The sequence below is a fragment of the Streptosporangium subroseum genome (assembly GCF_900188345.1).
GTDB lineage: Bacteria > Actinomycetota > Actinomycetes > Streptosporangiales > Streptosporangiaceae > Streptosporangium > Streptosporangium subroseum.
In genome coordinates, this window is record NZ_FZOD01000007.1 from 173,015 (window position 1) to 230,685 (window position 57,671).

Sequence of the window (57,671 nt, forward strand, 5' to 3'; positions counted from 1 at the left end):
GCAGCACGCCGTCCAGTGGGACGAAGGAGACCTTGTCTCCCAGTGAGGTCACCAGATCGGTGATGCCCGGGGTCGGCAGGCCCCCCGACCAGACCAGGGCGTCGAGGTTGCCGTCCTTGATGCCCTGCACGCTCTCGGGCAGGCCCAGCGACTGGCGGGTGACGTCCTTGTCCGGGTCGAGGCCCGCCGCCTTCAGCAGGCGCAGCGCGATGACCTCCGTGCCGGAGTTCGGGGAGCCGGTGGAGACCCGCTTGCCCTTGAGGTCGGCGATGGACTTCACCCCCGACTCGGTGGTGGCGGCCACCTGGGTGTAGTTGTCGTACAGGCGGGCGATGGCGCGGATCGGCTGGGGAGAGGTGAAGGAGCCCTTGCCCGCGACGGCGTCGGCGGCGGAGTCGGCGAGGGTGAAGGCGATGTCGGAGTCGCCCCTGACGACCCGCTGGATGTTCTCCACCGAGGCGCCGGTCGCCTCGGCCGTCGCCTGGTAGCCGGGGATGTTCTTGCCGATCTGGTCTGCCAGCCCTCCACCGAGGACGTAGTAGACGCCCGTGGTGTTGCCGGTGGCGATGGACAGCCGCTTACCCGCGGCGGTCTGGCCCGCGCTCTGCTCGGCCGATCGGTCACCGCCGCAGCCACCGAGGAACAGCGCCCCGGCGGCCAGCAGGACGGCCACGCCTTTGACGGTCATCATTTCCTCCAGTGTGGAAGCCCCCTCCTTCACGAGGGAGTCGTTGACGGCGTTGCCTCTCGTTTTCTCATAACCAGGTGCAGGGCGATGGCGAGGATCAGGACGACCGCCCCGGCGAGCGCCGGAAGGGGCGAAAGGAACAGCAGCAGGACGGCGGCCACCCCGCAGAGGACCCGTTCGAAGAGTCTCGCCGGGCCGAGCAGCCAGCCACCGGTGGTGGCGGCCAGCGCCGCCACCGCGACCGCCGAGACCGCGGTCGCCGCCAGGATCTCCCCCGCCGTCCCCTGGGCCAGCAGCGCCGACCCGCCGGGGGTCAGCACGAAGGCGAAGGGGACCAGGAAGGCCGGCAGCGTGTATTTCCAGGTGGCCATCATGGTCCGGTAGGCGTTGCCGCCGGTGATGGCCGAGGCCGCGAAGGCCGAGAGCGCCGTGGGCGGGCTGACCTCCGACAGCACCGCGTAGTAGAAGATGAACATGTAGGCCTCGGCCTGGCTGACCCCGAGCCCCATCAGCGCCGGCCCGATGATGACCGCCGCGATGACAAACGACGCGGTCACCGGTACGGCGAGGCCGAGCACCAGCACCGCCAGCGCGCACATCAGCGCGGTGACGGCAAGGATCCCGCCCGAGGCTCCGACGATCAGCGAGCTCGCCTTGAGGCCCAGTCCGGTGAGCGTGACGACGGCGACGATCAGACCGGCGGCGGCGCAGGTGGCCGCGACGGGCAGCACGCCCATCGTGCCCGCGGCGAGGGCCTTCGCCGCCTTCACGGGGCCGAGGCGGTGCTCGGCGTCGAGGAAGGAGAGCGCGAAGGCCAGCACCGTGGCGTACACCACCGCCCGGAACGGCGACTGGCCCAGGGCCATCAGGATGACGATCACGAACAGCGAGCTGAAGTGGTATCCGAACCGGCGCAGCAGCGGCCAGAACCTCGGCGCGTCCACCTCGACCGCCCGCGTGCCGTACTTGCGGGCGTCGATCTCGATGGCCAGGAAGATGCCCAGGTAGTACAGGATCGTGGGGATCATGGCGTAGATCAGCACGGTGAGGTAGCCGACCCGCATGTACTCGGCGATGATGAACGCCGCCGCGCCCAGCGTGGGAGGAGAGAGGATCGCGCCGATGCCCGCGGCCGCGAGCACTCCCCCGCCCTGCTCGGGCGGGTAGCCGGCCCTGCGCAGGATCGGCCAGGCGACACTGCCCACGCTCACCGTCGTCGCGACGCCCGAGCCGCTGACCGTGCCGAGCAGGAAACCGGCGAGGGTCACCGTACGGCCGGGCGCCGAACGCGAGCGGCGGAAGGCGGCCAGGGAGATGTCCACGAAGAACTTCCCCGCCCCCGAGTGGTCGAGGACCGCGCCGTAGATGGTGAACAGGATGATGTAGGTGGCCGCCACGTCGAGCGGCACGCCGTACACGCCGTCGGTGCCCATCACGAACGAGACGATGATCCGGTCGATGCCGTAGCCGCGGTGCCCGATGACCCAGTCGAAGGGCAGGTAGCCGCCGTAGTAGGCGTAGAGGAAGAATCCGACGCAGACCGCGGGCAGGATCCAGCCGACGGTCCGGCGGCAGGCCTCCAGCACCAGCAGCACGATGGCCGCCCCGGCCACCACGTCGAGGGTCGTTGGCTCGAACGCGCGCCGGATGAACTCGTCGAAGACGATCAGCGGGTAGAGGCAGGCCACGAACGACAGCCCGGCCGGCACCCAGTCGGCGACGCCCGGACGGTCGGTGCTCCGCCTCCCCTGCTTGTAGCAGACGAAGGTGAGCGGCAGCACGATCGCGAGGAAGAGCATCCGGTACGGGACCACGGGACCGGGCCAGAACGTCCAGTACAGGACGTAGAGCGACAGGCCGAAGGCGATCACGGTGACGATCTGCGCCACACGGCCGGAGAGCCGCCGGGAGGGCCGTTCCGCGTCGAACTCCGCGATCAACTCATCTGCCGCCGTGGTGCCCGTCAACCGCCGTCTCCACCTGTGAGCCGCGTCTCCTGACCGCAGGGTACCCAGATGTCTGACGCGATCCAGTTAGAACTGGATCACATTCTCGTCACGTCGGACGCCGGTGGCCGACTCATACCGAACGCCGGAATGACCGGCCCTGGCGGCCGTAACGACCGGTCGAGCGCCCCGCAGGGCGGGATGATCGACTGAAGCGGTCGCTGAAGTAGTCAATCGAGGCGATCAATTGAAGCGGCCAGTTGAGGCGATCAGCCGCCCGAGGTCTCGAGCTCCGCGTCGGCGCCGGGGACGGTGAGGTCGTAGGGGTCGTCCAGCCAGCCCGCGGGCAGGTGAACGCGGTCGCGCGGATTGGTCTTGCCGCGCGGCACGTCCACGCCCTCGGGCCACGGCTGGTCGGGATCAAGCTCGGCGAGGCCCTCCCGCAGCCCGGCGAGGGTCTCCGAGGTGGCCAGGCGGCGGCGGAGGTCGGAGCCGACGACAAAGCCCTTGAGATACCAGCCGACGTGCTTGCGGAAGTCGGACACCGCATGCCACTCGCTGTCGAAGCATTCGACCATCAGCGTCGCGTGCCGGTCCATGGTCGCCGCGACCTCGCCCAGCCCGGGACGGAGTCGCTCATCGCGCCCGTCGCACATGGCCGTCAGGTCCGCGAACAGCCACGGACGCCCCAGGCAGCCCCGGCCCACGACGACGCCGTCGCATCCGGTCCTGTCCATCATCCGCCGCGCGTCGTCGGCGCTCCAGATGTCGCCGTTGCCGAGCACCGGGATCTCGGGCACCGCCTCCTTGAGCCGGGCGATGGCCTCCCAGTCGGCGGTCCCGCCGTAGTGCTGGATGGCGGTGCGACCGTGCAGCGCGATCGCGGAGACGCCCTCCTCCACGGCGATCCGTCCCGCGTCCAGGTAGGTCAGGTGGTCGTCGTCGATGCCCTTGCGCATCTTCATGGTCACCGGCAGCGTCCCCGCGTTGCCCACGGCCTCGCGCAGGATCGCCCGGAGCAGGTTCCGCTTGTACGGCAGGGCGGATCCGCCACCCCGCCGGGTCACCTTGGGCACCGGGCAGCCGAAGTTGAGGTCGACGTGGTCGGCCAGATCCTCGTCGGCGATCATGCGGACGGCCTTGCCGACGATCGTCGGGTCGATCCCGTAGAGCTGGATGCTGCGGGGCTTCTCGCTCGGCTCGAACCGGATCATCTTGAACGTCTTGGCGTTCCGCTCCACCAGCGCCCGCGTCGTGATCATCTCGCAGACGAACAACCCGCCGCCCTGCTCCCGGCAGAGGGTACGGAACGGCGCATTGGTGATCCCCGCCATCGGCGCGAGCACGACGGGCGGCCAGACCTCGAGCGATCCCAGTTTCAACGACTCCACTCGCTGTTTCTACCGCACCGCGATGAGCAGGACGAATCGCCCCTCGATATGGTGGTATTTGCGCAACCAGACGTGACAGGGGGGCCGCGGATGCTTCTGCGACTGCGGATCACACTGCTCGACCAGCCTGGCTCCTTGGGCAGAATCACCCGCGTGCTCGGCGTCGCCGGAGCGGACATCACCCAGATCGTCGTGCTCGACCGCGGCGAGGGCCGTGCGCTGGACGACATCACCGTCTACTGGCCTGACGCCGCTCCGAGGCAGTCCCTGGTCCAGGCGCTGGAGAGCGTGTCAGGGGTGATCGTCGAGGGCGTGTGGAGCACGCGCGAGGGCCCGGACACCTATCCGGAGCTGGAGATCCTCAAATACATCACCACGGCCGGAGATCGCGCCCTGGCCACCCTTCTCGACTCCATGCCGGTGCTGTTCAGCGCCGACTGGGCCGCGGCCGGCACCGAGAAGGCGCCCCGGATGGTCATTCACTCCAGCTGGCGCGCCCCCGACGAGGTGCCCTTCCCCGAGGACACCCCCGCCCGCCCGGCGGCCTTCACCCTCGACTCCGGCCCCCACTCCGGCCTCCACGTGATCACCGCCCCGCTGCCCCCGCTGGCCCTGACCTTCCTGCTGGCCCGCGCCGACGGCCCCGCCTTCCACCGCACCGAGGTGCACCGCCTCACCCGCATCCTGGAGATCTTCCTCACCCTCCCGGCGGTGGAGCGCGGAATCGCCCGTCAGTCGCCGCGACCGGACTGATGCACGGTTACGCGACCACCCGGAAAACCCGCTAGAGTTCTCTCGTTGCCGCAGGGGAAACATCCGGCGGAAACATGCGGAAGTGGCTCAGTGGTAGAGCATCACCTTGCCAAGGTGAGGGTCGCGGGTTCGAATCCCGTCTTCCGCTCGAAGGGTCTTCGGGCTCTCACTCCGGTGGAGTGGCCGAGAGGCGAGGCAACGGCCTGCAAAGCCGTGTACACGGGTTCAAATCCCGTCTCCACCTCTGGTCTTCGACGCGGACGATTAGCTCAGCGGGAGAGCGCTTCCCTGACACGGAAGAGGTCACAGGTTCAATCCCTGTATCGTCCACCACGGTCTACAGCGGACCAGATTTGACCTGATTAAACAGGACACAAAGCCCCAGCTCACGGCATCGGCCGGGAGTCTGGGGCTTCTTGTCGTTCCGGGTTGAGCGGGATACTCGTCAGCACCCGTGCCGACATTGTGCCGACCCTCGAAGCCCGACATCGCCTGCCTGCGCGAGGATATGACATCGCGGGCATCAGTCACGGATTGGGACAAGCATGCGAATTGTTGTCATCGGCGGAAGCGGGCACATCGGCACCTATCTGGTCCCCCGGCTGGTACGGGCCGGCCATGAGGTCACCAGCATCAGCCGTGGCCTTCGAGCCGCCTACACCGACGCTCCAGAATGGCGGCAGGTGCGCCACGTCGTCGTCGACCGGGAACAACAGGACCACGAGGCCACCTTCGGAGACACGGTGGCCGGCCTGAACCCCGAGGCGGTCGTCGACCTCGTCTGCTTCACCCTGGAATCGGCCACCGCGCTCGTCGAACGCCTGCGGGGCGAGATCGGCCACCTGCTGCACTGCGGTTCCATCTGGCGCTACGGCCCCAGCCACGCGCTGCCGATCTCCGAGACCACGGGCACCGCCCCTGTCGGGGAGTACGGAATCCAGAAAGACCGGATCGCACGGATGCTGAAGAACGAGACCGCCGACGGCGGACTGGTCACCACGTCCCTGCACCCGGGGCACATCGTCGGCCCCGGCTGGCACCCGATCGGCCCGCTGGGCAACCTCGACCCCGCGGTGTGGGCCACGCTTTCAGCCGGGCTGCCGCTGCGGATCCCGGGAGTCGGCGCCGAACTCATGCACCACGTCCACGCCGACGACGTCGCCCAAGCCTTCGAACGGGCCATCCAACGCCGGGACGCGGCGGCGGGCCAGGACTTCAACATCGTCGCCCCCACCGCGCTGAACGTTCGCGGCTTCGCGCACCAGGCAGCCGCATGGTTCGGGCAGACCGCGTCGCTGGAACCGGTGACCTGGGAGGAGTTCCGCCGCAACACACCCCCGGAGCACGCGCAGGCGAGCTGGGAGCACCTCTACCGCAGTCATTTCTGCTCCATCGAGAAGGCTACGACCCTCCTCGGCTACGCACCGAGCCACCAACCGCAGGCCGCCGTCCTGGAGTCCGTCCGCTGGCTGATCGACCACGACGAACTGAAGGTGGCCGGCCCGCTCATCGCCTGAGATGGCGGAACGCCTCCGGGCATCAATCGCCAACGGCGGTACAGCCTGCCGACCCAGCAGGACAAGGAACAGACCGTCCTGCACACCCCTGTCGACGAGTAGACGGAAGAGGTCACAGGTTCAATCCCTGTGTCGTCCACCCCGTTTCATGGCAGACCTGGTCAGACAAGAGCAAAATCCCCAGCTCACGGCACACGCCGAGGGTCTGGGGCTTCTTGGTGTCCCGGGTTGGTCGGGACCCTTGTCAGCACCGATGCCGACGTATGACCATCCAACGGGGCGCCTCACGACTTACCAGGCGGCACCCACTTCACAGGTGATCCTTTTCGCCCGGTACGGCAAGCAGCCGATGCGCCGCCGCCCAGCACATGGAACGGGCAGCCGCTATGAAGGTCGCTTCACAGGCCGAAGTCGGCTAGGCAGGCGTCCAGGCCGTGGAGCTCAACGGGGACCGGACAGACGAAGTCGTGGCGATTCACGCGGAGCCGCTGGTCGATGCGACGCTTGCCCTGAACCACCCGGGTGGTGGTGCCGTCCAATTGGTAGCCGAGCTTGCGGGAGACCGCCAATGACGCCGGGTTGTTCACGAATGCCGACGAGGTGGCCGTCTCCGCGTCCAGTCCGTCAAAGGCGAGACTCAGGACGGCGGCGCGCATCTCGGTGCCCAGGCCCTTGCCGTGCCAGGCCCGCCCCAGCCAGGAGCCGGTGGAGACCTCCCGGCTGGTCGCGAAGTCCGTCGCGCCGACGCCTTGGGAGCCGATGACCTGGCCGTCGTGCACGACGATGAAGTTGGCACGCCATTCCTCGGGCTGCCACGCGGCAAGCACCCCGAGATGGTACTTGATCGTGTTTCGTGACAACTGGTCGGCGGGTGCCTCGGTCCACGGCTGGAGGAACGGCATGAAGCCGGGCTCATGCACCCCCTCCAGTGCCCGGTCGGCGAGCTCGTCCAGGTCCGCCAGAGAGGGCAGCCGCAGCTCCAGACGGGGCGTGGTAAGGCGAAGATCGAGGAGAGGCCAGTGGCGCATACCCCGTGATTATCCCCGCGCGCCCGCCATATGGCATCCGGATTAATCCCTGACCGATCCCGGCGAACCCGCTGTCTCGTGGGTCGGCCACGAAGCTCCCAGGCCAGGAACGGTCACAAGCAGCCCGGGAGGGGATCAGTGTCAGGTGATCGTAAAGCGTGCTGATCTCAACACCCCTCACGCCCTATCTACCGGGAACTTCTGCCTCCTTGGGGACAAAAACGCATCTCTCGCCATACGTTTGCTCGGGTCAGAGCGTTTCCGGCCTACGGTCTGTACTTTCTGAGCGGATTTTCAGGGGCGGGGAGAAAAGAAATGGAAGAGCCGGACGAGCGGCGCGTGCTGCGAATCTCCAAGTTCCTAGCCAAGCACCTGCGCCACGAACCCGAGCGGATCGGAATCACGCTCGACGCCCACGGCTGGGTGGAGGTGGAGACGCTGCTCGCCGCGGCGGCCGAGCACGGGTTCACGATCTCCCGGGCCGAGCTGGACCAGGTCGTGGCCGACAACGACAAGCAGCGTTACCTGATCGAGGACGGAAGGATCCGGGCCAGCCAGGGCCACTCGGTGCCCGTGGACCTGGAGCTGCCGACCGTCGAACCACCGCCGTTCCTCTTTCACGGAACCGTGGCCCGCAGCGTGGCCGTGATCCGGGTGGAGGGGCTGCGGCCGATGACCCGCCATCACGTCCACCTGTCGCCGGATCGAGAGACCGCGACCCGGGTCGGCGCCCGTCGTGGCGCGCCGGTCGTCCTGGCGGTCGACGCCGGGGCGATGCACGAGGCCGGACACGCGTTCCGTCTCAGCGCCAACGGCGTCTGGCTGGCCGAGCGGGTCCCACCCGCGTTCATCCGCTTCCCGGGCTGATCCATCACTTCTGAGGCGGAGAGAACCGTTACGGCGTCAGGACCCGCTTGATGAAGCCGGCCTCGGTGGAGCGGAACACCTCCACCGAACTGTCAGACGACACGGCGGTCTCCTCTGGATCTGCAACGGGGGTGCGTGCTTCTGGCTGTCGCACGGTGATCTGCAAGTGAAGATGTCCACGGTCACCGCCGCACAGGAAACCATGGACATCTCCGTCAAGGTGCCCCCGGCACCTCCGCGGCCAACGCTATCCGGTGAGGACATACCCGGGTGAGCACTTGAGAACAAGGAATCAGCGCCTGACCGAATCCCATGAAGGCGGCGCGCTGCCCCGAGGCGACCGTACGACGCCAGGTCCGGCCATCCACGGACGTCGGCGCACTGCTGCGAGGTGACCGTACGACATCAGGTCCAGCCATCCACGGACACCGGCGCGCTGCCGCGAGGTGACCGTACGACCCCGGAGTCTCCGCCGTCCCTTTCGGTCACGGATCGCGTAGGAGCCCGAGGGCGACCTCGCACGCCGCAAACCCCAGGTTGAACGTTTGCCGACCTACCTGCTCCTAACGTTTCCATGGTCGGCAGAGAGCCGGCGTCGGATCGAAGGAGTGGGTCGTGCGGCGGCTGAGAAGTGAGCGGCGACGGCGCGGCGTGATCGTCCCCCTGATCGGATTGGTGGCGTGCGCCCTGTCCGCCTGCGAGGGCGGGCACCCGGTGTCGGCGCCGAGTCCGGCTCCGCCCGCCGGGGTCGCCGCGACCACCACCGTCCCCGGCGGTGGGGCGAGTGCCTCGGCCGCCGGATCGGCCGCGCCGGTGGACGTCTACGCCCACGACCGGCCCGGCATGCTCAGCCCGGTCGTGGCGGGGTTCCCCGAGCGGGTCTACGTGCCCAACAGTGAGAGCAACACCGTCAGCGTGATCGACCCGCACACCTACCAGGTGGTCCGCACCTTCCCTGTGGGCCGGCGACCGCAGCACGTCGTCCCCTCGTGGGATCTGAAGACGCTCTGGGTCAACAACAACGACGGCAACTCCCTGACACCGATCGACCCGATGACCGGCAAGGAGGGCAAGCCGGTGTCCGTCGACGACCCCTACAACCTGTATTTCAGCCCGGACGGCCGTTCCGCCCTGGTGATGGCCGAGCGGGAGAACCGGCTCGACTTCCTCAACCCGCACACCATGCGGCGCCGGTACTCGCTGCCCATGCCCTGCAGGGGGATCAACCACGCGGACTTCACCGCCGACGAGACCCTCATGCTCGCCAGCTGCGAGTTCTCCGGCCAGTTGGTGGTCATCGACGTAGCCGCCCGTAAGGTCCGCGCCGTCATCGACCTGGCGAACGGCGTCACGCGGCGTAAGGGCCTCCGGCGCGCGATGCCGAAGGACAGGAGCATGCCGTCCGGCATGGGGCACGACAGCATGGAGCACGACTTCATGCGACACGGCCGCATGGATCACAACTCCATGGATCACGACTCCATGCATGGCCGCATGCCGTACCCCCACATGCCGCAGGACGTCAAGCTCTCCCCGGACGGCACCACCTTCTATGTCGCCGACATGGCCAAGAACGGCGTGTGGGTCGTCGACGCCGGGAAGTTCCGTGTCACGGGTTTCATCCCGACCGGCGCGGGCGCTCACGGGCTCTACGTCAGCCGGGACTCGAAGGTGCTGTACGTCTCGAACCGGGGCGCCGGATCGGTCTCCGTCATCTCCTTCGCCCTGGGCCGCCCGATCGCCACCTGGCCCATCCCCGGCGGCGGTTCGCCGGACATGGGCGGCGTGTCGGCCGACGGCCGCAGCCTGTGGCTGTCCGGACGTTATAACGGGGTCGTCTACGTGTTCGACACCGGCACCGGCCACCTCATCCGCACGATCAACGTCGGCGCCGGCCCGCACGGCCTGGCCATCTACCCCCAGCCCGGACGCTACTCGCTCGGCCACACGGGGGTCTTCCGTTGAAGTACGGCGACGGCCCGCCGGAGACCGGCTCCCCCTCCACCCCGGATGACGCGAGTACGGCCGCTGCCATCGGACGGCGCCCCGTTCTGCGCCTGGGAGCCGCCGCAACCCTGGGAACCGTGCTCGGCTGCTCCGGGGAGCCCGAAGGGGCAGCCCCGGAGCCGGCCGCCCGGACGTCGGCGCCGACGCGTCCCGGGACCGTCACGCCCTCTCCCCCGGGAAACGCGGCCCCACCCGCGCGGCTGCCCGCCGAGGTTCGGCATGGCCCCCGTGACCGGCCGCAGGTGGCGCTGACCTTCCACGGCGCAGGGCCGGTACGGCTGGCGGAGGACGTGCTGGCCTCGGCCGAGCGGTCCGGCGCGCGCCTCACGGTCCTGGCGGTCGGCAGCTGGCTTGAGCGGTATCCCGGGATGGCCCGCCGCGTTCTGAGCGGCGGTCACGACCTCGGCAACCACACCCAGAACCATCTGGACATCTGCGGCATGGACGAAGAGGCCGCGCACGCGGAGATCGCCGGATGCGCGACCCTGCTGCGCGAGCTCACCGGCTCGATCGGGTCCTGGTTCCGGCCCTCCGCGACCCAGCAGGCGACCCCGCTGGTTCAAAAACTCTCGGCCCGCGTCGGCTACCGCACCTGCCTGTCCTACGATCTCGACTCCCGTGACCACACCGACCCGGGACCCGCCGCGGTCGTGGCCACCGTTCTCGACAGCGTGCGGCCCGGCTCCATCGTGAGCCTGCATTTGGGCCACCCCGGCACCGCCATGGCACTACCGGAGATCCTGGACGGCCTGCGGCGCCGCAGGCTGCGCGCCGTCACGGTCACTGAACTACTGGCCCGCTAACGGGCCCGGCGAGTCACCCGGCAGGAGAAATGAGAGTGCGTGCCCTGCGATCAGCCGGCTACCCCACCTGAACAGACCAGACGGATACCGGACGGTGCGAGAGTCATGGCGTGAAACAGCAAATGCGGGTCAGTCGCGTACCCCATGGCACAGGGAGTATGAATCAACTATTACGAATCATCTTGTCGCCCCCGAGCGCAAGAAGTAAAAACATATCAAACTGGTGCAGATTCACCTTGTCCATGCGTCGAATCGAGTCGATCCCCGCTCGGGCGGTGTTGACATGGCCAAGCGTTCCGGAGCGAGTCGCGTCAAACGCGGGGTCATAGTCAGCCCCATGCCGGGCCTCCTGAAGCTCACTGAATGCACTGGCCAACACTTCAAGGTCTAGAGGCACCGCTCCCGTAGCCGGGTCGACCAGCAGGAGTCTCACCACGACTGGGGGCGTACGACCAGATACGGCGTCCTCCACCCAACGGGCCGCCTTCTTGAAGTTGCCATGGGCATACCACCGGCCAATGGCCTGCTGATGCTCTGCTGGGCCGGTTCGGGCCGCCCGTCGGGCGCCGTGCTGTACAAGCTCGTAGAAGAGCGCGTAGTACGCGGTAGATGTCGCACGCCTGAGATAGGCCGTACGAGGACGGCCACGGCCTGCCGTACGACCAGCGAGCGTGTCGGCGAGATGGAGGTGGTCTCGGCCTTGAAATCTCGCCTCACTGCCCATCCTGTCGGTCTTCGTCAAGAGCACGATCAATGGCCGTCGTGCTGTCATATTCCGTCATGTCATCCGCGATTTCCCGATCCTCAAATTCTTGCTCGGTAAAAAGCGTAACGTATACGTACTCATCCAGATTCTTTCCGGCTGCGAGCCGATTCACCTGCTGACGAAGCGCATGCGTCAATTGCGCCGACCAGCCGTCCTCGCCTGCCCCTTCCATAACGATCAGGGCCCTGAGCGCCGACTCGCCATCCGCATCCACGTACGGTTCAACCGATACTTGCCGGATCACCGGCGAACCGGGAACTTCCAACCCTCGTATCGCCTGCGCCAATTCTTTCAATACTTCATCCTGGCGGCTAATGCTCATAACGCCCATCCTTGCACCCCCAAGCATGATCGACGCGGAGGACACCGGTGCTCATGGTGTCAGTTCTGCATGATCACCTGCTGACGTTTCCATACCGAGGTCTTCCGAGGACTGTCGCCTCGGCCTGCGAAGCACCTTGTCGTGCGGCGCGGTGAAACTCGGCGAGCCGGCGGTGCTACCGGGCCGGTCCTTGGTCCTCGACCCTCGGTCCTCAGTGCCGGTTGCCGCGGTTGTGGTCACGGCGGTCGTTATCGCGCCGGTCGTGGTCGCGGCGGTCGTAGTCGCGGTCACGGTGGTTGCGGTCGTAGTGGTGGGAACGGGCGTAGTCGAAGGACACCGCCCTCCAGCCGCCGTTGAACCACCGGTAGAAACGGTGACCGTCGAAGCGGTAGCGCTCGCCGCGGTTGGACACGCTCACCGCTACGGTCTGATGCGCGGTGACCGAGGCGGCCGCGGTGGCTGCGGTGGTCGTGGTGGCGGCCGAGGCGGCTCCGCCGGTGGAGGCGATGATGCCGCCGGCGATCGCCAGCGTCGCGGCCGCCGTCGCCAGGCTCCTTGTGATCTTCTTCATGTCATTTCCCCCTTGAGTGGTGCGCGCCGTTCTCAACGCGCACCCTCAAGCTAGAGGGGTGAAATGTCCTTTTCTGCGCACAAAGTCACACATAAGCCCCAACGCGCACTATGACACACAAATGGCTCTTCTCGGGGCACGATGCCCGTGACCGCGTACGGCTGCGGGGCAGGCCGTCCAAGCCATACCTCAGCAAGATCGCCTTGCCCTGCCGCCGGCAGTTGAACCAGGTGGAGCCACCGGTGCGGGCCGCCGCACCGGTTAGGGCTCGCAACGGGCCGGGTCGCCGTGCAGGAAGTCTTCTCGGCCCGTTTTTGTGTTCGTGTCCCCTCCGGCCCAGGTCAGCACTTCCCCGCTCTTGAGACCCTCCAGGTCCTCGACCGTGAACGGCACCCGTCCCTTAAGAGTCCTGTCGCCCATGCCGCCGCTGACGTTCGCAACGTACGGGACGCCCTTCTGCAGGGCGGCGAGCTTGTCGCCCATGGACCGCCAGCCCTCGGGTGGGTCCTGGAAGACCAGCACGTCGTGCACCGACCCGGTCCAGCCGTCGTTGTGCACGCTCCAGCCGACCGGCTCGCCGTCGTCGTCGGTGTCGGCGACGACGGAGAAGTCTCGCGTGACATAGCCGGGGCAGTCGGCCGGCAGCAGCCTGATGCCACCGTCCTCGACCCGTTCGACGGCGAGCACGCCTTTCGGCTCGGGTGTGCACCCCGTGCCGAAGAAGGCCAGAGCGATCGACACGACGGCCGCGTATCCGAGCCCCGGCCTTCTTCTGCGAATCATCGTTCCATCATCCTCTCTAGGTCCCGGGGGCCCTGTATTCCAGCGGCCGCCAGTTCAGGTAACCGCCCCACCACAGATTGGCGTCCATCTCGAAGCGGTTGGAGACCGCGGGATCACCCACGCTCATCTTGGAGTGCAGGGAGGAGATGCCGTAGTCGGTGATGAAATCGGTGGCGTTCCTGTAGTGCGACCACTGCTGCGAGTGCACCGCCTCGTGCTTCTCGATGTTCGGCCCGTACTCGTCCGCCACCTTGCGGCCGGCGACCTTCGCGATGTCGTCCCGGGTCTGCTTCTCCTCCCGCAACTGGTCCTTGAAGTTCTTCTTCGCGTACGGATAGAAGTGGACGTCCCCGACCGTCATCGGCTGGTCGCCTCCGGGAGAGCCGCCGTAGCAGACGTACTGCAGGGAACGGCGTTCGCAACTGCCGTCGCTGAGGCCCGGCAGCGCGTGGTACGTCACGGCCAGCGCGTTCGCGCCGTTGAAGTTGTTTCCCCAGTGGAACGGGTTGGTGAGGAGCGCCTTCACCAGGTTGACCCCGTTGTCGCGGTTGAGCGGCTTGCAGAAGCACCCGCCGGGCGGCGGCTTCGGCGACGGGCCCGGGGACGGGGACGGCCTCCGCGTCGACTTCTTTTTCTTCTGCGTGGAGGGCGGGGTGACGCGGTGGGTCTTCGGGTTGTAACCGACCTGCTTCTGCACCTTCTTCGAGCAGTACTTCAGGTCGTACTGGCAGGAGTTGGGCCTGGATCCGATCTCCTCACCCGTCGGGTCGCTGAACGTGACGGGGTTGCCGTTCGCGTACGAGTAGCCGTTCAGGGACTGGCTCTGGTCGGTGGAGAGCACGGGGTCCACGCTCAGGAACCTGCCGATGAGCGGATCGTACATGCGGGCCCCGACGTAGGTGAGCCCGGTGGCGTCATCGGCGGGTTTGCCGAGGAATCCCTTGTCGTCGAGCCAGTCGCCGCCGACCGTCGTGCCGCGCGGCGCGCCGAACGGGGTCGTGTAGCGCTTGCTGATGGCCTGGCTGCTCGCGTCGACCGCCAGCGAGGACGTGCCGTGCGCGTCGCCGGCGAGGAAGGAGACCGTGTTCGTCCCCGTCTCCCCGGTGCGCACCGCGATCACCTGGGCGTTCGCCGTGTAGAAGCGGCTGCCCCAGGTCTTGACGGTGCTTCCCGTCTTCTTCGAGTGGATCTCGGTGGCGCCGAGATAGAGCACGCTTTCGCCGTCGCCCACCGCGCGGCGGATCAGCAGCGACCCGTCGGCGTCGTACAGGTAGGCGGTCTTCTGCGCGCCCTGCGTCAGGGTGGCGATGCGGCCCTGCGCGTCCCAGGTGAGAACCTGGCCGCCGCGCCCCGTGGTGTTGCCGGACTTGTCGTAGGTGTAGGTGGCGGGTACGCCCGTGCAGGAGCCGGTGGCCGTGATCGCGGTGAGGGCGTGCCGCTTGGCGGTGTCGCCGTAGCAGTAGGCCGAGGAGGTGGCGGTGGCGCCGTTGTACTTCGTCTCCGCGGTTCGCAGGCCCGCGCCGTTGTAGGCGTAGCCGGTACGGTACGGGGCCGCGCCGCCGAGTGTCTTGCCGGTGCAGTCGTCCGTGGCCGGCGTCCAGGCCTCGGACAGGCGGCGCTGCCCGTCGTAGGCGAAGCACTGGATGTCACTCGCGCCCGCGCCGTCCTGGGTCGGGGTGTCGGCGATCCCGGTGACATTGCCCGCGTCGTCGTAGCGGTAGGTCAGGTCCTGCGGTTTGACCGGCGTGGACTGGGTGGTGACGAAGGACCTCTTCAGCCGGTCGGTTCCCTCCTCGTAGCTGTTGTTGATGAAGGTCTTCTTGGCGCTGGTGGCTCCGGACAGGCCGAGGGTGAACTGCTCGGCCAGGCCGAGGGCGTTGTAACTGGCCGTCTGGAGGTAGTCGTTGGTGCCGGTGACCCCGATGACCTGTCCGGTCGGCGTGTAGGTCAGGCTGACGGTCTCGCCGGCGAGGCCTCCGGCCGCGGGCTCGGTGGAGTTCTTCAGGGTGCCGTCGAGGTTGTACGTGCTCGCGAAGGTGTAACCGGCCTGCGCCGCTCCCGACGTGACCATCGGGTCGTTCGGGTCGATGTCGATCGCGGTGCTGGTCGCACGGTACTGAAGGTCGTAGGCGAGGACCTTCTTGGTGTACGCCTTGCCCGAGACCCCACCGTCGTAGCTGGTCGACGAGGTCAGCTGGCCCTTCGTCAGCGTGTCGTACGTCCAGGCGGCGAGCTTGCCCGCGTCGGTGCGCGACCCGGACCACAGCCCTGTCTTACGGCCGAGCTCGTCGTAGCCGTACAGCAGCACGGTGCCGTTCGCGCCGGTCACCGTGTCGGTCTGGTCGAGCGCGGTGTAGCGGACGGTGCTGTCGCCCTTGTCGGGGTCGGTGATGCCGGTCTGCCGCCCGTAGAGGTCGTAGGTGGAGGACCATTTGGCGCCGTCGGGGCCGGTGACGGTCCGCTCCCGGCCGTCGGGCGTGAAGGTGAAGGAGGTGGAGACGTAACCGCTGGACGTCATCGCGCCGTACTGGGTGTCGGCGGGCGAGGGTGAGTTGTACTCGCGGCTCTCGACGGTGCGGCCCAGCGCGTCGGTGATGGTCCGGGTCGCCTTGCCGCCGGCCGGTGCGCCGACGGCGGTGGAGTCACCGGTGTAGGAGGTGGTGGTCGTCCATTTCTGCACGCCGTACGTGTGCAACGTGCTGCTGGTCTCGCGGCCGGCGCCGTCGAAGACGGTGCTCGTCTGCTTGGGCGCCTCGCCGTACTCCTCGCGGGTGTAGGTCGCGTTCGGCGTGTTCTTCGCGTCGAAGATGTCGGCGTACGCCTCGTAGGCGAGGCCGCGCGAGTCGTAGCGGGTGTCGGTCAGCAGCCGTCCGCCGTTCGGCGTGGGCCGCTGCGTCTGCATGGGCCGCAGAAGCGAGTCGAAGATCTGGTACGACCAGGTGGCCGTGGTGGACGACTTGAGGGTCGAGGTGCCGATCGCGGGCGCCTTGCCCCGTTCGTACACATAGGAGTAGGCCATGCTGGCGGTCTGGCCGCCGTCCTTGCTCCGGTCGGGCAGCCACACCCCGGTCAGCCTGCCGAGGCCGTCGTAGGTCTGCTCGGTCTTGGCGTTGTTCGGATCGTAGGTGCGCAGCGGCAGGCCGCGCGTCCCGTCGAGGAAGGTGGTGACCTTCTGCTGCTTGGCGTTGGTGACCGTCGTCCCGGTGGGGACGCCGGCGCCCGTCGGCGTGTACCCGGTGGTGGTGCCGTTGCCGCCCGCGTCGGTGACGGTCAGCGGCCTGCCCAGCACGTCGTAGGTGGTCTTGGCCGTGCGCTGCCAGCCTGCCGGTGGCCGGTCGTCGCCGGTGACGGCGGCCGGGTAGCCGGTGGGCCGCCCCGTCCAGGTCGCGTCGCCCTTGACCGGCTTCTGGCCGGCGGACCAGCCGGTCGCGGTGGCGTTGTCGTAAACGGTGGCCGTGTCGGACAGCACGTCGCCGGCGGCTCCGCTGCCGGTGGGCAGTGACAGGTCGGCCTCGGCCACCGAACAGGCGCGACCGACCTCGCGGGTGCGGGAGACGAGCGAGTTGATGCCCTTGGCGTCGTCGCGCGCGTACCAGGTGCGGGTGCAGGCCTCGTCGCCGCTCTTGGCGATGTCGCCCGTGCTGTCCTGCTTGACCGCCATGCCGTAGCCGTCGAACGTCGTGGAGACGGTGGCGGTGCGCCAGGTTTTGGGGACGGTGAGGTAGGTGTGCTCCGACGTCTTGCCGATGCGCACGTAGTAGGCCTCGGTGTCGGCGTACGACTTGTGCTGGGTCGCGGTCTTCGCCGACCAGAAGTCGTTGACCGTCACGTCGACGGGATCGGCCCCGTTGTAGTTGATCTCCTCGCGGGTGAGGCCCGCGTACGGCTCCGCGTCGACGAGGTCGGGGACGTCGAGCCCGGCGAGGTCGAGGCCGGGCACGGAGACGGTGCGCCGCTTGTCGGGGTCGACGGCTCTGGGGGTGCCGGCCTTGAGCAGCCGGTCGCCGTTCATGCCCTGGAGGTAGACGGAGACGTCCTTGGTACGGGTGCCGTCGGTGTCGCCGACGTACGTGGTGACCTTCTGGTAGCCGCGCCAGCTCGACCAGGTGCGCTCGTCGGCCGGGGTGAACGGGCTGTCGTTGTAGTGCCAGGCCGGCTTCTCGTACTCGTAGGTGTATTCGGTGAGCGGGTTGTACCCCGCCGGATCGGCGGTGTTCACCGCGAGCACGCGGTACTTGTTGAACCAGTCGATGGCCGCGTCCGTGGCGCCGTTGATGTGCCAGAACTGCGGATAGCAGGACAGGGAGTTGTCGTCCTCGGCCTTCGGCATCAGCGATCCGCGCACGCATTCGGGCTCGTTGTAGCCGACCGTGGTGATCGCGCCGGTCTCCGAGGTGATCGTCTCGATGCGCGGCCTGGTCAGCGGCAGGATGTTGCCGCCGCCCGGCTGGGTGCCGCCCGCGACCCGGTTGGGCCGCATCAGATACGTGAAGGAGACCGGGTCGAGCGTCAGGGGCGTGCCCGAGGCGCCGGTGCGCACGATCGACATCAGCGACAGCGACTGGTCGGAGGAGGTGCCGATGTCGCCGCCGTCCAGATACTTCTGGGTGAACGCCCAGGAGTCGACCGGCTTGTACGCGGTCCCCGACAGCACGGATGACTCGATCTTCACCAGTCGCTTGCGCGAGAAGAAGGCGGGGCTCTCCGCGTGGCAGTCGTCCTTGTCCTCGTCCTTGGTGCAGATGGCGTCGAAGGGGACGTCGGGCCAGTTCTGCGCGGTGGCCTTGGTCAGGCTGCCGCAGTCGGAGGCCGTGCAGCGCTCGGCGTAGGAGAAGGTCACCTTGTCGGGGGCGTCCGCGGTGAAGAGCGTGTCGGACCGCTGCCCGTAGAGGATCCTTTCGAGGTAACCGCCGCGCGTGTAAAGGGTGCTCGCGGTGTCGGCCTTGTTCTTGCGGTAGTAGTTGGTCTCCGTCGTGTACCAGTACGACATGGCGTTGCCGTGGGTGTCCTCGACGTAGTCGAGGTTCCACCGCCACGCCTGGGTGAGGGAGCGGTCGGCGAAGGCGTCGCCCCTGTCGTAGCCGGGCTCGCCGGAGTCGTCGCCGTACACCGGGACCGTCCACACCGCGTTGGTGCGCTGAGTGCCCGCGCCGGTCAGCTTGTTGAGGCCGAAGACGTACTTGGTGCCGTCGCCGGTGACGACGGTCCAGTATTCGCCGTCGTTGTCGCCGTTGTCGGCGCCCGTGGAGCGGGTGACGGTGGAGGCGTCGTCGTTTTTCAGGCGCCACCTGCCGGTGCTGTCGTCCTTGACGAGTTCGCTGGACTTGCCGTTGAGGACGAGCGAGGCGTTGTCGTACTTCCAGCAGATGTCGCGCTGCTTGTCGTGGCCGTCCTCGTCGCAGGAGCCGTACTGGCGGTCGACGTAGGAGGTGGCCGCCAGCTCGAAGCCCTCACCGGCCGAGGTGCCCTGGTTGTTGCTGGTGGACGTGCGCCCGTCCACGCCGCCCGAGTCGTAGGACAGGTCGAGCGAGGGCGCGGGTCCCGCCGCGGGCTCCACCGGGGCCATCGGATACGACCAGGTGAAGGAGCCGGAACCGCCGCCCGCCTCCCAGGTGGACGACGAGGCCAGCGGGGTGGCCGCGTAGTTGCCGCTGCCGTCGGGCGCCTCGCCGTCCGCGCCGGGGGTCTCGGCGGTCAGGGCCAGCACGGCCGGAGACGCCCCCAGGGTGACCGGTGCGGAGAGGGTCTGCGCGGTTGCGGCGTTGTCGGAGTCCAACGGGGTCTGGGTGCGGCACCCGTCCTGCTCGGGCGTGGTCAGCGCGCAGGCGGGCAGTCGCACGAGATGGAGACGGCCGCTCCATCCGCCGCCGTACGCCGAGGCGAAGGCGGCGTAGCCGATGCTCAGCTTCGCGCCGCCCTCGGTCGGTGCCGACGCGGTCAGCAGCACGCCGTCCACCCCGGCCGCCTCGGTGGCGGCGCGGTCGAGGACCCGCACGCGAGCCGGCTCCGTACCGGCCGTTGTACCCGCCGCCGCGTCGGGGCCCGTTCCGTCCGCCGCCAGGGCGACGGGCAGCCCGCCCACGGTGGCGCTGCCGCCGACCGGAACGTCCGCCTCGCCGGCCTCCGGCCACCGGCCGGCCGTACGCTCCCTGTCGGCCCGCTCCGCCGAGGAGTCGTTACGCGCCTTGGACGCGGCGACCTTCTCCCGGGCCTCCCTGGCGCCGGTCGCGTTCATGGCCCTGACCTTGCTGGACCGTTGTTTCGGTACGGCAGGGGCGCCGGGTGGCCCGTCCGCCGCGAGCGCCATGGGCGTCAGCCCCATGGGTATGAACACCACCACCGCCACCGCGGTCACCAAGGCAGCGCGTATTCCGGCCGGACCCATGACCCAACTCCCTCAAGAGGACAAAAAGAAAGAACCAGCTGATCAACCGGGAGAAACCAGACGTGCGGGGACCGGGGGTGCCGGTCCCCGCACGTCGTCAGTCGCCGACGACTGCGTCGATCTGGTCGGAATCGGACATGGCGCCCGCCCAGAGCCTCAGATCAGTGATCCGCGCCGGCAGGAAGTGGCCCCAGGCGGTCGCGCTGAAGCCCTTGCCGACCGCGAAATCACCGGATCCGGCCATCGCGGCGTACGCCAGGTCGAGGTCGTTCTGCTCGTGGCCGACGTAGAGCCGTACGACGGGCCCGCCAGGTGCCAGGGCGTCGTAGACGCCGGTCAGCCGGACCGGGCTCTGCAGGCTCGCCGAGGCGTCGGAGCTCACCCAGCTCTTCGTGCCGTCCTTGTTGACCCGGCCGAAGCGCCAGAAGCCGACCGGGACGGTGATCTCGTTGCCGTCGTCGTCGAGCTGCGTCTCCTTTCCGGTCAGCTCGAACCAGATCCCCCACGAGGAGCCGTCCGCGGTGCGCTGCCCGGCGACCTGGCCGACGAATCCGATCGGCATCGCAAGAACCCTGTCCTGGTCGAGCTCGGCCTTCACGGTCACCGTGAAGGAGCCGGTGTCGTCGACGACCGAGCCCGCGGTGGTGGCCGCGTCGTCCGTGCCGTCCAGCACCAGGGCCTCGCCGTCCAGTGACGCGCCGCCGGCCAGCGTCAGCGAACGGCCGTATCCGGAGAGCGAGTCGGGCAGCGCCGTCCCGGTGGCGCCCGCGGGGTCCCAGTCCGCCACCAGTTCCACGTCGTTGCGCCCCGATGCGGCGGACTCCGACCGCGCCTCCGACGCGACCTCGTCCGGGGTCAGGATGCGCTGCCAGGCGGCGACCTCGTCGATGGAGCCGGAGAAGTAGTACTGGAAGACGTTGGCCCACTTGTAGCGGCCGATCTCCAGCGGTCCCGTCGCGGACCACGAACCCGCGACCGTGGCGGTGCCCTGCGGCACGCCGTTAACGTAGAACTTCAGTTGCTGCGTGGCCGGGTCGTAGGTGCCGGCCAGATGGGTCCAGGCGTTCACCTGGGCCACGTTGTTCTTCGCGCAGACCCCGAAGTACGCCTTGCCCGTCGCCTCGTCCTTCTCCTTGACGCCGAAGCAGTAGGACACGCGGGCCTTGTCGTACCAGATGAGGAAGGGGCTGTAGCCTCCGGCGCCGTCCTGCGACATCACGATGGCGTCCGCGGTCATCTTGTCGGGCCGTGCCCAGGCCGCGACCGTGTAGGCGGAGCGCGTCTCCAGCACGGGTCCCGAGGTCGCCGCGTATCCCGACGTGCCGTTCAGGCTCATTCCCTTGTCGGTCCGCGGGGCGTCCAGCGGCTGGCCGCCGTCGTCGTACCAGAGCTCGCCGCGGCGTCCCCTGTCGTTTCGCACGGCGCCGGTGGAAAGCGTGGCGCCGTGGCCCGCGGTGCCGGACGAGTCGACGGCGACGCCGGAGTCCTCGTTGAAGTGCCACCTGCCGACGGGACCCGCTCCCGCGGCGACCAGGAAGTCAACGACGGTGGTGGCGCCGTACCGGCCCACGTTGTCCTTGGCGCGTACGAACAGGCTGTACGTGCCGGAGGCCTGCGGAGTGATCACGGGTCTGACCGTGGAGCCCGTGACCGCCGCCGACCAGGTCGGGGTGGTGGACGGGCGATACTCGTACGACACGTTGTTGGAGTCACCGGACGCCGGCGCGAACGTGAAGGTCGCGCTCTGACCCGGACCGCCGGCCGGCGCGCAACTGGTGGTGGTGCACGCGGTGTACGGGGCGCCGAGCGTGACCACGGGGGCCTTCGGCGCGGTCGGGTCGACCTTGAAGTAGCAGTAGCCGGTGGTCGAGCCGTTCGAGGGCCCGGGCAACTGCTTGGTATAGCTGCTGTAGTACGAGCGCGTCCATGACCTGTAGCGGTACAGCACCCCTTCGGAGAGCGTCGGCGTGGACGCGGTCACCTTCGTGTTGTCGGCGACGTGCCCGGTCGTCGGCCGCTCCATGGTGGTGAAGGCGTCCGGCCAGGTCCCGTCGGCGAGCTTCTTGTCGACGTCCATCGCCGCCCGCAGCGTCGCCCCGGACTCGCCGCCCGAGAGGGTCTGCGGGGTGGACGCCAGGGCGGGCGTGGGGTCGGAGACGACCGCCGGCGCCGACTCCTTGGTCTCGCAGACCACGCCGGAACCGGTCACGAGGCCGATGCCGGTCGGCAGCGCCGGAAGCCCCACGTAGTCCACGGCCAGCACAGCGTCGTTCCTGAACCGCTTCCAGGCGGAGGTGTCGCCCTCGTCGTGCGCCCGCAACTCCAGCGTGAGCTTGGCGAACTTGCCCGCGGCGAAGTCCTTCACGGTCGGGGTCAGGTTCTCGTTGGTCTCTTCGGGGTTGTCCCTGAAGTCGATGGGCGCGGTCGACTGGTCCGGGTCGCACGCCGAGCCACGGCCCGCCGACACGTTGCGGTCGACCATCCAGTCGAGCTCCTTGGGTCGGCCCGACCAGGTCGTGGACGACGAGACGTTGTTCGTACGGACGAGGTCGACCCACCGGGGAGAGCACTGGAACGCCCACGGCTCGGTGACGCGGAACGTCGCACCCAGCACCTGCTTGCCCTTGAGGCTGGCGGGCGAGAACTGGAAGTACAACCGCTGGGTGTAGCCGGGTCCGCAGTAGTAGCCGCTCCAGGTGCCGCAGTGGCCGACGCCCTCGCCCTGGTTGCTGCTGCCGTTGCCCCAGTTGTACGACTTGTAGCCGTCCGAGCGGAGCAGCGTCCTGTCGGTTTCGCCCCAGGTGACGGTCGGGTCGATATAGACGGGGTAGGCGGCTTCGTCCTTCTGCTGGAGCAGCTTGACGTCAGGGACGAGGGTGAGCTTGTCCTGGTCGACCTGGATGGGAAGTTCGGCGTGCCCGGCCCCCGGGGCCGGTCCGTCGGCGGCGTCTCCCTCGCCCGCGGTGGCGGCGTCGTTCGGGGCCGCGGCCGATGCGCGCCCGGTGAGCGACGGGGCGGGCTTCTTCTCCGCGCCGGCCTGGCCCGCGGTGATGTCACCGGTGGAGTCCCACATGGCGGCGGGCGGCGAGGAGAAGACCTCGGTGGCGTTGCCGTCGGTCGCGGACATGCCGCCGTCCTCGGTCTCCTCCACCTTCAGTCCGGACGACGTGACCGCGTACTCGATCCGCTTGAGCGCGGGGTTGCCGGCGGCCTCCGGAGTCTTGACGACCAGAACCTGACGGAAGCCCTCGGTCGTCGCGGTCATCCTGAGGTCGACGTCCGGCAGCACGTCGCGGTAGGTGGCGTTCGGTCCGTCCAGCACCGGGGCCGGCAGTCTCTGCGGCCATCCCAGCGCGAGGGCCCGGCCGTCACGGGTCATCGTCACCAGCTGAGCGCCGTCGCCGCCTCCGGAGAAGGCGATCCCCACGGCGGCGGCCACCGGTCCCACGCTTCCGTCGGCGCGCCGCTCAAGCGTGGCGTCGGGCGTCACCCACGCGCCGCCCGCTCCCTTGACCCGAACGGGCACGGTCGACTGCTCCAGGTGGAACGAGTCGCCGTCGGGATTGGCGTATGTGGTGGTGAACTCGGTCCGGGCCTCGGTCACCTCGACCGGCTCCCCGGTCTTGGCCGCGTCGCTCGACGCCTGCTGCCACGCGCCGAGCCGAACGCCGCCGGACCCGGCCTGACCTCTGTCTGCCGCCATCGCTGCCGAGGGCGCCCCTGCCCCTAACAACACACCCACCACGACCATGGCAGCGGGCGTGCGCCAACCCCGGAGGCCGGGACACATTAACATATTTTATCTCCAGGATTAATGACATCTTCAAGATCGCCACATCCTGACATCGGGCGCCAGTTCACGTCAATGAATAGCCCGATCCCTCACTCCTGTAAATAAACTGTAAACAAACGGTTATATCACCTCAAACATCCCATATCGCGATATGTTGCCTGTCAGGTGGACACCATTGCACATCGGCTGCCTCACCACAGGAGCCATGTCAGGGGTGGCGACGACCGCCCTCCGGGAAGGGCGGCAATGCCCCGTGGGCCGGGCCAGACGCCTTCCGACGCCGGAGCGCCGACGAACCCGCCCGAGCCGCCGACGGACGCCACCGGGCCTGCGACCGGTAATGGCATTGCTCCATTCCTCACTCGATTCAAAGGAGGAAATGTGCAAGGATTTCAGCCGCGTCCACGTCTGCCGCCGATTCTTTCGGCCTCTATGAAACCCTTACCCAGACCATCCGTATTTTCCTTCTTCCCTCGATTGGCCGTTCCCCGCATATCAACCGGCCGAAGCAACTGACAGCAACTTCCTTGAACCATTTCTCGCCGGTTTCTTACCGTTATGGGTATGACGACCGGACACACAACAGAAGAGTGCCTCGACGCGGAGCGTGAGGACGACCACGAGGTGACCGAGGCGACGGCGGAGAGACACGGCAGGACGCTGGCCGACGTGCAACGCCTTTTGAAGGCCCGGGGAATTCACGCCTACACCGTTCACACGGTCGGCCTCAAGCTGTTCGGCGACGGCAGGCCGTACCCCCTGGGAAAACGCGAGCGGCACGCCCCCGAACTGGTCGCCTACTGCGACACGGGATGGGCGGTCGCCACGGTGATCGTGGGCCGGCGCTCGGGCTGTTACCTGGTCTCCGTCCGCGACAGCACCGATCTCCAGGTGGTGCGCAACCCCCAGCAGGTCGCGGACCTCATCCTCTCGGCCTGCCCGAAGGTGGCGGCATAACGGGGTCATGCGCTGGGAGCTTCTCGCGACCGATCACGGGACACGGCTGACCCTGCGGCACACGGTCGAGGACCGGGAGTGGATGCCCAAGGTGGCAGCCGGCCGGCACCTCTGCCTCGTTGTCACCGAGCACCTGCTCGACGGGCATGCCATCGACCCGATCCGCGGTGAGGACGCGCGCGACTACGGGTGGGAGGAGTTGCACGAGGCGTACGCCGAGAAGCTGACCCCGGGCCCGGGCCGCTGACCCGCTCCACCCGGCATCGGTACGGGCAGCATGTCGGCGGGCCGTGCTCCGATGTCGATGTGCCCGCCGGCCGTTCGTCTAGGGAGTGAGAGGCCGGCGCGGTGCCGGCCCCACTTTCCGTGAGGACCTGGCATGCGCAGGATAGTCGTGACCGGCAATGTGACGCTGGACGGGGTGACGCAGGCGCCGGGACGCCCCGACGAGGACGTCCGCGGCGGGTTCGAGCACGGCGGCTGGGCGCTGCCGTACGACGACGAGGTCAAGGCCGAGGCGATGGGCCGGGGCATGGCTCAGACCGGCGCGATGCTGTTCGGGAGACGGACGTACGAAGATTTCTTCAACGTGTGGCCGCACCGTACGGACAACCCGTTCACCGAGTTTCTGAACGGCGTCCAGAAATACGTCGCGTCGACGACGCTCACCGGGCCGCTTCCGTGGAAGAACTCGACGCTGCTCGCCGGTGATGCCGCGGACGCCGTGGCCGAGCTCAAGAAGCTGCCGGGGCCGGATCTCGCGGTCATCGGCAGCGGCGAGCTGGTGCGGTCGCTGGCGCGCCGCGAACTGGTGGACGAGTATGTGCTTCTCATCCATCCGCTGGTCCTCGGCTCAGGCCGGCGGCTGTTTCCGGACGGCGCGCCACCGGCACGTCTGCGGCTCGTCGACAGTGTGCCGACCCCCACCGGGGTCATCATCGCGACGTATCGGCCCAGGTAAGTGGAGAGGACACGGACAATGACCCAATATCTACTCAGCATCTACCAGCCGGACGGATCGCCTCCGGGACCGGAGGTGCTGAAGGCGGTGGGAGAAGACCTGCACGTGTTGAACGAGCAGCTCAAGGCCGCCGGATCGTGGGTCTTCACCGGAGGGCTGCATGCTTCGAGCTCGGCCACGGTGGTCCGGCAGCGAGGCGGCGACGTTGTCATGACCGACGGCCCCTACCTCGAGGGCAAGGAACACATCGGCGGATTCTGGATCATCACCGCGCCCGACCTGGACGACGCACTCGAGTGGGCGGCCAGGGCGACCCGGGCCACCGGACTGCCGATCGAGGTGCGCCCGTTCCAGAACGTCGCCGAATACTGAGCCGCACGTGACCGTCGTTTCCCTCTCGGAGATCGAGCGCGTGTTCCGCGCCGAGTACGGCCGCGCGGTGGCCGTCCTGACCCGCGTCTTCGGCAGCATCGACATCGCCGAGGACGCGGTTCAGGAGGCGTTCACCGCCGCCACGCACCGCTGGCCGTCGAACGGGTTGCCTCCGAGTCCGGCGGGATGGATCATCACCACCGCCCGCAACCGCGCGATCGACCATCTCCGCCGCGAAGCGTCCCGCGATGACCGGCACGCCCAGGCCGCGCTCATCCATGCCCGCGACGAGCCGATCGAGGAGGGTCCCGTGCGGGACGAGCGTCTGCGGCTGATCTTCACCTGCTGTCATCCGGCACTGGGCCGCCCCGCTCAGGTGGCCCTGACGCTGCGGCTGCTCGGCGGGCTCACCACCGCGGAGATCGCACGCGCGTTCCTCGTTCCCGAACCGACCATGGCGCAACGGCTGGTCCGCGCCAAGAGCAAGATCCGCGACGCGAACATCCCCTACCGCGTCCCCCGCGAGGCTGAGCTGCCGGACCGCCTCCGTGCCGTGCTGGCCGTGGTCTACCTCATCTTCAACGAGGGATACACGGCCAGCTCCGGCGAGCGACTGATCCGCGAGGACCTCTGCGCCGAGGCCGTCCGCCTCGGCCGGCTGCTCGCCGAGCTCATGCCCGACGAACCCGAGGTGATGGGGCTGCTCGCGCTCATGCTGCTGACCGAGTCGCGGCGCGGCGCCCGCACAACCGGCGACGGCGCCCTGGTCCGCCTGGCCGACCAGGACCGGGGTCGTTGGGATCGGGACCTCATTCACGAGGGCCAGGCCATCGTCCGGCGTTGCCTGCGCCACGATCGGCCCGGGCCCTACCAGATCCAGGCGGCGATCAACGCCGTCCACAGTGACGCCCCGACCGCGGGGGCGACCGACTGGACGCAGATCGTACGGCTCTACGACCTGCTGCTCGCCGAAGACCCCAACCCGATCGTCGCCCTCCACCGCGCCGTCGCCGTCGCCGAGGTCGACGGACTCGAGGCCGCCCTCGCCCTCGTCGACTCCCTCGACCTCGACCCGTATCACCTGCTCCACGCCGTCCGCGGCGAGCTGCTGCACCGCCTGGGCCGCGACGAGGAGGCGGCGGCCGCCTACGAGGCGGCCCTCGAACGGACCGCCAACGCCGCCGAACGAGACCACCTGAGACGCGTCCTTCGATCGCTCGGCAAACGCTAGAACAGCCGCACCGCACGGGTCTGGGATGCCGCGAATCACGAAGAGACCATCATCACCAAAATCCGATCACGTTGAGCAATCACACGATCACGAAATTCAATCAAAGGGCTGCGGGACACCTCGTCGTACAGTGAGGATATGGGCGTGCTGACTGTTGAGATCGACTCAGATACCGAGAGAATTCTCTCCAACCTGACCTCCGACGGCAGATCCACCGCCGATGTCATCCGCGAGGCGATCCACATCGCGGGACGGCTTCGTTGGATGGAACAGGCCCGCGCCGATGCGGAGAGGCTGGCCAACGACCCCGACGATCTCGCTGAGATCCGCGCCATACAAAGGGCGCTGGGTGATACCAATGCGTGGTGACCCCACGACCGTACGGAGAGATCAGGAAGCCGCGGGCGCGAGGTGATGGCGACGTGGTCGGCGACGTTCTCAGTCGGCCTCTGGTCGGCTGTTCGCCTCGGGGGCAGGAACCGCGTAGCCCGGAACGGAGGGCCAGCGGACGGTGAGCACCACGGATTCCTCTTCGGCGTACCAGGAGTGGTCGACGCCGTGGCCCCACACGACGTAGTCACCCCGCTCGGCCAGCAGCACGCTACGTCCTGGTAGCTCCACCCGGAAACGGCCGCTGATCAGCATGAGCAGCGCCTTACGTTTCTCACCGGTGACCCACTGCGCGCGCTCGTCGCCGCGCTCATGCACGCCCCACTTGATCTCGACGTCCTCGCTGTGCCGGACGTCATCGGCCGGCTTGAAATGCCCGAGGAGCCAACCACGGTCACCGGCCGCGTCCACGTCCGCACTACCCACGTATACGTTCTCCACCACGAGCCGCGACGCTAGCACGACGATCCCCACCTCGGACCGGGAAGGTGAGGTGAGGTGGTGAAGACTGATGCCATGCCCCCGCCGAAGATCCAGCGCGACGCCACAGTGACCGTGGAGCTCCTGCGCCGTACGAGTGCGTTGTCGATATGCCTGACGGCGTTGCTGTGCATGTGGCTGTTCGGCAACCTCTACGAGGCGCTCGTCTGGAACCTCCAACTGATCGCCGATCCTCGGCCGGGCACCCTCGTCGGTGCGTTCGCCGTGGGAAGTCCCGTCTACTACTACCTGCCCTGGACTCCGCTGAGCGTCGTTCTGGCGGTCATCCTGCGGCTGCGGTTCGGCGCCGTCGTGCCGGTGCACGTACGGCGCGCCTGGACCGGCGGTATCGGGTGCCTCGTGTTCGCAGTGATCATAAAGATTTTCCTGATCACCCAGGTGAATCCCACCTTCCGGGACCCCACGGTGTCCAGCGGGGTTGTCCACGACCGGGCGGTGATGTGGGCCTTCGGAAACGGGGCGGCCATCGTCGCGGTGGCGGCCGCCGTCCTCCTGCTCGCCAGGTGGCGTCGCCCCCGGAGTTGACGAACGGCGGAGGGCGGAGGGCCGTTACCGGCGGATCGGTGAGCGATGACAGGCCTCCTGCCAGAAGGCACGCTCCCTGTCGGCTTCGCCGATCGCCGGCACGGCCTCCCGGCCGCATCAGAACCGACCGCTCGGTGGCCGTCAAATCCTCTGGTAGGCGGTGAGGACCCGCAGGGCTCGCAGGGTCTCGATTCCCCGGTACTCAAGGGTGGAGGCCGCGCCCGGCGGTTCCCAGGTGATGGCCCATCCCCCGTCCGGCTGCTGGTCGCCCGCCAACCGGTCGAGATGGCCCTCGATCACGTCGTCGGCGAACAGCCGGCGCCAGCGGCTGCCGGGCGTGGGGGCGAGATGCAGCGGGGTGACGCCGTAGGACGGGTCCGCGGGATCGGCCCGGTAGTGACTCAGCTTCGGGAGCCACTCGCCCACCCGCTGGGCGAGGCGTTCGGCCCGATCACGGTCGGGGACGTGCTCCAGGAACACGAGCGTCTCGGACATGGCGTGCGCGTCGCCGGGGAAGCCGTCCTCCAGCGCCGACCAGCACCAGTCGGTGGCCCGGGTGAGCCAGGGGTGGTCCGCTCCCATCTGGTGCAGAAGTCCGGCCAGTCCGGCCGTGGGGTTCAGCCCCGGCGTGTAGGTCCAGTCCGACCAGTGCACGGCTCTCGGATAGGCCTCCATGACCGGGAAGGCCAGGGGCACCGCTCCGTCGGGCGCGGCGACCATCGCCAGCCAGTCGCACGCGCGCGACACCATCGGCTCGGCCAGCGGGCCACCGGCCGCCAGCAGCGTCTGAAAGGCGATCTCCACGTCGATGGGCAGGCTGTCGGGGCAGCGCTTGTCAGGTTCGAGTCCGTGGCCGAAGCCGCCATCGGGATTCTGGTAGGCGCGCAGGGAGTCCATCACACCTCCGGCGGGCGCCGCCTGGAAAAGGGTGGCGAACAGGCGCCGTTCGAGCAGGCGTCCCTCCCGGAGAATGAAGGCCCGGGCGTTGTCGAGGATGCTGTCGGTCATGATGCCCATGGTGGCCCGGAAGCGGCCCGGTTGTCTTGAACGAATCGGACACCGACCCGCGTCACGCCTCCCCGCCTGATCCCACGATGCCGTTCCCCAGGACGGAGGAACCCCGGGTCCGGACATCGACCCGCGTCACGCCCCCTCGCCTGATCCCACGACGCCGTTCCCTAGGACGGAGGAACCCCAGGTTCGGGCGTCGACCCGCGTCACGCCCCCTCGCCTGATTCCGCGACGTCGTTCCCTGAGCGGAGGAATCCCCGGTGAGGACCGGATACGAGGGCCGCGGCACGTCGGGTTCCCGGCCGTCAGGGCTCGGCCGATAGAAGAGCGATAGGGCACGGATATCGGGCCGTCCTACGGTCCGGATATGAGCACTCCGATCTTCGCGCTTTGCGATGAGTACGTCACCCGCTGGGCCGCGCTCGACCCCATCGCGGCAGGTGCCGAGGGCATCGTGTCCGATTTCGTCGCCGCCTCCGACCACAGTCCCGCCGGGAGCGCCGCCCGGGCCGAGCTGATCCGTACGACCCTGAGCCGTCTTGACGCGATTGTCCCCACCGGGGAGTCGGACGTCCGGGCCGCCACCCACCTGCGGGAGCGGCTGGAGGCCGAGCTCGCCTGGCATGACACGGGCGAGCCGCTCCGCTGGGTGGCGGCGCCCTACGGGCTGCCCTACCGGGTACGTTCCAGCGTCGTCCTCCTCCCCCACGGCAACGACGACGAGTGGCGCGACGTCGCTGCCCGCCTGGCGGCGATCCCCACGATGCTCGCCGGGTGGCGGGAGAGCCTGGAGGCCGGTCTGGCCGTGGGCCTGCGGGGCGCTCGCAGGCAGGCCCTGGCCATGGCCGACCAGTCCGACCAGTTCGCCGGCGCGGGCGACACTCCTCCGGCGCACGACGCCTTCGTCGCCACCTACGGCGAGGGCCCGGTCAAGGAGGAGCTGGTCAGGTCAGCGGCGGCGGCCCACGCCGCCTACGCCGACGCCGCGCGCTACCTGCGCGAGGAGTACGCCCCCAGGGCGACCGAGGTCGACGCCGTGGGACCCGAGCGCTACGCGGTCGCGGCCAGGATCAGCCTGGGCGCCGACATCGATCTGCGCGAGGCGTACGAGTGGGGCTGGGCCGAACTGGAGCGCATCGGGGCCGAGACGGCCGCCGAGGTCGAGCGGATCAGGCCGGGCGCGACCATCGAGGAGGCGACCGAGATCCTCAACGACACCCAGTCCGTCGACTCCGTCGAGGAGTATCAGGCCTGGCTGCAGCAGCGTCACGACTGGGCGATCAAGCAGCTGCACGGCACCCACTTCGACATTCCCCTGCCGCTGCAACTCATCCTGGCAGAGGTCGATGTGAGCTCCACCTCCGGTGCGGCCTCCTACAACGCGCCCAGCGAGGACCTGTCCCGGCCGGGCCGCACCCTGTGGCCGGTCGGGGGACGGACGCGCTTCGCCACCTGGAGCGAGCTGACCACGATCTTCCACGAGGCCGTGCCCGGTCATCATCTGCAGTTCGGTGCGATGCGCATGGCCGGGGACGGTCTGTCCAGGTTCGCCAAGGTCTCCTGGGTGGACGGCCACGGCGAGGGGTGGGGTCTGTACGCCGAGCGGCTGGCCGACGAGCTGGGCTGGTTCACCGATCCCGGCACCCGGCTGGGCATGCTCAACTGGTCGGCCCTGCGCGCCGCCCGGGTGGTCATCGACCTGGGTGTCCATCTCGACCTGCCGCTCCCCGACGGCTCGAAGTGGACCTTCGAGAAGGCCTGCGAGGTGCTGCGCGACCAGGGCCGTTGCGAGCCGCACCGGGTCGAGGCCGAGGTCGTGCGCTACTTCGGCTGGCCGGCCCAGGCCATCGCCTACAAGCTGGGCGAACGGGCCTGGCTGGAGGCTCGCGAGGAGGCCAGGCGGCGCCTGGGTGCCGGCTTCGACCTGCGCGCCTGGCACACCGCCGCGCTGGAGCTCGGACCGGTCGGCCTGTCCAGCCTGGCCGAGGCCTTGCGCCGGATCGCCTGACCGCCGGCACCGTCGGTCGAGGGCGTCCGGACACCCGGACGCCCTCGGCTCGTTTCCCCGAAGGATTCCTCTCCGGACACTCCCGGCTCGTTTCACAAGAAGGACTGCTCCCGGACGACCTCAACTCGTTTCGTGAGAAGGGCTTCCCCGGGGTGCCCCCGGCTCGTTTCACGAGAAGGACTCCTCCTCGGACGCTCTCGGCTCGTTTCGCGGGGAGAACTTCCCGTCGGCGTACGGCTGCCGAGATTCGGTCCGGCGCCCCGGTCCTCAGGCTGCGGGGAGGTCACATACCATCCTCGGTGATGGGGAGTAGAAGGAGCGCCGCCTCGCTCGCCTGTTCGGGTCCCTCGGCGAGGAGACCGGCCAGCTGCGCGCGTATCCGGGCGGCGATCGCGGGTGGCATCGTGCTGACCAGTTCGAGCGCCTCCTCCGAGACGGTCCGCGCGGCCTCGCTCTCACCGACGAGGCCGTACGCCTCGCTGAGCATCACCAGGACGCGGACCTCGTAGAGCGGCGCGTCGATCTTGCGGAACATGCCGAGGGCCTGGTCGAAGCGGCCGATGGCCTGCTCGATCTGGTCGGAGGCCAGGGCGAGCTCGCCGAGCCCGAGCACGATCCTCGCCTCGGCCACCCGCTCCCCCACCGTATCGGCGAGTTCCAGCGCGCGGTGAAGCGTGAGTCCTGCCTCGACCAGCTCGCCCTGGCGCAGCTGCGCGACGCCCAGGCCGTGCAGGGCGTACACCTCGCCTGTCGGGTCCCCGATGTTGCGCACGGTCGTGAGCGTGCTGTCGAACGCCTCGACCGCCAGCGAGGGCTCCTGCGACCGGAGGTAGGTCTCGCCCAGCCGGTGCAGGACCTGCGCCTCGACGCGCCGGCTGCCGCCGATCCTGCTGAGCTCCAGCGCCTCGCCCAGCAGCCGCTTGGCCTCGTCGAGATCTTCGCAGTCGAGCCTGATCTGGGCCATGCTGTGGAGCACGTAGGCGGAGGCGACCTGGTCGCCGGTCCCGCGGAAGATGGCCAGCGCGCGCTCGTACCGTTCCACGGCCTCGTCGAGCCGGCCGCTCATCCGGTCCAGGAAGGCGATGTTGCGGATGACGAGGGCCACCCCCAGATCGTCTCCCGCCTCCTGGAACAGCTCCGCCGCCGCCTCGAAGTCGCGGCGCGCGTCACCGAACCGCTGTTCGGCGATGTACAGGGAGCCGATCGAGTAGAGCATCGCCGCCTGCCCGCGACGGTCTCCCGCCTGCCGGGCGGCGGCCAGGGCGATCTGGTGGGTCTCCCGCCAGTCGTCGAAGTAGATCCTCGACTCGAACAGCGTCACGGCGCTGAGCGCCAGGTCCCAGCAGAGTTCCACGAATCCCGCCTGCGCCGCCTGGCGAATGCCCGCGACCAGCGTCAGCCGCTCGCGTTCGTACCAGGGAAGGGGAGCCATGACCAGCTTCTCGACCAGCCGTTTGGGCAGCGGCCAGCGCGGGGCCTCGCTGTGGACCTGCACGTAGTCGCCGCCGTACTCGCGGCGGTGCGCCTCGCCGGTCAGGAAGAGCAGCCCGCCGAGCACCCTCTCCAGCGCGGCGTTGCGGTCTCCGACCGCCTCCTCCGCGGCGAGCCGCTCGCGGGCGAACACGCGGATCAGGTCGTGGAAGCGGTACTGGCTGTGCACGCCGTACCCGCCGTCCGTCGTCTCGATCAGCTGGGTGTCCGCCAGGTCGTCGAGCAGGTCCTGCGCGTCGGCGGGATCGATGTCGAGCAGCCCGGCGGCGACCCAGCCGGAGAAGTGCCGGAACTCCAGGATGGCCAGCCGCCTGAACAGCCGCCGCGCGTCCTCGCTGACGCTTTCGTAGGTCAGGGAGATGCTTGCCCGGATCCCCAGGTCCCCGTGTTTGAGCTCGTCGAGCCTGCGGGTCTCGTCCTCCAGCCGTCCCACCAGCTGATCGATCGACCAGTGCTGCCGGGCCGCGAGCCTGGCCCCCGCGATGCGCAGCGCCAGGGGAAGGTGACCGCAGAGCTCCGCCAGCGCGACCGCGGACTCCTGCTCGGCCTGCACCCGTTCGACGCCCGCGATGCGGGCGAGCAGATCCACCGACTGCCTGGAGTCGAAGACGTTCACGTCGAGGTGGATCGCACCGGGCAGGCCGGCGAGCCGGCTCCGACTGGTGATCAGTACGGCGGCCTCGGGATTGCCCGGCAGCAGGGGCAGCACCTGGCTCTCGCTTCTGGCGTCGTCCAGGACGATCAGCATCTTGCGCCCGGCGAGCAGCCCGCGGTACATCTCCGCCCGTTCCTCCACCCCCTCGGGAATCGCGGTGCCCGGCACGCCCAGCGCCCGGAGGAACCGTTCGAGCACCTGCCCCGAGCCGAGCGGGCGGGACTCTCCCCCGTGCAGGTCGGCGAAGAGCTGGCCGTCCTCGTAGCGACCGGCGACGCTGTGCGAGACGTGTACGGCGATGGTGGACTTGCCGATTCCCGGTTTGCCGACGATGGCGATGACCGGTACGGCGAGCCGCTGCCGGTCCTCCGCGGCGAACGTGAGCTGCCCCCGGATGGCCTCGACCAGCTTGATCCGGCCGGTGAAGTCCGCGATGTCGGTGGGGAGCAGGCGAGGGACGATCCGGTGGGGGGCCGCCGGGGGCTCCTTCGTCTCCTCGCGGCGCTGCGGTTGCCGCCCCAGCGGCGAGTCGAGACTCTCGTCGGAGGTGAGGATCGCGTATTCCAGCTGCTGCAGGCTCTCGTTGGGCTCGATGCCCAACTCCTCGATCATCGTCTGACGGGCGCGGCGATACACCGTCAGCGCCTCCGCCTGACGCCCCGAGCGGTAGAGGGCGAGCATCAGCTGGCCGCGCAGCCGTTCCCGGAGCGGGTGCTCCTCGACGAGCTCGCTGAGCTCCCCCACCAGCTCGTGATGCCTGCCGAGTTCGAGCTCCAGCTCGACGCAGTCCTCGTTCGCGGTGATGCGGCGCTCGTTCAGCCTGCCCACCGCCGTCTGCACGAGCCGGCTCTCCTGGCCGTCGAGGGCGGGGCCCCGCCAGAGCGAGAGCCCGTTCCGGTAGTGCTCGACGGCCTCCTCGATGCGGCGGCCCTCACGGGCCTGGCGGGCCTGGCCCAGCAGGCTCTCGAAGCTCTGGGAGTCGAGCTGCCCGTCGGCGACCCGCAGCGTGTATCCCTGGGAATGGGTCGCGATGGCGTCGGGATCGCCGTGGGCGGCGAACAGCCGTCGCAGCGAGGAGATGCAGATCTGCACCTGCGCGCGGGAGGTGGTGGGGGAATCCTCACCGTAAATCGCCTCTGTCAGGCGCCCGATGGTGACCAGGCGATTGGCCTCCAGGAGGAGACAGGAAAGAACGACTTGCTGCCGGGGCGCTCCCAGATCCAGCCGCTGGGCACCGACGGCTACTTCCAGAGGACCGAGAATCCGATACTCCACCCGCATCTCCCTACAGAAATCGCGGCCTGTCGAGAAATCCACCGCACGTTTTGGTGTAAGAGAGGAATCAGGCGTCTGACTTTTAAATAAAGTTAGGCCAAAATTATATCCATCTCCAACTCCCGCAATCTTGGGCGTATAACCCAACGATCACGGAGAGTGGTGTTATACGCACGAACCAGTCCTCGCCCGGCGAGCATACAACGCCACTGGGTGGAGAACCAGGGGTGTTTGTAATGGTCTGACCCAATTTACACCTGTCAGGTGGGTTTTAGATAGAAAGAAGCGGCCGGAAACCATGGACGGTTTCGGCCGCTTCGGCAGGACATCCCCCGATCACCATCGGAGGAAGAGGTGCAGGTCATCCCCAGGGAGTGTTGCCGGCGACCACGGTGACCCCCGTGCCTCCCGCGGTGACGACCGAGGGGGCGAGGCCGGCGGCGATCCCGAGGCATCCGAGAATGGCGGCGGCGACGATGAGACGAAGGGCTTCGAAGCTGGTGAAGTTCCGCATTTTCTGCACCTCTTGGCTGTTTCTTTCCCGGCTGTTCGTTTCCGTTCCCCTGCTTGCTCCACCAACGTATTGACCAGGCCCATCCACCCATTATCGAAACTCTTCTGATCCGGTATCCGACCGGCCGGCCGCGAAAATATCGACCACGATGACCGGCGAATAGCCGACCGAAGGCGGACCGATAGCGCCGGGGTGAAACCTGATGGAACGAGGCCGGTCGATACAGGTCGCCGGCCTCGCATCAGACAGATGGGTCACTCACCATGAGCATCGCCACGCAGGCACTGGACGGCGTCTACGGCCGATCCGCAGCCGGTGTCCCAGCTCGCCTGGAGCGAGCCGTGGGCACCGACTGGCAGTGGGTCTTCGAAGGGGAGACCGACACCAACGGAAATGTGAAGGAATGGACGGACGAGTACATCGAGCGCGGGCTCTACCGCCTCGTGTTCGCCACCGACCACTATTTCGCCGGGCTCGGCATGACCGCCTCTTATCCAGAGATCATGGTCATGTTCCGGATGCACGACGAGCGCACGCCGTATCACATCCAGGTAGTGCTGACGCCTTACTCGTATTCGACGTATTTCGGCATCTGCGGTTGACCGAGTCCGTTCTCCCGAGGGAAAAAATCATGTCTGTTCAAGAATCAGTGACGCTCGACCCCGATTCCCTGGGGCAGGGCGAGAGCGCTTTCCCGGTCGTCGCCCGCTGCCTGAGCCAGTTTCGCCTGGAGGTCGACGGGCAGCCCGTGTCGCACTGGCGCGCCGGCAAGGCCCGGGCCCTGTTCCAGTACCTCCTGGTCAACCGCGGGCGGCTCGTCCACAAGGACCGGCTCCACGAGGTGCTGTGGCCGGAAAGGGACGACCACGGCTCCAGCTCGCTCAAGGTCGCCGTGCACGCCGTGCGGCGGGTGCTCACCGAGGTCCAGGACGGAGACGGATTCACCCTGCTCCATCAGAATCGCGGATACCTGCTGCGGACCGACGGCGCGTGGGTGGACATCGAGGAGTTCGAGCGCGCCTTCGAGCAGGGCCGGGCGGCGTGGGTCGCCAAGGACCACGACCGGGCCATCATGTGGTTCCAGCGCACCGCCGACCTGTACACCGGGGACTTCCTGGCCGGCGAGACCGGTGACTGGATCACCGAACAGCGGCAGTGGATGCGGGGCACCGCCCTGCGTGCTCTGTCGGCGCTGCGCACCGAGACGCTGGAGAGCGAGGACTGGCCGGCCGCGATGCACTGGTGCCGGCGGACCCTCGACCTCGACCCCTGCCACGAGGGCACCTACCAGACCCTGATGATGATGCACGGCGAGCTCGGCGAACTGGGCCGCGTCCTGAGCTGGTACGAGGTCTGCCGTCACCGGCTCCGCACCGACCTCGGCATCGAGCCGAGCGAGCGCACCGAGCGGCTGCTCGCCGCGCTCATGCAGGGCCGGAGCCGGATGCCCCTGACCAGCTCTCGGCCCCGATGACCCCGACGACCCTGTGACGAGCGACCAGGACGGCCCGGGGACAGGCGATGACGACGGCCCGGGGACGAACGACCACGACGGCCCGGTGACAAGCGGCCACGACGGCCCCGCTCCCTGTGGCAGGGTCGCGACCATGACAACCCCCGCCCGGAAAGTGTGAACCGACACGTGGAGATCCATACCGTCATCTCCGGCCGGCGAGACGAGCGCACGCGCTCCCTCTCCGGCCGGGGCCCCGACCTGGCGCGCCTGCGCGCGGCGGTCGGTGAGTTCGCCGGCTACACCGCGGCCGACAGGTCCTGGGAACGGCTGCTGCTGGCAACCGGGCCGCGGATCGATCCGGCCCTCCCTGCCCATCGCCGCGCGCTGCTGGCCTGGCTGAACGCCTGGGGCTGCCGGATCCGCTACCCGCGCGACGGCGAGCACGACGTCTTCTGTGCGGAGGCCGGCGCGTGGTGGGCCCGCTGGGGTGAGCTCCTTCCCGGCCGGGACGCCGTGCTCGCGGACCTGACAGACACCGAGATCGACCTGCTGGGCGACTGTTACGCGGACCTCTCCGCGATGCCGGCGGCCCCCGGTGCCAGACCCCGCTCGCTGGGATCGACCGCGGCGACCAAGATGCTGCACGCGCTCCGGCCCCGGGCGCTGATGCCCTGGGACGCGGCCATCGCCGACGCCCTGCACGGAGCCCGTACGGCCGACGCCTACCGCGCGCACCTGCGGCTGGGCCGCCGGTGGGCGCGGCGCCTCCTCGCGGAGTCCGATCTCGGCGAGGAGGCGCTGGCGGTTGAACTGGGCCGGCCGGGCCGGCCCCTGGCGAAGATGCTGGACGACTACTGCTACCTGGAGTTCACCGCGGGGACCTGACCAGGCTCCCGCTCCCTGACGTTCACGGGAACCCGACCAGGCTCCCGCTCCCTGACGTTCACGGGAACCCGACCAGGCTCTCGCTCCCTGACGTTCACCGCGGGGACCTGGCCGAACTCCCGCTCCCCGGTGTTCACCGCAGGGATCTGACCAGGCTTCGCGCGGCCGTACGGCTCGCGGCGAGCACGGTCTTCCCCGCGCCGCCGCTCCCCCCGGTGAAGGTGTAGACGCCCTTCGCCAGGGGGCGCAGCGAGAGCCCGCCCGTGGGGTGGTAACACTCGACCGCCGTGACGGCCTTGACCTTTCTTCCGGGCGGCCGGTATCCGATCCGCGTCTCGGCGACGTCCAGGATCCTGGTGGTGAGGACGGGGTCGGGCGCTGCGTCTCCAGGGGTGATGTCCCATCTGTCGGTAGGAAGTCCGAGCAGGAGCCGCCCTTCGGCGTACACCCTGCCGTACAGGCCTGACGTCTCGTCGACGAACGCGCCCGGGCCCGTCCCGGCGAACGGGCCCAGCACGTACTGGATCACCTTGGTGCGCAGCCCCGCGTCCGCCAGGTCCGTGCGGGCGAGGAGGTCCTGCGTCCAGGCTCCGGCCGCCACGACGACGGCGTCGAACCTCATCGGGTTGCCGTCGGTCGGCCGGACCTCGCCTTCGCGGGTGATCGCGTCGACCTGCCCGTCGGTGACGAACGCGCCCGCCCGGGCGAGTTCGACCAGGAGCCGGTCGCGCAGCGCGTTCGGCGAGACGTAGCCGGCGCGCTTCTCGACGACGGCCACGCTTCCCTTCGGCATCCCGCGGAACGTTCCCCGGGACCCGAGCTCCCCGGCGGTGATTATGGAGATCGAACCGGGGATGCGGCTGCGCACCAGGTCCACCAGGCCGGCGGTGCCCGGCTCCAGGCCGGGGAGCAGGTATACCGAGCCGGTCTCCCGGTAGGACGCCCACTTCCGCAGCTCAGGACTCGACTGGAGCTCGGCCAGGCTGTCGGCGGCCTCCAGGCAGAGGGCGGCGTCCGGCTCGAAGGCCCTGGTCAGCCCCCCGGAGGCGGCGCTGGCGTCGGCCCTGCGGTACGGCTCTCCCGTGAACAGGTGAACGGCGGTTCCTCTGATGACCTCGCACAGGCGCCAGGCGAGCATGGCCCCCGCGATTCCGCCACCCACAACGGCGATTCTGGGCATCGCACACCTCCGTTCATGTCGCCGAGGCCGCCGCGGTCTGCGGCTCCTCGGACCGGTCGGGGTTCTGGTTCTGCATGCCGATCAGTCCCGCCACGGTCGCCACCGCGGAGACCAGGGCGGCCCACAGCCACACCGAGCGACCGACCTGGAACCACACCAGGGTTCCGATCACCGGTCCGATCGCGGTGCCGAGGCCGAAGACGCTCTGCATGGCGCCGATGTAGCGTCCGCGCAGCCGTTCGGGGCCGGCCAGGGCCGGGTAGGCGAACGTGGTGGGCCCCCCGATGATCTCCGAGAGCGTCCAGACCAGGGTGCCGACCATGAACCAGATCGGCAGCGGGGAGATCGCGTAGATGGCGTAGCCGACCGAGACGAGGCCGAGGCCGAGCAGGGCGGTCAGCCGGATCGGCCACTTCTGCACGACCTTTGTCATCGCCAGCTCGCAGGTGATGACGATGAAGCCGTTCAGCGAGACGGCCGCGCCGTACCACCACAGGCTGATCCCGGCGGCGGCGATGTCCAGCGGGAGCGTGGCCGTGTACTGGCAGTAGACGATGGAGGTGAGCAGCATCGCGACCAGATAGATGCTGTAGCGCCAGTCGGCGAGCACCGCGAGATACCCGGAGCGGCCCTGCGGCGCCGGCTCCTCCGTCGCCTCCTGCTCCTTCTTGACCCGTACGGTCCGGCCGGGCAGCGCGAACATCGCGATGGCGCCGAAGGCCAGCGCCGCGGCGGCCTCGCCCCAGAAGAGCGCGTTGTAGGAGAAGGAGAGCAGCGCGGCGCCGATCAGCGGGGCGGCGGTCATCCCCAGGTTCAGCCCCAGCCGGTACATCGCCGTGATCATCACCACCCGGTGCCTCGGCGTCAGCTCGGTGAGCAGCGTCTGGGCCGCCGGCCGGTAGAACTGGCCGATCGTGCTGACCATGAAGACGGCGGCGAGCAGCATCGCGTAGGTGGGGGCGTAGAGGATCGACACGATCAGCACGGCCGATCCGCCCATGCTGATCAGCGTGACCGCCCGGGCGCCGAGGCGGTCGGAGAGCGATCCGCCGGCCAGCGAGCCCACCACCGCGCCGCCGCCGTACACGCCCAGCGCGAGCCCGGCCTGCGTGGCGGAGAAGCCCCGGTCGGTCAGGAACAGCACCAGGTAGATCTGGATGAACGCGGCGAGCCTGCTGATGAAACCGCCGAGGAGCAGCGCCTTGACGGCGCGCGGCGTCTCTCTCAGCGTGACGAACACACCGTCGTCCGGCTTGTCCACGCGGGGGGTTTCCTCGGTCTCGAGTACGGCGGTCATGCTGCTGCCTTCACCTTCAGGTTGGCCTCGGCGGCGTCCAGCGCGGCCCGGCATTCGTCAACGGTCGAGGCAAGCGCGGTGGCGTAGGCGATACGCCCCCACAGGGTGCCCTTGGGCGGCGGCGAGACGACCGATCCCGGAGCCACCACCGCGATCGCCCGGTCGATCTCCGGGGGCAGGGCGGTCTCGTCGAACGCGATCGACTCGATCGTGGTGTCGTCCTCGGCGACGTAGAAGAAGCGCACCCCGCCCACGAGCTTGCGCTCGGGGACGAGCGCGGGCGGGCGCCCGCAGGCCGCGGCGGCGGCGGCCAGGCCGGGGTCGATCCCGGTGGTGAGCAGTCCCAGGTAGGGGATCATGTCCCCGCCCAGGCGGCCGTTCACCTCGATGACGCGCAGTCCCCTGGAGGAGAGCTTGATCTCGGTGTGGGTGAACCCGTCGGTGAATCCGAGCGCGGTGTGCGTGTCTTGCAAGACCCGGCAGAACTCCGGGTCGTCCAGGAGCGCGTCCTGGGCGTCGACGAAGTGGCCCACCTCCTCGCAGTACGGCTCGTAGCCGAGGACCTTCCTGCCGACGAAGAGCGGGGTCACCACCCCGCCCTGGACGACGGCGTCGACGCTCACCTCGGGCCCGTCCGCGAACTCCTCGACCAGGACGGGGACCTCGAACGTCGCCCCGCCGGGCACGGTCAGGTCGCGGACGAAGGCGAACCTCTCCGCCAGGTCCAGCGGGTCCTCGACCTTGATGACGCCCAGGCTGCCGCCCAGGCCGCGCGGCTTGAGGATGGCGGGGTAGCCGAACTCGGCGGCGGCTTCCAGGGCCTCGTCGACCGTGGAGACCGCCAGCGACCTGGGCTGCGGCACGCCGAGCGCGTCGAGGGCGACGCGGGTGAGGTGCTTGTCGCGGCACCGCCGTACCATCTCGGGGTCGCCGCCGGGCAGGCCGAGGGCCTCGGAGATGTACGAGGCGGCCAGGATCCTGGCCTCGTCCCAGCACAGCACCCCCCGCACCGGTTCGCGGGCGTCCAGTTCCAGCGCGACGGCGGCCATCGCGGGGCCGTCGTCCAGGTCGGCCACCACGGTCCAGCCGGTGACGTGCTCGCGCTCCCAGCCGGGCTCGGCGGTCACGAAGAGGTGGACGCGGTATTCGGTGCCGATCGAGCGCAGCAGGTACTCGCGGTAGTGCCGCATTCCGGTGGCGACCACCAGAATCAACGGCCTGGTGTCTGTGGTCATCTCACGTCTCCTTGGTGGTGGTCACGAGTTCCCCGGCGGGGGCCTGCAGGGCGTCGAAGAACTCCTCGCGGACGGACTCCTCCTCGGTGGGGGCGATCCGGGAGGCCGCGAAGCGGAGCAGGGGCGGCGCCATCATCGAGGTCACGACCGCGACCAGGACGATGACCGTGTAGGACGCCGTGGTGAGCACGCCCAGGCGGAGTCCCACCATCGCGATGATCACTTCGATCACGCCCCGGGAGTTGAGGCCGGCTCCCAGCGCGAGGGCCTCCCACCGGCTCCGTTTGGCGATGCGCGCCCCGAGGTAGGCGCCGGCGAACTTGGCGGCGATGGCGACGGCCAGCACCACGATCCCCGCCACGAGCACGGGTGGCTTGGCCAGCTCGGTCAGGTCCATGCGCAGGCCCGCCGTGGCGAAGAAGATCGGTGCGAGCACCGCGGCGACGAGCGTCTGCAGGGGTGCCAGCCTGGCGACCCTGAGGTCCGGCGAGGAGCCGACGAGCGCGCCGCAGATGAAGGCTCCGAGGATGGCCTCGAATCCCATCGCCTGCGTGGCCGAGGCCGAGAGCAGGATCATGACCACCACCGCGGCGATCGTGGTGGCGCTTCCGCCGCGGTCGGCGGCGCGCAGCACCCTGGCGACCAGCCTGCGGCCGAACAGGAGCGCCACCAGCACGAGCCCGGCGAGCATGGCGACCGCGGTCAGCGCGGCCTGCCCGGTGCGGGCCCCGGCGGTGGCGAGCGCGGAGACCACCGACAGGAGGAACCAGCCGACGACGTCGTCGATGACGGCGCTGCTCAGGATGAGCTGGCCGATGTCGCGGTGGAGCAGGCGCATCTCCATCAGGATCTTGGCGATGACGGGGATGGCGCTGACGCAGAGCGCGACGCCGAGGAAGAGCGCGAAGACCATGTGGTCGACGCCTTCGGCGATCATCTCGGGAGGGGCCAGGAACCCGATCCCGACGCCGAGGACCAGCGGGATGACCAGCCCGGTTCCGCTGATCCAGGCGGCGGCCCTGCCCTGGCGCCGGATGAAGCCGAGGTCGAGGTGCATGCCGGTCAGTCCCACCAGCAGCAGGACGCCGAACTGGCCGACGGCGTCGATCATGTGGAACCTGGCCGGGTCGGTGGGCAGCAGCCAGGCGGAGAACTCGGGGGCGATGTTGGCGAGCAGCGAGGGCCCGATCAGGATGCCGGCGCAGAGCTCGCCGAGCAGCGCGGGCATTCCGAACCGGACGGAGATCCGGCCCAGGACGGTGGCCAGGCCGAGGAGCAGCCCGAGTTGCAGGAGGAGGACCATGAGGTTGGGTGCGGGGATGACGGCGACGGGTGCCGTGGCGAGAACCATTGTTCAGTTGCCCTTCTCGACGTAGTACCAGTTCTCAGGGCTGATCATCCCGAAGGGGTTGATCGGCTCGAAGCCGCGGAGGTTGTTGGCCACCTCGAACAGCCGCAGGGAGAAGTTGGGGATGAAGATGACCGGGACCTGCTCCGCGATGTAGTCCTGGTACTCATGGAGCGCGCCCAGGTCGTCACTCGTCAACGTGCGGGCGATGAGCTCGTCGGCCTTCGGGTCGGTGTAGTGGCCGAAGTTGCCGCCGGCGTCGGTCTTGAAGAGGATCTCGCCGCTCGGGTAGTGGTACACCCAGCCGCCTCCCCAGGTGCTCAGCTCCCACAGGCAGGGGCTGTCGGGTCCCACGACGCAGGGGGCGTCCTCGGCCACCAGGATCGAGCCGTAGACCTCCTGGAGCCGCAGCTCGATGCCGGCCTTGAGCGCGTCGTCGCGGAACTGCTCCATCACCCGGGTGAGCGCGGGGCGGCCCTCGGCGTATCTGAGGGAGAAGCTGAGCCGGGTGCCCCCGGGGATGCCCGCTCCGGCCTGGCCGGGGCCCTCGCCGGGGTTGACGCAGATCGCCGGCGTCGTGCTGGTGTCCCAGCCGTTGGCCTCCAGCAGCTCGCGGGCGCGGTCGGGGTCGAAGGGCAGGACCGGCCCGCCCTGCAGGGTCGGCGAGACCAGGTCGCTGACCGGGTAGCGGGGCACCGGGCCGTCCTGACGGTAGGCGTAGCCGTGGTAGATGTCACGGGCCGCCCGGTCCTGGTCGAGCGTGTGCTGCATCGCCTGCCGGATGTAGGTCTGGGCGAGCATCTTCCCGGCGACGGTCGGGTTGTTGTAGTTGAGCGGGATGTAGCGGATGCAGAAGGCGGCCTGCGGGACCAGCGTGTAGTTCTCGCTCAGCGGGTTGGGCCCGCCCTTGGTGGGGTCGTCGGTCGGCTCGGTGCTGAAGCTCAGCGGCAGGTAGCCGACCTGGATGTTGTCGGGTCCTTCCGGCCCCTCCAGCAGCTTCTGGTACTCCTCGCCGTCGGACATGAACGGGATCTGCCGGAACTCGTCCAGGTGCGCCTTGTTCGGCCCGGAGTAGTGCTCGTTGGGGACGAAGGTGACGACGCCCTCCATGGTGTAGCTCTTCAGCCGCCACGGGCCGCTGACCACGCTCCACACCGGGCTGTCGGCCCAGTGCACGCGGTCGGAGTTGTCCTCCTCGATGACGCCGCCGTTCTCGCCCATCAGGAAGTCGTAGACCGCGGCCACGTTCTCCAGGCCGAAGGAGGCGTCGGAGGGTCCGTCGGCGGTGCGGTCCCAGGCCTTGGGCATCGGGGTGATGGTGCTGAGCTGGTTCATCAGCACCCAGCGCTTGGAGTAGACCTTGTCGAAGGTGAAGTAGACCTTGTCCTCGGCGAGCTTGCCGTAGGAGACCAGATTGTCGGGGAAGCAGCCGGGGACGTACTCGCCGTAGCGCTCGCCCTTGACCGCCATCATGTTCACCCAGAACAGGACGTTGTCCGCGCAGATCGTCTCACCGTTGGACCACTTCCAGGGCTTGACGGTGACGGTGACGGTCAGGCCGTCCTCGCTCCACTCCGGCGGCTCGCCGATGCTGAGGTCGTAGTCGACCTCCGGCCTGCCGTGCGTGCCGAAGAAGAAGAGCGGCCGGTACATCAGGATCTGGAACTCGAGCAGGTTGCGGGTGCCGAAGCGCTCCGGCGGGGTGAAGGGGAAGATGATGGACGGGGGGAATCCGGGCGCGCAGGCCCAGGTCACGGTGCCTCCCTTGACCGGCGTCTCCGTGATCGGACGGTCGATGGTGTTCAGTGTCATGACGTGACCTCAGCTGTCTGGGGGAGCTCCGCGAGAGCTGCCTGGTTGAACGCTTCGAGAGCTGCCGGGGTGAGCTCTTCGAGCAGGGAAACGCCGCTGGCGGCGTGCTCGCCGTACCGCTCCCACGTCTCGTGGAGCAGGATCCGGCCGTCGGGGAGCACCTCGGGGGTGCTGTGGCAGCGGCCCGACACGATGGCGCCGGTGTCGAGGACCATGCAGTAGGCGAAGTCGAGGGTCCCGTCGGGGGCGCAGACCCCGGTGAGGGTCCCCCGGCGGGCGTGCCCGCCGGAGAACTCGCCCCACAGGAGGTCACCGGACTGCCGGTACAGGGCGATCGGGTGCTTCTCCCCCTCGGGAACGCCGCCGGTGGTGAAGCGGCGTCCGTCGTAGCCGATCATCGGCGGGCCGCCCTCAGTTCGAGGGTGCAGCACTTGGCGCTGCCACCGGACTTCAGCAGTTCGGAGAGCTCGACGCCGATGGGCTCGTAGCCGCGCTCGCGCAGCTCATCCATCAGGTGGGTGGCCGCGGGCGGCATCAGGACGTGGCGGCCGTCGGAGACCGCGTTCAGCCCGAACACCTCGGCGTCGGCCTCGGTGGCGATGACCGCGTCGGGGTACAGCACGCGCAGGACGCCCTGGCTCTCCTTGGCGAAGGCGCCGGGGTAGTACATGATCTGGTCGTCGTCGAGGACGGCCAGCGCGGTGTCGAGGTGGTAGAAGCGCGGGTCCACCAGCCGGAGCCCGGCCACCGGCATGCCGAAGAATTTCTCGGCCTCGCGGTGCGAGCGGATGTCGGTACGGAATCCGGTGCCGGCCAGCAGGTATCTGCCGGCGTGGAGGTAGTCGCCCTCGCCCTCGTTGACGAACACCGCGTCGCGGGTCTCGTAACCGCGGGAGCGGAACCACTCCAGGTAGGCGGGGCCCTCGGCGGCCCGCTCCGGGTGCCGGAACCTGGCCGACAGCACCTTCCCCTCGATGACCGTCGCCCCGTTGGCGGCGAACACCATGTCGGGGTAGCCGGGCAGCGGTTCGATGAACTCCACCTGGTGTCCCAGCCCGTGGAAGGCGCGCAGCAGGCCCTCCCACTGAAGCTGGGCCAGCGCTCCGTCGACCGGCTTGTCCGGTTCCATCCACGGGTTGATGGAGTAGACGACGTCGAAGTGGGTGGGCGGGCACATCAGGTATCGGCGAGTGCGGGCGACGCGCTGAAGGCGTCTCGGCTTCTCGACGGCCAGCTGGGTCATGACGTCTCTCCGTCCTGGACGAAACTGACGTTGATCTTGGACGCGTAGTCGAGCATCGTCTCCCTGGCGTCCTCCAGCGAGGTGCCGGTGGTGCCGAGGAAGCCGAGGATGCTGTTGCCCTCCGGCGGGCGCCGGATGACGTCGCCGGGCTTGGCCGTGACCTTGAGGAAGAAGACCCGCTCCGACTCGGCGACGTCGACCGGGACGTCGACCGAGGCGATCCGGCCGGCGTCGCTGATCAGGCACATCGCGGTGACGTGGACGCCGGTCGGCCGGTAGTGGCGCACCCGCGGCGTGGAGCCGCGCGCCACGTCCATGACGGCGCGGATCGGGTTGTGGGAGGCCGTGATCTGGGCGATGAGGTCCAGGCCGCCGCCGCCGGGCCGGATCGCGATCTCCAGCAGGTACGGCTCGCCCCGGTGGAAGCGGATCTCGGCGTGCATCACGCTGCGCCGCAGCCCCTGGGCGTGCGCGCCGGCCCTGACCACACGATGGACCGCGGCCACCTGCTCGGGGGTGAGCGAGGTCGGCGCGTGGTGCATGTCGTCGTCGAAGGTGCCGCCCTCGACGGTGATCCGGTCCACGATCGAACCGAGGTAGACCTCGCCGTCCCAGGCCACGGCCTCGATGAGGAACTCCTCACCGTCGAGGAACGACTCCACCAGCAGGCCGTGCGGTCCGAGGTCGAGGCCGTGGGCCTCCATCGCGAACCACGACATCTCCTCGATGCCGGAGAGTGCCTGCGGGAACAGCTCCTCCATCTCCTCCCTGTCGTCGATCTTGAAGACGAAGTTGCTCGCGGCGCCCAGGGTGGGCTTGAGAATGACGGGGTAGCCGAAGTCCGTGGCCGCTCCGAGCGCCTCCTCCAGGTCGGCGACGAAGCGGAAGTCCGGGTGCGGCGCGTTGTGCTCGCGGTGCGCCTCGCGCATCAGCAGCTTGTTGCGGCTGGTCCTGGCCGCCTCGGCGCCCACACCCGGCAGGCCGAGCGCCTCCGCGACGGCCGCGACCGTGGTCACGGCCGACTCGGAGAAGGTGATGATCCCGTCGAAGCGCTCCTCCTCGTGCCAGGACTTGGCCTCGGTGATGAGGTCGTCGATCTGCTGGGAGCCCACGACGCGGTAGCGGTCGGCGGGCCAGAAGTCGGGGGTGCCGATCCCGTTGAGCACGTAGAGCTCGGCGCCGAAGTCCTGGACCTGCTGGTAGCGGGACTGGTAGTAGGTGGCGTTCTGTCTGGCTTCCAGGGCGAGCAGTTTCATCGGGTGCTCCTGTCTGAGCGGACGCTCCCGGGCAGGCGCGGGAGGAGGAAGGCGTCGATGGTCTCGGCGCCGGTGTCGAGGGTGAGCTCGACGCCCCGCGCCTCGGCCTCGGCCGTGACGTCGATCAGGATGGGCGCGGCGCAGGCCAGGAAGGTGCGCACCTCCATCAGGAGGTCGCCGGGCTCCGCGCGCTCGGTGGTCAGCAGCCGGGCGAGCTGGGTGATGATGCCGTCCGCCGCCCTGGTGAGACTGAACGAGGTGAGGTCGTAGCAGGCCTGGAACCTCCGGGCGATCACCGCTGCCCGGCGACGGCCGGCGTCGGTGACCTTGAGCTCCTCTCCCGGGTCGGTGACGAGGGCCTCGATGCGGTCGGCGAGGGCGTTCCACGGGTCGCGCAATCGCTGGGCCGTTACCTTGTCGAGCCCCTCCCTGGTGAAGTTGGCCCGCTGGTCCTCCGGGCAGGTGAGCGCGAGGTAGAACCGGACGAGGTCGCGCGGCACCTCGGCGACCAGGTCGGCGCCGCGGATCAGGTGGTTGCGGCTGGTGGAGAACTTCTCGTTCTCCAGCTCGTAGAACTCGTTGCAGACATTGGCGTCGGGGGTGAGGTAGCGGTCGCCGTGGGCGAGCAGCATGACCAGGTCGACCATGCCCCAGAAGTAGACGTTGTCGAATCCGTGGAAGTAGACCAGGCTGTTGCCGCTCTCGGCGCGCCAGGCCTGGTCGACGGGGCCTTCGGGCTCGCCGTCGGCCTTCCAGGTGCTGTAGATCGAGGCGGGCATCGCCTCGATCCAGGGGTAGAGGATCTGACCGGGGGTCTCGGCGAACGGGGCGTCGATGCCCCATCCGGGCGACGGCACCGTGATCGGGATCTCGGGGAGCGGGCGGGCCAGGATCTCGCGGATGAGCTGCCTGCTGTGCTGCCTCCAGGTGTTCTCGCGGGCGGCGTAGTACGCGGTGAGCTCCTGCCGGTAGTTCTCGATGGGCAGGACCAGGACGGTGACCTCACGCGAGGTCACCGGGTCGGCGGGGTCGAGGACCGAGCGCGGGTCGCCGAGGTCGTCGAAGTGGTTGGGGTGGCCGCAGCCCTCGCAGGAGCCGCCGCAGCTCTCGGTCAGGCAGGCCGGGCACTCGCCCTTGACCAGGCCGTCGAACAGGTAGGTGCCGGCGTTCGCCGCGTACGGCATGCGCACCGTGCGGAGCTCGAAGCGGCCCTGCTCGTAGAGGGGGGTGACGAAGTCGAGCACGGCCTGCCGGTAGGCGTCGTCGATGGGCGGCATGGGGGCCAGGGAGATGCCCATGGCCTCGACCGACCGCTGGATGCGGGCGGTGGACGTCGCGCACAGCTCGGCGGGCGTCGTGCCGTGCTTGGCCGCGGTCGAGATCATGTAGGACTGGCTGTCGTCGGTGCAGGTCGCGTAGGTCACGGGGTGCCCGGCGGCCCGCAGGTAGCGGGCGTGGATGTCACCGGCCAGGTAGGGGCCGGCCATGTGGCCGACGTGCAGGTCGCCGTTGGGGGTGGGGGTCGCGGCGATGACGATCGTCCCCGTCATTTCTCCTCCAGGTGACGGGCCTCGAACGTGCGGGTCATGTCCTGGTCCCACCAGATGCCGTACATCTCGAAGTCGGCGGTGCCGTCGTTGACGACCTGGTGGTCGGTGCCGGGCGGGAAGTAGGCGACGTCCCCGGCGACGAAGGGGGCGCGCTCGCCCTCGCTCTCCAGGGCCGCCTCACCGGAGACCGCGATGAAGATCTCGTACTCGTGGTGGGAGTGCCGGGTCGAGACGGTGCCGGGCCGGATGACGCACCAGGCCCCCTCGAACGGGGCGTTCAGCGTTTCCCAGGGCAGCAGCCGCTTGGCGAGCAGGCCGTTGTCGGGGCGGAGTTGGGCAGGGTCATAGGAACGGAGGTCCACGGGGAGTCTCCTCAGAGGGTTTTGGTGTGGGGATCAGGAGGCGATGGGCAGGGCGAACGGCAGCAGCAGTTCGGCGGTGGCGCGGGTCTCCTGGATGTCGCCGACGATCTCTTCCGCCCGGTTGGCCAGGGCGCTGAGCAGGGAGTCGGCGATGCCGTGCGTGTCCTCGTTGACGCCCTGCAGGTAGCAGGAGGCGCTCGAACCCTCGGGGAGGGCCAGCTTGTAGAAACGGTCGACCGCGATCTCGTCCATGCCGGCCTTGGTGGCCAGGTCCCGGACCAGCGAGGGCATCCGGCGGTCGAAGCCGGTGCCGAGCAGCAGGACGTCGCAGGGCAGTTCCCGGCGGCGGCCGCTCTTCCTGTCGGAGAGGGTGAGGATGATCTCGTCGTTCTCGATCCTGGCCTCGGGAACCTCGGTCATCGTGATCATCCGGATTCTTTCCTGCCCGGTGAGACGCTCGAGATAGATCTGCCGGTAGAGGTTCTCGAGCAGGCCCGGGGACAGGCCGGCGTAGTTGGTGCGGTGCATCTCGCCGAGAAGCTGGCGGCGTGCATCGGGGCGCGATCCGTAGAACTCGTCGATGAAGGAGGCGTAGAAGAGCTCGTTGGTGAACTTGCTGCTCTCGTAGCCGTTGAGGCCGATGGAGCGCATGACCATCGTGCACTGGGCGTTGGGCATGTTCTGGTGGGTGGCCCACAGCATCTCGGCCGCGCTCTGCGCGCCGCCGATCACCGCGACCCGGTGGGGGGCGTCGTGGTCGATCCCCGCGATTTTCCGGCTGTACTCGGTGCTGTGGATGATCCGCTCCCTCGGGAGCGTGTCGAACACCTCGGGGATGTGCGGGTCACGGCCCGCGCCGACCACCAGGGTGCGGCAGGTGATGGTCGAGCCGTCGCCGAGCCGGACGACCCACCGCTCGACCTCGCCGTCGTCGGACAGGACGGGCTCGATCGCCACGCAGCGCCGGCCGTACTCGATGCGCACCTGGGCCAGCGAGTTCGCCACCCAGAGTAGGTAGTCCGAGATCTCCATTCGGTAAGGGGTGAAACTACCCAGGTTGACAAATTCGTTGAGCCTTCCCACGGAGTGCAGGTAGTTCACGAAGGAGAACCTGCTCTGCGGGTTTCTCAGGGTGACCAGGTCCTTGAGAAAGGAGACCTGGCTCTGTGTCCAGGGCAGCAGCATTCCGCGCTGCCAGACCACATCCTCGTGCTGTTCGATGATCAGCGTTCTGGTTGCCAGTTCGGGGGAGAGCTCTTCGAGGGCGACGGCGAGGGCGAGGTTGGACGGCCCTGCGCCGAGTGCGAGCAACTCGACTTCTTGGTGCATCACGGTGGTCGCCTTCCGGACGACTTCTCGGGCGCTGTGCCCGTAGCGGATGGGTCTCTCCTGCTCAGATCACTGCCAGCCGGCGCCCGCGGTCAGCGCGGAGGCCGGCATGGCCATCGGGGCGGGGGTGCCACCGGTCATCTCGCCGGCCATGGCGGCGGCCGCCGTGGCGGTGACGGTGATGGCGGTGATGGCGGCGAGCGAGAGGGCGCCGAGTGCGGTGGCGACTGAGCGGCTCATGGCGTTCATCGTTTCTTCCTTTCGATCGGAGCTTTTCGGCACCCTTTTCGCTTTTCGCGGGATGAATATGCCCGTTTAGTTTTTCCGGACATTTCCCGTTTTGTTCTGCCACTTCGATTCTTGGTCAATGTCTCGGGGTCCGGAAGACCTCCGGGCTGTCAGCGCGCTGCAATGGCAGGACGCTGACAGGCCTCCCCGTCGGACGCTTCGAGTTGGGTGAGCGCAAGGGTGAGATCCGTGCCGCAGTCCGTCAGTGACCAGCCGCCGAGCTCGGGCGCCGTGCCGAGAAGGCGCAGGAACAGCCGGATCGCCACGCTCTCGGCGGCGTCGAGGGTGGACTGGCGGAGAAAGAGGCCGAAGTCGACGCCGACGGGGCTCGCCTCGCTGTAAACGTGTTCGAGTTGGTCCTGGGGCCTCGCCAGCGCCATGAGCAGGCGCCGGAGTTCGGGGGCGGGCATCCGCCCCTCGGGCGGGACCAGGCGGCCTTCGATCTCGGGGGCGCGCAGTCGCGCGTTGATGAGGTACATAAATCGACCCTGGTCGGCGCACGGCGGATAGAACAGGGATCGTCCCTGGCATACCGCTGCCTGGCAGGAACCTGACAGGGGGCCGGAGACCGGCCGGCAAGCTGGCAGCCCCCTGCCACCAACGCTGTCACCAGCGGGTTTGGCGCCCGGGCGATCGCGTAACCCCGTCATCACTCCGCCGGGTTAGCGTCAGGCCGCGACCATCGCGGGTCCGGCCCACGGTCGCGTCGGTCATGCTCGTACCGTGGAGGGGTCGTGCTCATGCTGCTTGGCATCGGGTCCACCGAGGAAACCGTCTACCGAACCATCCTGGAGAACCCTTCCTATGGGGTGACGGAGCTGAGCCTGGAGCTGGGGTGGCCGGTCCACCAGATCCGCAGCACCCTGGACGAACTGGCCAGGCTGTCGCTCCTGCGCCCCTCATGGGAGGAGCCGGACGTGCTGCGCCTGGTCCGTCCCGAGGTGGGGCTGGCCGCGCTGCTGGCCCGCGAGGAGGCCGCGCTGCTGGCCAGGCAGCAGGAGATCGAGCGCAGCCGGACGACCGTCGCCCAGATGATCGCGACCTACGCGGACCAGAACCCGGCGCGGCCCAGCGAGGATTCCGAGACGCTCGTCGGCATCGACATGATCCGTAGCAGGATCGAGGAGCTGACGGCCGATTGCCGGCAGGAGCTGCTCGGATTCGAGGCGCAGGGCGCCCAGACCTCCGACAACATCGAGGCGAGCCGCCCCCTGGACGAGGCACTGCTGCGGCGCGGCGTCGCGATCCGCACCATCTACCTCGACAGTGTCCGCAACGACCAGCCGACCACCGGGTACGCCCTCTGGCTCACCGAGCACGGTGGCCAGGTGCGCACGGCCCCCAGCCTCCCGCTCCGAATGGTCATCTTCGACCGGAGGACGGCCCTGCTGCCGATGGACCCCGAGGACAGCAGCGCCGGGGCGGTCCTGCTGCGCGGCGCGGGCACCGTCGCCGCCCTGGTCGCCCTGTTCGAGAAGACCTGGGAGACCGCCAATCCCCTCGGTGAGGAACACCGGCGCGACGAGAGGGGTCTCAGCAACCAGGAGCGCGAGATCCTCCGCCTGCTCTCGATAGGACTGACCGACGACGCCGTGGCCCGCAGGCTCGACGTCTCGGTGCGCACCCTGCGGCGCGTCACCGCCGCCCTGATGGAGCGGCTCGACGCCCGGAGCCGGTTCCAGGCCGGATACCTCGCGGCCGCCCGGGGATGGCTGCCGACCTGCCCGTGACGGCGTCCGAACGGCGCCCCACCCTCCGTCCGAGCCGGTCCCCCACCGAGGAGCCGAGCCGGTCCCCGCCGAGGATCAGGGTTCGTAGGCGCGCAGGCGGGGCCACCAGCCCGGTACGGCCGCGCGGTAGCGCTCGTACTCCGCACCGAACCTGCGGCTCAGGGTCGGCTCCTCGTACCAGCGGACGAACGCGACGACCGGCACCGCCGTGACGACGCCGTACAGCAGCAGGACCGGCCGGCCGAGAAGCAGTGCCTGTCCGACGATGGTCGCGAAGATCGCCACGTACATCGGATTGCGGACATATCTATAAATTCCACCGATGACCAGGTGTTCCGTCGGTGCGATCGGGGCGGGAGTTCCCAGCCCTTCGATCACGAACCGGACGAACGCCCGGACCAGCACCACGATGCCGCCGACGATGAGGGCCACCCCGACGAGGCGCGACGACACCGCGACCCAGGACGGCACGGCCGCGGGCGGGTCTCCCACCTCCCAGCGAGTGATCCACCAGGGCAGCAGCCCGACCACGGCACCCGGCGCCAGTGCGAAGAAAATCGTGGTTCCGATGGCCGCAGGTGTCCTTCGCATCGCGTCACGCCCCCCGTCCGACCGCGACGACGGCCGTCGGCCGTTCACAACCGTCGCCGCCCCAATAAATTCACTACTTGTTGAGTTTAAGCTGGGGTCATCATAGCGTCAACGGCCGGTCATCTTCACCACGAGCCCCCGAATCGGGGTACGCCTATGACCAGCCATGACACGAAAACCCCATGTGGGACGGAATAGTAGTGATCGCACGATCGTTGGATTACGGAGTCAATGAGTGGCGTCATATGGAGTCGCGCGCCGCGCGCGTAATCTGGCGCAAGTCACGGTCGTGCGACTGGGAGATACCTTGCACCCGATTACGACTGAGAACGATCATGTCCAGGCACCGGCGATCTTCGCGGGGAGGAGCGCCTCCCCGCCCAGAACGCTGCTCGACATCCTCGACCAGACCATCCGGCGGCACCCCCACGCTCCCGCGCTCGACGACGGACGGATCCGTCTCGACTACACCGGCCTGCGGGCCGAGGTCGACCGGCTGGCCGCCGAGTTGCGCGAGAGCGAGGTCGGGCGGGGTGACCGCGTCGGAGTGCGGGTGCCGTCGGGCACCGTCGGCCTTTACGTCGCGATCCTGGCCGTGCTCACCGTGGGCGCCGCCTATGTGCCGGTGGACGCCGACGACCCCGACGAGCGGGCCGAACTGGTCTTCGCCGAGGCCGGAGTGCGCGTGGTCATCGTCGACGGCGAAAAGATCCTTCCCTTCGACTACCGGCCCCAGCCGGACTCCGCCTCCCTGACACACTTCAGCGACGCCCTGCAGGACTCCGCAGGCCTGACACACTTCAGCGACGCTCAGCCGGACTCCGCGCACCTGGCGCACATCGGCGGCACCGGGCCGGACTCCGCGCACCTGACACAGACCGGCACGGGCCCCGGGCTCGACGACGACGCGTGGATCATCTTCACCTCCGGGTCCACCGGCAAGCCCAAGGGCGTCGCGGTGACCCACCGCAACGCGGCGGCGTTCGTGGACGCCGAGGCGCGGCTGTTCCTGACCGCCGACCCGATCGGCCCCGGCGACCGGGTGCTGGCCGGGCTCTCGGTGGCCTTCGACGCCTCCTGCGAGGAGATGTGGCTGGCCTGGCGGTACGGCGCCTGTCTGGTCGCCGCACCCCGGGCGCTGGTGCGCACGGGCATGGACCTGGGACCGTGGCTGATCGAGATGGGCATCACGGTCGTGTCCACGGTGCCGACGCTGGCGGCGCTCTGGCCGGTCGAGACGCTCGACGACGTCCGCCTGCTGATCTTCGGTGGCGAGGCTTGCCCGCCCGAGCTGGCCGAGCGGCTGGCCGTACCCGGGCGGGAGGTGTGGAACACCTACGGCCCGACCGAGGCGACGGTGGTCGCGTGCGCGGCGCCGCTGACCGGCGAGGGGCCGGTGCGGATCGGGCTGCCGCTGGCCGGCTGGGACCTGGCCGTCGTCGGCAAGGACGGCGAGCCGGTGGCCATGGGCGAGACCGGCGAGCTGGTCATCGGCGGGGTCGGGCTCGCCCGGTACCTCGACCCGATCAAGGACGCGGAGAAGTACGCCCCGCTCGAATCCCTCGGCTGGGAGCGGGCCTACCGCAGCGGCGACCTCGTCCGAGCCGAGCTCGAGGGGTTGCTCTTCGTCGGGCGGGCGGACGAGCAGATCAAACTGGGCGGGCGCAGGATCGAGCTGGGCGAGGTGGACGCGGCCCTGCAGGCGCTGCCCGGGGTCTCCGGGGCGGCGGCCGCGGTCCGCACGACCGGCGGCGGACATCAGCTGCTGGTCGGCTACGTCGTGCCCGGCGAGGGATTCGACCAGGAGGAGGCCAGGGACCGGCTGCGCCACAGCCTGCCCGCCGCGCTGATCCCGCGGCTCGCCCTGGTGGACGAGCTGCCGACACGCACCTCCGGAAAGATCGACCGGGACGCCCTGCCGTGGCCGCTGGTCAAGAAATCCGAGCTGTCCGACGCGGTGCCCGACGTCGACCCGTGGGTCGCGGAGTGCTGGCTGGACATCCTGGGCGGCACCGAGGGCGACTTCTTCGCCGAGGGCGGCACCAGCCTCGCGGCGGCCCGGTTGGTCTCCGCGCTGCGAACCCGCTATCCGGCGGTCACCGTGGGCGACATCTACGATCATCCGACGCTGCCCGAGCTCGCCGGACACCTGTCCGCGCTTGACGCCCCGGAGATCGTGACCACCGACCGGATCGTCACGCCGATGCCGCGCGGCGCCGCGTTCCTCCAGGCGGTGCTCACCGTGCCGCTGCTGAGCGTCGGCGCGCTGCGCTGGGTGGTCGGCCTGGCCACGCTCAACAACCTGATCGGCTTACCCTGGGCACCGACCGTCTCGTGGTGGTGGGTGCTGCTGGGCGCGATCCTGTTCGTCTCCCCCGCCGGGCGAATCGCCCTGGCCGTGACGGGCGCCAAACTCCTGCTGGACGAGCTCAAGCCGGGCACCTACCCGCGAGGCGGGGCCACCCACCTGAAGCTGTGGTTCGCCGAGCAGCTCGCCGAACGGCTCGGCGTGGGAGAGCTGTCCACCGCTCCCTGGCTCACCCACTACGCCCGGGCTCTCGGCGCCCAGGTCGGCGCCGACGCCGATCTCCACTCGGCGCCGCCGATCACCGGAATGCTCAAGCTGGGCAAATACGCGGCGGTCGAGCCCGAGGTCGATCTGAGCGGCTACTGGATCGACGGCGACCAGGTCCACGTCGGCGAGATCAAGATCGGTGCCTCCGCCACGATCGGCGCCCGCACGATCCTGTTCCCGGGCGCGCGGGTCGGCAAGAACGCCCAGATCGCACCCGGCTCGGCCGTGGCGGGCTCGGTGCCGTCCGGCGAACGCTGGGCGGGCGCGCCCGCCAGCCGGATGGGCAAGGCCCGCCCGCCCGCCGCGGTCCGGCCGCCGCGCTCGCGGCGCTGGGTGGCGGTCTACGGCGTGTCGGCGCTGGTGCTCAGCCTCATGCCGGTGATCGCGGCACTGCCCGGCCTCGCCGTACTCCTGCGCGACGGCGCGACGTCCCTCACCGACTTCCTGTACGGCGTGCCGCTCGCCACCGTCGTCTCGATGGCCACCTACGCCGTGGTGACCGTGGCCTCGGTGCGGCTGCTGGCCGTCGGCCTGCACGCCGGCTACCACCCGGTGCACAGCCGCCAGGCCTGGCAGGCGTGGGCCACGGGCCTGCTGATGTCGATGGCGCGGGTCTGGCTGTTCCCGCTGTACGCAAGCATGATCACCCCTGCCTGGCTGCGTGCCCTGGGCATGAAGGTCGGCCGGGACGTGGAGCTGTCCACGGTGCTGGCACTGCCGTCGATGACCTCCGTGGGCGACGGCGCCTTCCTCGCCGACGACACGATGGTCGCCCCGTACGAGCTGGAGGGCGGGCGGTTCAGGGTCGATCACGTGCGGATCGGCAAGCGCGCGTTCCTCGGCAACTCCGGGATGACCGCGCCGGGGCGCAAGGTGCCCAAGGACGGCCTGGTGGCGGTGCTGTCGGCCGCGCCGAAGAAGGCCAAGGCCGGATCCTCCTACCTGGGAATGCCGCCGGTGGAGCTGCGCCGGGCGTCGAAGGACGGCGACCGCAGCCGCACCTACGATCCGCCGCTGCGGCTGAAGATCGCCCGCGCCGCCGTCGAGCTGTGCCGGATCATTCCGGTGATGTGCACGGTCGCGGTCGCGGTGCTCGCGGTCGCGGCCCTGGAACGGCTGGCCGGATCGTACGGCTTTGTGGTCACGGCGCTGCTGAGCGGCGTGGTGGTGCTCGGCGCCGGGGTGTTCGCCGCGGCGGTCACCACCGTGGCAAAGTGGGTCCTGCTCGGCCGGATCACGGTCGGCGACCGGCCGCTGTGGAGCTCGTTCGTGTGGCGCAACGAGCTGGCGGACAACTTCGTGGAGGTGCTCGCCGCGCCCTGGTTCGCCCAGCGCTGGCTGGGCACGGCGCCGCTGAACCTGTGGCTGCGCTCGCTCGGCGCACGGGTGGGCCGCGGCGTGTGGTGCGAGACCTACTGGCTGCCCGAGGTCGACCTGATCACCCTGGGCGACGGGGCGTCGGTGAACCGGGGTTGCGTGTTGCAGACCCACCTGTTTCATGACCGGGTCATGAGTATCGATACTGTCGTCCTGCGGGACGGGGCGACGCTCGGACCGCACGGGGTGATCCTGCCCGCCGCGATGATCGGGGACAACACCACGGTCGGACCGGCGTCCCTGGTGATGCGCGGTGAATCCGTTCCGCCGGGTACGCGCTGGTTCGGCAACCCGATCGCGGCATGGAACAAGCGCACTTAGCAGAGGAAATACGTGGTTCCGAGCACTGCCCACCTCCCCTACTTTCCGTCTCACGGCAATGCCGGATACCGGGTGGAGCACTACGACCTGTCCCTGGACTACCGGGTCACCTCCAACCGGCTCGGCGGGACCGCCCGCCTGTCGGCGGTGGCGACCGAGACGCTCAGCCGCCTCTCCCTGGACCTGGGCACCTTCCGCGTGGGCGGGGTGCTGGTCAACGGCAAGGCGGTGCGGTTCACCCATCGCGATGGCAAGCTCCACCTGGCCCCGGGGCGGCTGGCCCCGGGTCCTTTCACCATCGAGGTGCGCTACGCGGGCAGCCCCC

48 protein-coding genes and 3 tRNA genes (2 of these 51 running past the window's edge) are annotated in these 57,671 nt (G+C 69.1%); 23 read left to right on the forward strand and 28 right to left on the reverse strand.

Translation table 11 applies throughout. The features are described 5' to 3' along the window. On the reverse strand, positions 1-691 hold the 5' portion of the coding sequence (locus tag CHC08_RS09985; protein ID WP_089206919.1) for a TAXI family TRAP transporter solute-binding subunit. 281 nt of this gene lie to the left of the window's left edge; 691 of the gene's 972 nt are visible here — the first part of the coding sequence; it begins with the start codon at positions 689-691; its stop codon lies beyond the left edge, outside the window. A 26-nt stretch (positions 692-717) separates the two neighbouring features. Continuing rightward, the gene (locus tag CHC08_RS09990; protein WP_089206920.1) at positions 718-2,655 is read right to left on the reverse strand and encodes a TRAP transporter permease; all 1,938 of its coding nucleotides are present in this window, start codon (positions 2,653-2,655) and stop codon (positions 718-720) included. A 48-nt stretch (positions 2,656-2,703) separates the two neighbouring features. On the opposite strand from CHC08_RS09990, the gene CHC08_RS49420 reads away from it, so the two are divergent. Beyond that, complete coding sequence (locus CHC08_RS49420) at positions 2,704-2,847, forward strand: hypothetical protein (protein ID WP_179281968.1); 144 nt, start codon at positions 2,704-2,706, stop codon at positions 2,845-2,847. Positions 2,848-2,903: 56 nt separating this feature from the next. Here the strand turns inward: CHC08_RS49420 and dusB are convergent, their stop codons facing one another. Beyond that, positions 2,904-4,025, reverse strand: a complete 1,122-nt coding sequence (gene dusB / locus CHC08_RS09995; protein WP_089206921.1) for a tRNA dihydrouridine synthase DusB — start codon at positions 4,023-4,025, stop codon at positions 2,904-2,906. A gap of 90 nt (positions 4,026-4,115) precedes the next feature. Between dusB and CHC08_RS10000 the strand changes: the two genes are divergently transcribed. The 5 genes from CHC08_RS10000 to CHC08_RS10020 all read left to right on the forward strand — a co-directional run bounded on the left by CHC08_RS10000 (position 4,116) and on the right by CHC08_RS10020 (position 6,295). Continuing rightward, positions 4,116-4,778 (forward strand): ACT domain-containing protein, encoded by a 663-nt coding sequence (locus CHC08_RS10000; RefSeq protein WP_089206922.1) that lies wholly within the window; start codon positions 4,116-4,118, stop codon positions 4,776-4,778. 76 nt (positions 4,779-4,854) lie between these two features. After that, positions 4,855-4,926: transfer RNA gene (locus CHC08_RS10005), tRNA-Gly, on the forward strand. A 25-nt stretch (positions 4,927-4,951) separates the two neighbouring features. Continuing rightward, a tRNA-Cys gene (locus tag CHC08_RS10010) sits at positions 4,952-5,022 on the forward strand. A gap of 14 nt (positions 5,023-5,036) precedes the next feature. Further along, positions 5,037-5,111, forward strand: a tRNA-Val gene (locus CHC08_RS10015). A gap of 212 nt (positions 5,112-5,323) precedes the next feature. Then, on the forward strand, positions 5,324-6,295 hold the full coding sequence (locus CHC08_RS10020; RefSeq protein ID WP_089206923.1) for an NAD-dependent epimerase/dehydratase family protein: 972 nt from the start codon (positions 5,324-5,326) through the stop codon (positions 6,293-6,295). A gap of 398 nt (positions 6,296-6,693) precedes the next feature. On the opposite strand, the gene CHC08_RS10025 is transcribed toward CHC08_RS10020, so the two are convergent. Next, positions 6,694-7,323 (reverse strand): GNAT family N-acetyltransferase, encoded by a 630-nt coding sequence (locus CHC08_RS10025; protein ID WP_089206924.1) that lies wholly within the window; start codon positions 7,321-7,323, stop codon positions 6,694-6,696. A gap of 315 nt (positions 7,324-7,638) precedes the next feature. Here CHC08_RS10025 and CHC08_RS10030 point away from each other — a divergent pair, with 315 nt between their 5' ends. The 3 genes from CHC08_RS10030 (at position 7,639) to CHC08_RS10040 (ending at position 11,000) form a co-directional block, all read left to right on the forward strand. After that, on the forward strand, positions 7,639-8,190 hold the full coding sequence (locus CHC08_RS10030) for an RNA 2'-phosphotransferase (RefSeq protein WP_089206925.1): 552 nt from the start codon (positions 7,639-7,641) through the stop codon (positions 8,188-8,190). A 615-nt stretch (positions 8,191-8,805) separates the two neighbouring features. After that, positions 8,806-10,155 (forward strand): YVTN family beta-propeller repeat protein, encoded by a 1,350-nt coding sequence (locus tag CHC08_RS10035; RefSeq protein ID WP_218825219.1) that lies wholly within the window; start codon positions 8,806-8,808, stop codon positions 10,153-10,155. After that, positions 10,152-11,000, forward strand: a complete 849-nt coding sequence (locus tag CHC08_RS10040) for a polysaccharide deacetylase family protein (protein ID WP_218825220.1) — start codon at positions 10,152-10,154, stop codon at positions 10,998-11,000. Before CHC08_RS10035 ends, CHC08_RS10040 begins: the two co-directional genes overlap by 4 nt. A 163-nt stretch (positions 11,001-11,163) precedes the next feature. Here the strand turns inward: CHC08_RS10040 and CHC08_RS10045 are convergent, their stop codons facing one another. From CHC08_RS10045 to CHC08_RS10070, 6 genes are all read right to left on the reverse strand, one after another. Then, a complete protein-coding gene (locus CHC08_RS10045) occupies positions 11,164-11,436 on the reverse strand; it encodes a hypothetical protein (RefSeq protein ID WP_089206926.1) in 273 nt (90 codons plus the stop codon). Between the two features lie 277 nt (positions 11,437-11,713). Then, complete coding sequence (locus tag CHC08_RS10050; RefSeq protein WP_143653156.1) at positions 11,714-12,088, reverse strand: hypothetical protein; 375 nt, start codon at positions 12,086-12,088, stop codon at positions 11,714-11,716. A 211-nt stretch (positions 12,089-12,299) separates the two neighbouring features. Next, positions 12,300-12,659: a hypothetical protein gene (locus tag CHC08_RS49425; protein ID WP_089206928.1), complete on the reverse strand. Its 360-nt coding sequence runs from the start codon at positions 12,657-12,659 to the stop codon at positions 12,300-12,302. Positions 12,660-12,920: 261 nt separating this feature from the next. Further along, positions 12,921-13,442 carry a hypothetical protein gene (locus CHC08_RS10060; protein ID WP_089206929.1) on the reverse strand — a complete coding sequence of 174 codons (522 nt, stop codon included), beginning with the start codon at positions 13,440-13,442 and terminating at the stop codon, positions 12,921-12,923. 16 nt (positions 13,443-13,458) lie between these two features. Then, entirely contained in the window at positions 13,459-19,827 is a 6,369-nt protein-coding gene (locus tag CHC08_RS52370; RefSeq protein WP_218825221.1) for an RHS repeat-associated core domain-containing protein, read from the reverse strand. 97 nt (positions 19,828-19,924) lie between these two features. Continuing rightward, on the reverse strand, positions 19,925-23,530 hold the full coding sequence (locus tag CHC08_RS10070) for a laminin G domain-containing protein (protein ID WP_089206930.1): 3,606 nt from the start codon (positions 23,528-23,530) through the stop codon (positions 19,925-19,927). Between the two features lie 654 nt (positions 23,531-24,184). Between CHC08_RS10070 and CHC08_RS10075 the strand changes: the two genes are divergently transcribed. From CHC08_RS10075 to CHC08_RS10100, 6 genes are all read left to right on the forward strand, one after another. Then, positions 24,185-24,577, forward strand: coding sequence for a hypothetical protein (locus CHC08_RS10075; RefSeq protein ID WP_089206931.1), 393 nt, complete (start codon positions 24,185-24,187; stop codon positions 24,575-24,577). 7 nt (positions 24,578-24,584) lie between these two features. Beyond that, positions 24,585-24,824, forward strand: coding sequence for an SRPBCC family protein (locus tag CHC08_RS10080; protein ID WP_089206932.1), 240 nt, complete (start codon positions 24,585-24,587; stop codon positions 24,822-24,824). A 132-nt stretch (positions 24,825-24,956) separates the two neighbouring features. Further along, the gene (locus tag CHC08_RS10085; RefSeq protein WP_089206933.1) at positions 24,957-25,538 is read left to right on the forward strand and encodes a dihydrofolate reductase family protein; all 582 of its coding nucleotides are present in this window, start codon (positions 24,957-24,959) and stop codon (positions 25,536-25,538) included. Positions 25,539-25,556: 18 nt separating this feature from the next. Continuing rightward, complete coding sequence (locus tag CHC08_RS10090) at positions 25,557-25,910, forward strand: YciI family protein (RefSeq protein WP_089206934.1); 354 nt, start codon at positions 25,557-25,559, stop codon at positions 25,908-25,910. Between the two features lie 7 nt (positions 25,911-25,917). Then, the gene (locus CHC08_RS10095) at positions 25,918-27,141 is read left to right on the forward strand and encodes an RNA polymerase sigma factor (RefSeq protein ID WP_089206935.1); all 1,224 of its coding nucleotides are present in this window, start codon (positions 25,918-25,920) and stop codon (positions 27,139-27,141) included. 138 nt (positions 27,142-27,279) lie between these two features. Next, positions 27,280-27,510, forward strand: coding sequence for a ribbon-helix-helix domain-containing protein (locus CHC08_RS10100; protein ID WP_089206936.1), 231 nt, complete (start codon positions 27,280-27,282; stop codon positions 27,508-27,510). Positions 27,511-27,579: 69 nt separating this feature from the next. On the opposite strand, the gene CHC08_RS10105 is transcribed toward CHC08_RS10100, so the two are convergent. After that, entirely contained in the window at positions 27,580-27,972 is a 393-nt protein-coding gene (locus CHC08_RS10105) for a cupin domain-containing protein (protein WP_476718282.1), read from the reverse strand. 57 nt (positions 27,973-28,029) lie between these two features. On the opposite strand from CHC08_RS10105, the gene CHC08_RS10110 reads away from it, so the two are divergent. Then, the gene (locus tag CHC08_RS10110; protein WP_143653157.1) at positions 28,030-28,557 is read left to right on the forward strand and encodes a hypothetical protein; all 528 of its coding nucleotides are present in this window, start codon (positions 28,030-28,032) and stop codon (positions 28,555-28,557) included. A 141-nt stretch (positions 28,558-28,698) separates the two neighbouring features. On the opposite strand, the gene CHC08_RS10115 is transcribed toward CHC08_RS10110, so the two are convergent. Continuing rightward, complete coding sequence (locus tag CHC08_RS10115; RefSeq protein ID WP_089207014.1) at positions 28,699-29,565, reverse strand: hypothetical protein; 867 nt, start codon at positions 29,563-29,565, stop codon at positions 28,699-28,701. A 370-nt stretch (positions 29,566-29,935) separates the two neighbouring features. Between CHC08_RS10115 and CHC08_RS10120 the strand changes: the two genes are divergently transcribed. Beyond that, positions 29,936-31,576: a DUF885 domain-containing protein gene (locus CHC08_RS10120; RefSeq protein ID WP_089206939.1), complete on the forward strand. Its 1,641-nt coding sequence runs from the start codon at positions 29,936-29,938 to the stop codon at positions 31,574-31,576. A gap of 283 nt (positions 31,577-31,859) precedes the next feature. Here CHC08_RS10120 and CHC08_RS10125 read toward each other — a convergent pair whose 3' ends face one another. Continuing rightward, positions 31,860-34,997, reverse strand: coding sequence for an AfsR/SARP family transcriptional regulator (locus CHC08_RS10125; RefSeq protein ID WP_089207015.1), 3,138 nt, complete (start codon positions 34,995-34,997; stop codon positions 31,860-31,862). A gap of 361 nt (positions 34,998-35,358) precedes the next feature. Further along, a complete protein-coding gene (locus tag CHC08_RS49430) occupies positions 35,359-35,511 on the reverse strand; it encodes a hypothetical protein (protein WP_179281969.1) in 153 nt (50 codons plus the stop codon). A gap of 263 nt (positions 35,512-35,774) precedes the next feature. Between CHC08_RS49430 and CHC08_RS10130 the strand changes: the two genes are divergently transcribed. The 3 genes from CHC08_RS10130 (at position 35,775) to CHC08_RS10140 (ending at position 37,852) form a co-directional block, all read left to right on the forward strand. Next, complete coding sequence (locus CHC08_RS10130; protein ID WP_089206940.1) at positions 35,775-36,113, forward strand: hydroxyisourate hydrolase; 339 nt, start codon at positions 35,775-35,777, stop codon at positions 36,111-36,113. 29 nt (positions 36,114-36,142) lie between these two features. Continuing rightward, positions 36,143-36,985, forward strand: coding sequence for an AfsR/SARP family transcriptional regulator (locus tag CHC08_RS10135; RefSeq protein ID WP_089206941.1), 843 nt, complete (start codon positions 36,143-36,145; stop codon positions 36,983-36,985). 168 nt (positions 36,986-37,153) lie between these two features. Continuing rightward, a complete protein-coding gene (locus CHC08_RS10140; protein ID WP_218825222.1) occupies positions 37,154-37,852 on the forward strand; it encodes a hypothetical protein in 699 nt (232 codons plus the stop codon). 133 nt (positions 37,853-37,985) lie between these two features. On the opposite strand, the gene CHC08_RS10145 is transcribed toward CHC08_RS10140, so the two are convergent. The 13 genes from CHC08_RS10145 to CHC08_RS10205 form a co-directional block, all read right to left on the reverse strand. Continuing rightward, positions 37,986-39,032 carry an NAD(P)/FAD-dependent oxidoreductase gene (locus CHC08_RS10145; RefSeq protein WP_089206942.1) on the reverse strand — a complete coding sequence of 349 codons (1,047 nt, stop codon included), beginning with the start codon at positions 39,030-39,032 and terminating at the stop codon, positions 37,986-37,988. Between the two features lie 13 nt (positions 39,033-39,045). Continuing rightward, complete coding sequence (locus CHC08_RS10150; protein ID WP_089206943.1) at positions 39,046-40,329, reverse strand: MFS transporter; 1,284 nt, start codon at positions 40,327-40,329, stop codon at positions 39,046-39,048. After that, on the reverse strand, positions 40,326-41,564 hold the full coding sequence (locus tag CHC08_RS10155; RefSeq protein ID WP_089206944.1) for an ATP-grasp domain-containing protein: 1,239 nt from the start codon (positions 41,562-41,564) through the stop codon (positions 40,326-40,328). Before CHC08_RS10155 ends, CHC08_RS10150 begins: the two co-directional genes overlap by 4 nt. 1 nt (position 41,565) lies before the next feature. After that, positions 41,566-42,915, reverse strand: a complete 1,350-nt coding sequence (locus tag CHC08_RS10160; protein ID WP_089206945.1) for a cation:proton antiporter — start codon at positions 42,913-42,915, stop codon at positions 41,566-41,568. Between the two features lie 3 nt (positions 42,916-42,918). Beyond that, entirely contained in the window at positions 42,919-44,724 is a 1,806-nt protein-coding gene (locus tag CHC08_RS10165; protein ID WP_089206946.1) for an ABC transporter substrate-binding protein, read from the reverse strand. Continuing rightward, on the reverse strand, positions 44,721-45,122 hold the full coding sequence (locus CHC08_RS10170) for an avidin-fold protein (protein ID WP_218825223.1): 402 nt from the start codon (positions 45,120-45,122) through the stop codon (positions 44,721-44,723). The genes CHC08_RS10165 and CHC08_RS10170 overlap by 4 nt, the downstream gene beginning before the upstream one ends. Next, positions 45,119-45,967 (reverse strand): dimethylargininase, encoded by an 849-nt coding sequence (ddaH, locus tag CHC08_RS10175; protein ID WP_089206947.1) that lies wholly within the window; start codon positions 45,965-45,967, stop codon positions 45,119-45,121. The genes CHC08_RS10170 and ddaH overlap by 4 nt, the downstream gene beginning before the upstream one ends. Further along, on the reverse strand, positions 45,964-47,223 hold the full coding sequence (locus CHC08_RS10180) for an ATP-grasp domain-containing protein (protein ID WP_089206948.1): 1,260 nt from the start codon (positions 47,221-47,223) through the stop codon (positions 45,964-45,966). The genes ddaH and CHC08_RS10180 overlap by 4 nt, the downstream gene beginning before the upstream one ends. Beyond that, positions 47,220-48,773: a class I tRNA ligase family protein gene (locus tag CHC08_RS10185; RefSeq protein WP_089206949.1), complete on the reverse strand. Its 1,554-nt coding sequence runs from the start codon at positions 48,771-48,773 to the stop codon at positions 47,220-47,222. The genes CHC08_RS10180 and CHC08_RS10185 overlap by 4 nt, the downstream gene beginning before the upstream one ends. Continuing rightward, entirely contained in the window at positions 48,770-49,135 is a 366-nt protein-coding gene (locus CHC08_RS10190; protein WP_089206950.1) for a cupin domain-containing protein, read from the reverse strand. Before CHC08_RS10190 ends, CHC08_RS10185 begins: the two co-directional genes overlap by 4 nt. Positions 49,136-49,168: 33 nt before the next feature. Next, on the reverse strand, positions 49,169-50,464 hold the full coding sequence (locus CHC08_RS10195) for a lysine N(6)-hydroxylase/L-ornithine N(5)-oxygenase family protein (protein WP_245878246.1): 1,296 nt from the start codon (positions 50,462-50,464) through the stop codon (positions 49,169-49,171). 69 nt (positions 50,465-50,533) lie between these two features. After that, positions 50,534-50,704, reverse strand: coding sequence for a hypothetical protein (locus CHC08_RS49435; RefSeq protein WP_179281970.1), 171 nt, complete (start codon positions 50,702-50,704; stop codon positions 50,534-50,536). Between the two features lie 158 nt (positions 50,705-50,862). After that, positions 50,863-51,231 (reverse strand): hypothetical protein, encoded by a 369-nt coding sequence (locus CHC08_RS10205; protein WP_089206953.1) that lies wholly within the window; start codon positions 51,229-51,231, stop codon positions 50,863-50,865. A gap of 261 nt (positions 51,232-51,492) precedes the next feature. On the opposite strand from CHC08_RS10205, the gene CHC08_RS10210 reads away from it, so the two are divergent. Beyond that, positions 51,493-52,482 (forward strand): helix-turn-helix transcriptional regulator, encoded by a 990-nt coding sequence (locus CHC08_RS10210; protein ID WP_245878247.1) that lies wholly within the window; start codon positions 51,493-51,495, stop codon positions 52,480-52,482. A gap of 75 nt (positions 52,483-52,557) precedes the next feature. Here CHC08_RS10210 and CHC08_RS10215 read toward each other — a convergent pair whose 3' ends face one another. Next, positions 52,558-53,073 (reverse strand): methyltransferase family protein, encoded by a 516-nt coding sequence (locus CHC08_RS10215; protein WP_089206955.1) that lies wholly within the window; start codon positions 53,071-53,073, stop codon positions 52,558-52,560. Positions 53,074-53,380: 307 nt separating this feature from the next. On the opposite strand from CHC08_RS10215, the gene CHC08_RS10220 reads away from it, so the two are divergent. After that, the gene (locus CHC08_RS10220; RefSeq protein ID WP_245878238.1) at positions 53,381-57,346 is read left to right on the forward strand and encodes a Pls/PosA family non-ribosomal peptide synthetase; all 3,966 of its coding nucleotides are present in this window, start codon (positions 53,381-53,383) and stop codon (positions 57,344-57,346) included. Positions 57,347-57,358: 12 nt separating this feature from the next. Further along, on the forward strand, positions 57,359-57,671 hold the 5' end (the start) of the coding sequence (locus tag CHC08_RS10225; protein WP_089206956.1) for a M1 family metallopeptidase. Its footprint extends 974 nt past the window's final position; the window shows 313 of its 1,287 coding nt (coding positions 1-313); its start codon is at positions 57,359-57,361; its stop codon lies beyond the right edge, outside the window.

Coding starts and splice junctions, on each gene's coding strand:
- CHC08_RS49420 (WP_179281968.1), top strand. CDS start 2,704: ATGTCTGACGCGATCCAGTTAGAACTGGATCACATTCTCGTCACGTCG.
- CHC08_RS10000 (WP_089206922.1), top strand. CDS start 4,116: ATGCTTCTGCGACTGCGGATCACACTGCTCGACCAGCCTGGCTCCTTG.
- CHC08_RS10020 (WP_089206923.1), top strand. CDS start 5,324: ATGCGAATTGTTGTCATCGGCGGAAGCGGGCACATCGGCACCTATCTG.
- CHC08_RS10025 (WP_089206924.1), bottom strand. CDS start 7,323: ATGCGCCACTGGCCTCTCCTCGATCTTCGCCTTACCACGCCCCGTCTG.
- CHC08_RS10030 (WP_089206925.1), top strand. CDS start 7,639: ATGGAAGAGCCGGACGAGCGGCGCGTGCTGCGAATCTCCAAGTTCCTA.
- CHC08_RS10050 (WP_143653156.1), bottom strand. CDS start 12,088: ATGAGCATTAGCCGCCAGGATGAAGTATTGAAAGAATTGGCGCAGGCG.
- CHC08_RS49425 (WP_089206928.1), bottom strand. CDS start 12,659: ATGAAGAAGATCACAAGGAGCCTGGCGACGGCGGCCGCGACGCTGGCG.
- CHC08_RS10060 (WP_089206929.1), bottom strand. CDS start 13,442: ATGATTCGCAGAAGAAGGCCGGGGCTCGGATACGCGGCCGTCGTGTCG.
- CHC08_RS52370 (WP_218825221.1), bottom strand. CDS start 19,827: ATGGGTCCGGCCGGAATACGCGCTGCCTTGGTGACCGCGGTGGCGGTG.
- CHC08_RS10070 (WP_089206930.1), bottom strand. CDS start 23,530: ATGGCGGCAGACAGAGGTCAGGCCGGGTCCGGCGGCGTTCGGCTCGGC.
- CHC08_RS10075 (WP_089206931.1), top strand. CDS start 24,185: ATGACGACCGGACACACAACAGAAGAGTGCCTCGACGCGGAGCGTGAG.
- CHC08_RS10080 (WP_089206932.1), top strand. CDS start 24,585: ATGCGCTGGGAGCTTCTCGCGACCGATCACGGGACACGGCTGACCCTG.
- CHC08_RS10085 (WP_089206933.1), top strand. CDS start 24,957: ATGCGCAGGATAGTCGTGACCGGCAATGTGACGCTGGACGGGGTGACG.
- CHC08_RS10090 (WP_089206934.1), top strand. CDS start 25,557: ATGACCCAATATCTACTCAGCATCTACCAGCCGGACGGATCGCCTCCG.
- CHC08_RS10100 (WP_089206936.1), top strand. CDS start 27,280: ATGGGCGTGCTGACTGTTGAGATCGACTCAGATACCGAGAGAATTCTC.
- CHC08_RS10115 (WP_089207014.1), bottom strand. CDS start 29,565: ATGACCGACAGCATCCTCGACAACGCCCGGGCCTTCATTCTCCGGGAG.
- CHC08_RS10120 (WP_089206939.1), top strand. CDS start 29,936: ATGAGCACTCCGATCTTCGCGCTTTGCGATGAGTACGTCACCCGCTGG.
- CHC08_RS49430 (WP_179281969.1), bottom strand. CDS start 35,511: ATGCGGAACTTCACCAGCTTCGAAGCCCTTCGTCTCATCGTCGCCGCC.
- CHC08_RS10130 (WP_089206940.1), top strand. CDS start 35,775: ATGAGCATCGCCACGCAGGCACTGGACGGCGTCTACGGCCGATCCGCA.
- CHC08_RS10135 (WP_089206941.1), top strand. CDS start 36,143: ATGTCTGTTCAAGAATCAGTGACGCTCGACCCCGATTCCCTGGGGCAG.
- CHC08_RS10145 (WP_089206942.1), bottom strand. CDS start 39,032: ATGCCCAGAATCGCCGTTGTGGGTGGCGGAATCGCGGGGGCCATGCTC.
- CHC08_RS10150 (WP_089206943.1), bottom strand. CDS start 40,329: ATGACCGCCGTACTCGAGACCGAGGAAACCCCCCGCGTGGACAAGCCG.
- CHC08_RS10155 (WP_089206944.1), bottom strand. CDS start 41,564: ATGACCACAGACACCAGGCCGTTGATTCTGGTGGTCGCCACCGGAATG.
- CHC08_RS10160 (WP_089206945.1), bottom strand. CDS start 42,915: ATGGTTCTCGCCACGGCACCCGTCGCCGTCATCCCCGCACCCAACCTC.
- CHC08_RS10165 (WP_089206946.1), bottom strand. CDS start 44,724: ATGACACTGAACACCATCGACCGTCCGATCACGGAGACGCCGGTCAAG.
- CHC08_RS10170 (WP_218825223.1), bottom strand. CDS start 45,122: ATGATCGGCTACGACGGACGCCGCTTCACCACCGGCGGCGTTCCCGAG.
- ddaH (WP_089206947.1), bottom strand. CDS start 45,967: ATGACCCAGCTGGCCGTCGAGAAGCCGAGACGCCTTCAGCGCGTCGCC.
- CHC08_RS10180 (WP_089206948.1), bottom strand. CDS start 47,223: ATGAAACTGCTCGCCCTGGAAGCCAGACAGAACGCCACCTACTACCAG.
- CHC08_RS10185 (WP_089206949.1), bottom strand. CDS start 48,773: ATGACGGGGACGATCGTCATCGCCGCGACCCCCACCCCCAACGGCGAC.
- CHC08_RS10195 (WP_245878246.1), bottom strand. CDS start 50,464: ATGCACCAAGAAGTCGAGTTGCTCGCACTCGGCGCAGGGCCGTCCAAC.
- CHC08_RS49435 (WP_179281970.1), bottom strand. CDS start 50,704: ATGAGCCGCTCAGTCGCCACCGCACTCGGCGCCCTCTCGCTCGCCGCC.
- CHC08_RS10205 (WP_089206953.1), bottom strand. CDS start 51,231: ATGTACCTCATCAACGCGCGACTGCGCGCCCCCGAGATCGAAGGCCGC.
- CHC08_RS10210 (WP_245878247.1), top strand. CDS start 51,493: ATGCTGCTTGGCATCGGGTCCACCGAGGAAACCGTCTACCGAACCATC.
- CHC08_RS10215 (WP_089206955.1), bottom strand. CDS start 53,073: ATGCGAAGGACACCTGCGGCCATCGGAACCACGATTTTCTTCGCACTG.